The sequence below is a fragment of the Pseudomonas sp. lyk4-R2A-8 genome (assembly GCF_030209095.1).
Classification (GTDB): domain Bacteria; phylum Pseudomonadota; class Gammaproteobacteria; order Pseudomonadales; family Pseudomonadaceae; genus Aquipseudomonas; species Aquipseudomonas quebecensis.
Genome location: NZ_JARVSS010000011.1, coordinates 1 through 56,134 on the forward strand (window position 1 = coordinate 1; position 56,134 = coordinate 56,134).

Below are 56,134 nucleotides of genomic sequence, written 5' to 3' on the forward strand. Positions count from 1 at the left end.
GTTTACCAAGGAGTTTTCCGTTTCGACTGCGCCGGAAGTGGGGCGAATTATAGACTTCTGGAATCTGCCGTCAACCCTTAATTTGCTCTTTCTATCAATTACTTATATCTGGCTAAAAACTAACCAACACTAGCTAGCTATATAGAAGGAAAGATTCAGATAACACCTGCATCTTTCAAAGCCGCCACATTCTCCGCTCCAAGACCCAGCACGCCCTGCAGCACCTGGACTGTATGCTCACCTAACAAGGGGGGCGCACTACGATACTCCACGGGCGTCTTGGATAAACGTATTGGACTGGCAACCTGGGGCACTACCCCTGCCAGCGCATGAGGCAGTTGCATTGCCAATCCACGCGCCGTGACCTGCGGATCAGCAAATACCTGCGCCAAATCGTTGATCGGCCCACAGGGAACCCCAGCGCGCTCCAATTGCGCCACCCACTGCGCCGTCGTTTTGAAGACTGTTGCCTGACGAATCAATGGAATCAACTCGGCACGATTAGCCACCCGCATTCTATTAGTAGAGAAACGCGGGTCGTCCGCCCAGTGGGGCTGCCCAGCCACCTCGGCGAATTTGCGGAACTGCCCGTCATTACCCACCGTCAGGATGAAGTCGCCATCCGCCGTAGGAAAGTCCTGATAGGGCACGATATTGGGGTGAGCGTTACCCAGACGCTTTGGCGCGCTCCCAGTTGTCAGGTAATTCATCGCCTGGTTGGCCAAGCAAGCGACCTGCACGTCCAGCAGGGCCATATCAATGTGCTGACCACCACCGTCATGATCACGATGCGCCAGCGCAGCCAGAATCGCGACAGTTGAGTAAAGCCCCGTCAAGATATCGGTCAACGCCACTCCGACCTTTACAGGCCCGGCCCCTTCATCGCCCTCGGGCCGCCCCGTCAGACTCATGAGCCCGCCCAACCCTTGGATCATGAAGTCGTAACCCGCCCGCGCCGCATAAGGCCCTGTCTGGCCAAACCCAGTGATTGAGCAGTAGATCAATTCAGGATTGATCTCCTTGAGTGATTCATAATCCAGCCCATAAGCCGCGAGACCACCGACCTTGAAGTTCTCGATAAGGATGTCGGACTTCGCCGCCAGATCCCGTACGAGCTTTTGCCCCTCCGGCCGAGTGAAATCAATTGTCACCGACTCTTTATTGCGATTGGCCGCCAGGTAGTAAGCCGCCTCACTGGTGTTCTCACCATAAGCGTCCTTCAAAAAGGGCGGTCCCCAGGCGCGCGTATCGTCACCGCTACCTGGCCGCTCGACCTTGATCACCTCAGCCCCAAGATCTGCAAGGATCTGTCCCGACCAGGGGCCTGCCAATACCCGCGACAAATCCAGTACCCGCAAATGCGAAAGCGCGCCCATGCCAATGCTCCTATTAATAGAAGGCCTGAAGACCGGTTTGCGCGCGCCCCAGTATCAAGGCGTGCACGTCATGAGTGCCTTCATAAGTGTTGACCACTTCAAGGTTCACCAAATGACGCGCCACGCCGAACTCATCGGAAATACCGTTGCCGCCCAGCATGTCCCGTGCCATGCGGGCGATATCCAAGGACTTGCCACACGAATTGCGCTTCATGATCGAGGTGATCTCCACCGCAGCCGTGCCTTCGTCCTTCATACGCCCCAGCCGCAGGCAGCCCTGCAGGGCCAGCGTGATCTCAGTCTGCATATCAGCCAGTTTCTTCTGGATCAATTGAGTTGCCGCCAACGGCCGACCAAACTGATGACGGTCCAACGTGTACTGGCGAGCGGTGTGCCAACAGAATTCGGCAGCCCCCAAGGCCCCCCAGGAAATGCCATAGCGCGCAGAATTCAGGCAAGTGAAAGGCCCTTTCAAGCCGCGCACATCCGGAAAGATGTTCTCTTCAGGCACAAACACGTTATCCATTACGATCTCGCCGGTGATCGAGGCCCGCAGGCCGACCTTTCCGTGAATCGCCGGAGCGCTTAGGCCCTTCCATCCCTTTTCCAGCACGAAGCCTCGAATATCGCCGGCATCGTCCTTGCCCCAAACCACAAATACATCAGCGATCGGGCTGTTGGTGATCCACATCTTCGCGCCCGTCAGGCTGTAGCCGCCGTCCACCTTGCGTGCGCGAGTAATCATCGCGCCTGGGTCAGACCCGTGGTTAGGCTCTGTCAGACCAAAGCAACCGATCCATTCGCCAGAGGCCAGCTTTGGTAAGTACTTCTGCTTCTGCGCCTCGGTACCGAATTCATTGATCGGCACCATGACCAGAGAAGACTGCACGCTCATCATCGAGCGGTAGCCGGAGTCGACACGTTCCACTTCGCGCGCGATCAAGCCGTAGCTGACGTAATTCAAGCCACTGCCGCCGTACTGTTCGGGAATCATCGCCCCCAGCAAACCGGTCTCACCCATCTCGCGAAAAATTGCCGGGTCGGTCCGCTCATGACGGAAGGCCTCAAGTACACGCGGCGCCAGCTTGCCCTGAGCAAATTGCTCGGCACTGTCGCGCACCATGCGCTCTTCTTCGGTGAGCTGTTGATCCAGCAGCAGTGGATCGATCCAGTTGAAGCTTGCCTTGCCAGCCATGAGTCAAGTCCTCGCAAAGAACATAGGAAGTCGTGGACCAAGCCTAGGCCCGGTAACCATTCGGGGCAAACGAGGATTATGCATAGGGTTGTGCTAATTTCTCACTTCGTAATAGTTGTAATCCGCCCCCAGCGGCTTTATGAGTGAGGACAGAGTACATGCGCAGAAAAATACCCAGCACGACCGCGCTTGTCAGTTTTGAGGCGGCGGCTCGCCATGAGAGCTTCACCAAGGCAGCGCAGGAGTTATCCCTCACCCAAGGCGCCATTTGCCGACAGATCGCCAGCCTTGAAGAGTTTTTAGGTGTCGAACTGTTTCGACGCTCGCGACGCGGAGTGAAGCTAACCGAAGCGGGGCTGTCTTATAGTCGTCGCGTCGCGACGCAACTGGACGCGGTGGAACGCGACACGCTGTCCGTAATGGGTCAGCAGGGCGCCAACGTAATTGAACTGGCCGTGGTCCCCACGTTCGGCACGCAGTGGCTGATCCCCAGGCTCAAGGACTTCCAGCGCCAGCATCCGGAAGTGACAGTCAACCTCACCAACCGCACGCGGCCGTTCCTGTTTGCGGATACCGATTTCGACGCGGCCATTTACTTCGGGGACGCCGATTGGTCCGGCACTGAATCGCACCGATTGATGGGGGAGAACCCCGTGCCCGTCTGCAGTCCGCAGTTGCTGGGCGAGCGCACTCAGTTCAGCGCCGAAGAAATTGCAGAGCTACCGCTGCTGCAGCAAACCACACGCCCCTATGCCTGGCGGCAGTGGTTCAGTGCCAGGCAACTGAACGTTCCCCGTGACATGACAGGCCCTCGTTACGAGCTATTCTCGATGCTGTCTCAGGCCGCCACGCATGACATGGGCATCGCGCTGATCCCGCCGTTCCTGATTCAGCGCGAGCTGGACGAGCATCAACTGGTGATCGCAAGCCCTGAAGCACTGACCAGCTCCAAGGCTTATTACCTGATGATTCCTGACCGAAAGGTCGAGTCCGCCTCGTTGCACGCGTTCAGAGACTGGCTTATTGATCAGTCACAACGCTACAGCCCAGCAATCAAAGGACTTCAATAGCTTACTGACTTTGTAGTCAGATATTTTTTATCCCTACAGATGTACGTATATGTCGCATTTAAACAGACTGTATTCATCGGCCCGAAATACCCTCAAAGCCATGATTCCTATGGCTTACAACGACCATGACGAGTCAATACACGACTATTCACAGTAAATATAAAAATCCTCGCGAAAAACACCTAGAACGCCATAATCACTTGTATTTAAAGCGGTTATTCCAGTGCCTTGCGACAATCAGTCACAGGGTGACTTGTAGTTAATTTTTCGTCACCCGTCATAATCCCTTGAAGGCCGTAAAGTTCGCCTGCAAAATGCCGCGCCCCGCTGTCATTTCAGCGGGATCGTGCTGATCGGCCGCCCCAGTTGCGCCACTCGCGGTGCACTGGCCTTTTTACAAAAAGATCAAAAGCAAAAAGATCATGCAGGAGATTTGACGTGCACATTGGTGTTCCTCTCGAAACCCAGACCGGTGAAACGCGGGTGGCTGCCACCCCGGAAACCATCAAAAAGCTGATCGGCCAGGGCCATAAGGTCACTGTACAAAGCGGAGCGGGCCTCAAGGCCAGCGTCGTCGACAGTGCCTATGAAGCAGCAGGCGCCACCCTTGGCAGTGCCAACGACGCATTTGGCGCCGAGCTGATCCTCAAGGTCGTGGCTCCCAGCGACAGCGAGCTGCCGCTGATCAAAAGCGGCACCGTACTGGTGGGCATGCTCAATCCGTTCAGCAACGAAACCATTACCAAACTGGCCGAACAGGGTGTCACTGCCTTTGCGCTCGAAGCGGCACCACGCACCTCGCGTGCCCAGAGCCTCGACGTACTGTCCTCCCAAGCCAACATCGCCGGCTATAAAGCCGTGCTGCTCGCCGCGCATCACTATCCGCGCTTCATGCCGATGCTGATGACCGCCGCAGGCACCGTAAAAGCCGCACGCGTGCTGATCCTCGGCGCGGGGGTTGCCGGGCTGCAGGCAATTGCTACGGCGAAACGTCTGGGGGCCGTGATCGAAGCGTCTGACGTACGCCCGGCCGTCAAGGAGCAGATCGAGTCCCTCGGCGCCAAGTTTGTGGAGGTGCCTTACGAAACCGCTGAAGAACGCGAGTGCGCCGTCGGTGTCGGCGGTTACGCGCGCCCGATGCCCGCAAGCTGGATGCAGCGTCAGGCCCTTGCCGTGCACGAGCGCGCAAAACAAGCCGATATCGTGATTACCACGGCCCTGATCCCCGGCCGCAAGGCACCCACGCTGCTCAGCGCCGACACAGTCGCACAGATGAAGCCTGGCTCGGTGGTCATCGACCTTGCCGCCGCCCAGGGTGGGAACTGCCCGCTGACCGTCGCCGACCAGGTCGTGGTGGAAAACGGCGTGATCATTTGCGGCCCGACCAATCTGGCCGGGGCCGTCGCTGCCGATGCGTCTGCGTTGTACGCGCGCAACCTGCTGGACTTCCTGAAGCTGGTCTTCACCAAGGAAGGGCAGTTCGAAATCAACCTCGAAGACGACATCGTCGCCGCGTGCCTGATGTGCCGCGACGGCCAAGTCATCCGCAAAAACGCCTAAGCAGGGATTCAGACGATGGAAGAGCTTATCTCCCCCGGTATCTACAACCTGATCATCTTTGTGCTGGCGATCTATGTCGGCTATCACGTGGTCTGGAACGTCACGCCCGCGCTGCACACTCCATTGATGGCGGTGACCAACGCGATTTCCGCCATTGTGATCGTCGGCGCCATGCTGGCTGCCGCCCTCACCGTGACGCCGCTGGGCAAAACCATGGGCACCCTGGCGGTGGCCCTGGCCGCAGTCAACGTGTTCGGCGGTTTCCTGGTCACCCGCAGAATGCTGGAAATGTTCAAGAAGAAAGCCCCGAAAGTAAAAGAAGAGGCGCCGAAGTCATGAGCATGAATCTCGTCACGACGCTGTACCTGATCGCGTCGATCTGTTTCATCCAGGCCCTCAAGGGGCTGTCGCACCCCACCACGTCGCGTCGCGGCAACCTGTTCGGCATGCTCGGCATGGCGCTGGCCGTACTTACCACCGTGGGCCTCATCTATAAGCTCGGCGCCGAGCTGGCCACTGCCGGTATAGGCTATGTGATCGTCGGCCTTCTGATCGGTGGCACCGCCGGCTCGATCATGGCCAAGCGGGTAGAAATGACCAAGATGCCGGAGCTGGTGGCGTTCATGCACAGCATGATCGGCCTGGCCGCGGTGTTTATCGCCATCGCCGCCGTGGTCGAGCCGCAATCCCTGGGCATCGTCAAACACCTTGGCGATGCGATTCCTGCCGGCAACCGCCTGGAACTGTTCCTGGGCGCGGCCATCGGTGCGATTACGTTTTCCGGCTCGGTGATCGCTTTCGGCAAGCTGTCGGGCAAGTACAAGTTCCGCCTGTTTCAGGGGGCACCGGTACAGTTCGGCGGCCAGCACAAACTGAACCTGGTGCTTGGGCTGGCAACCCTGGGCCTGGGTCTGGCGTTCATGTTCACCGGCAACCTCACCGCCTTCGCACTGATGCTGGCGCTGGCGTTTGTATTGGGCGTGCTGATCATTATCCCGATCGGTGGCGCGGACATGCCGGTAGTCGTCTCAATGCTCAACAGCTATTCCGGCTGGGCGGCGGCCGGCATCGGTTTCTCGCTGAACAACTCGATGCTGATCATTGCCGGCTCACTGGTAGGCTCCAGCGGCGCGATCCTGTCGTACATCATGTGCAAGGCGATGAACCGCTCGTTCTTCAATGTGTTGCTCGGCGGCTTCGGTAATACGCCAGACGCCGGTGCGGCCGCTGGCTCCAAGGAAGCGCGTCCGGTGAAATCCGGTTCGGCAGACGACGCCACCTTCCTGCTCACCAACGCCGACACCGTAATCATCGTGCCAGGCTATGGCCTGGCGGTGGCGCGGGCGCAGCATGCGCTCAAGGAGTTGACCGAGAAACTCACTCACCACGGTGTTACGGTGAAATACGCGATCCACCCGGTGGCCGGTCGCATGCCCGGACACATGAACGTGTTGCTCGCCGAGGCGGAAGTGCCGTACGACCAGGTGTTTGAGATGGAAGACATCAACTCCGAGTTCGGCCAGGCCGACGTAGTGCTGGTGTTGGGTGCCAACGACGTGGTCAACCCGGCCGCGAAGAACGATCCGAAATCGCCGATTGCCGGGATGCCGATCCTCGAAGCCTTCAAGGCCAAGACCATCATCGTCAACAAGCGCTCCATGGCCAGCGGCTATGCGGGGCTGGACAACGAGCTGTTCTATCTCGACAAGACCATGATGGTGTTCGGTGACGCCAAAAAGGTCATCGAAGACATGGTCAAAGCCGTCGAGTAACACTGCTCCAGCGCAATACTCGAAACCCCGGCGCGACATAGGCTGGGGTTTTTTATTGCGGGATGAAACCCGACCAAAGGCTCTAAATCGCTAGCTTGCATTCGACCATGGTAGCGGGCCGAATTTTTTTGAAATCACTACACTGCCTACCTTGCTTCCGTAGCCCGAGATAACCATTCATGTACCGTGATCGTATCCGCTTGCCTTCGTTGTTGAACAAGGTCATGAGCGCGGCAGACGCCGCCGCACTGATCGAGGACGGCATGACCGTCGGCATGAGCGGCTTCACCCGCGCCGGTGAAGCCAAGGCCGTCCCCCACGCCCTGGCCGAACGGGCCAAGACCTCCCCGCTGAAAATCACCCTGATGACCGGCGCCAGCCTGGGCAATGACCTGGACAAGCAACTGACCGAAGCCGGTGTGTTGTCCCGGCGCATGCCATTCCAGGTCGACAGCACCTTGCGCAAGGCCATCAACGCAGGCCAGGTGATGTTTATCGATCAGCATTTGTCGGAAACCGTCGAGCAACTGCGCAACAATCAACTCAAGCTGCCGGACATTGCGGTGATCGAAGCCATCGCTATCACCGAGCAAGGCCACATCGTGCCCACCACGTCGGTGGGTAACTCAGCCAGTTTCGCAATTTTCGCCAAACAGGTGATCATCGAGATCAACCTCGCGCACAATCCGAATCTGGAAGGGCTGCACGACATCTATATTCCGACCTACCGTCCAACCCGCACGCCGATCCCATTGGTAAAGGTGGACGATCGTATCGGCAGCACCGCAATCCCGATTCCGCCAGAGAAGATCGTCGCGATCGTCATCACCAATCAGGCGGACTCAGCGTCGACCGTAACCCCGCCCGACAGCGACACCCAAGGCATCGCCAACCACCTCATCAACTTCCTCAGGCAGGAAGTGGACGCCGGGCGCATGACCAACAAACTCGGGCCGCTGCAAGCGGGCATCGGTAACATCGCCAACGCTGTGATGTGCGGCTTGATCGACTCGCCTTTCGAAGACCTGACCATGTATTCGGAAGTGTTGCAAGACTCGACATTCGACCTGCTCGACGCCGGCAAGCTGAGCTTCGCCTCGGGCAGCTCGATCACTCTGTCGCAACGGCGCAATGCCGACGTGTTCGGCAACCTGGAGCGCTATAAGGACAAACTGGTGCTGCGTCCCCAGGAAATTTCCAACCACCCTGAAGTGGTGCGACGCCTGGGCATTATCGGCATCAACACAGCCCTGGAGTTCGACATCTATGGCAACGTCAACTCCACCCACGTCTGCGGCACGCGGATGATGAACGGCATCGGCGGCTCAGGTGACTTCGCGCGCAATGCGCACCTGGCGATCTTCGTGACCAAATCCATCGCCAAGGGCGGCGCGATTTCCAGTGTGGTACCGATGGTCAGCCATGTGGATCACACCGAGCATGATGTGGACATCCTGGTCACCGAAGTCGGCCTGGCCGATCTGCGCGGCCTGGCGCCACGGGAACGGGCGCGGGTGATCATCGATAACTGTGTGCACCCAGCGTACCGTGACGCGCTGAACACTTACTTCGAGACCGCCTGCACACTCGGCGGACACACCCCGCATATCCTGCGCGAGGCACTGAGCTGGCACATCAATCTGGAAGAAACCGGGCATATGCTAAAGGCTTGATTCATACAGATCCGGGCTGGTGCAAATACAGTTTCATCAGCCCTGCAGTAATTCGCGCCATTCCTGAAAAAACTGTACTGCTGTACCGGTCTTTTCCTAGGGAAATAGCTGACACAGTCACTCGAAACCGACTATTTCGCACCACTTCAGTGCAGACAGGTACAGTTGCCCCGTTTCCGTACAGTACAGCCCCTATAAACAGTTAACTGGCCCCTCACAATACAAGTGAACTGTATCTAGAGAGTGTTGCGCCGCAGGAGGATCATTGGCATCAGTTAAACCACTACCTAATCCCGCCACAAGCGGAAGGATGCCATCATGGAACGTACACTCAGTTCCGAACTGTTCTCTGAAAAAGCCGTAAACAACCAAGCCGCTCTGCCTCTGCGCGTTCTGGCCAACCTGATGCTGTGGCAACGTCGCATCTCCAGCCGCCACCAACTGGCTCGTCTGGATTCGCGCCTGCTGGCTGATGCCGGTATCAGCGAAGCACAACGCTACGAAGAGCTGAGCAAGCCGTTCTGGCGCTGATGAGCGCTCGCTGGCCCTGACCTGAACGGTCCACTGCCAGCAACCAGATTGAACAAAACAAAGCCCGCCCCGGGAAACCGGAGGTGGGCTTTGTCGTTTCCGGGATTCGATTGCGACGAAAAACAGAACCCGCAGCGCAGGACCAGTACAGTTAAAATAATCCAACAGATGATAAGTACAATTCAGTGCCGTTGTATCTGTATTGGTTAAACCAGCTCAGCCATTCTGGTGTGCCAGACCAGAATCGAGGCCACACAGATGAACTTCCAACCCGCTTTATATAAACGGCTGGCACTGCGCTTCGTCGAGGCTCTAGGCCGTTGGGCCCTGCGTGCTCAAGGTCGACGTCAGTTAACTCAGCTTGATTTGCGGGACTTGGCCGATGCAGGCATTACGCCAGGAGATCGCATGGCCGAGCTGTCCAAGCCTTTTTGGCGTGACTAGGCAGTCAAGACGCTATCCGAACGCATAAACGGCAGCTTAATATCCCGCTACCAAGTGGCGAAGCACGGGGAGCAGGCGTCTGATCCCCAAGGCTGTTCTGCACCACTTTATCCGTTCACCCAAGGAGTCACCCCATGCCCCGTCTTCGCCTTCTTAGTGCCGCTGCGCTGTTGACCCTGGCTGCCACCGCCAACGCAAGCAGCTTCATCGTGACCACCGACTCCATTGTCGGCGCGCTGAAAGCCACCTCCGACGCCACCTCCGATGCCACGTCATCCCTGCGCGACAACAAGGTGGTACGCGCCGCCCGTGACGACGCCGCCAGCTTTGTCGCCAGCGAAGGCGCCATTCGTGGAGTGAAGCTGGAAAGCGCTCTGGCCCAGATCCGCCAACAAGCCCCGCAATTGAACACCGCAACTGACGCACAGCTGGCCCAGGCCATCCTGGCCATTTGAGGCAACGGGCAAGGGAGCGCGAGCCGCTCCCGGACGCCTCCGCGCTGGCTCTCGTCCGGGCATTGCGCTAGCCTTGGCGCTCGTTTCCAGTTGTCGAGTCCCATGGCTTTTTCATACCGACTGTTCCTTGTCCCTGTGTTGTTTTCAGCGAGCTGGTCGCCTCTGGCATCGGCCTTTGACGTGACCCTTCAAGGCACTGTCGCGAGCGCCTATGCCACCAGCAAGGTGACCTCCGCGCCCTTCGATAGAAAGTTGCTGATGGCAGCCCAGGATGATGCTGCCGTGTTTGTCGCCACTGACGGCCAATGGCGGGGAGCAAGGCTGGAATCAGCGCTGGATTACCTGCGCCGCACCCAGCCAAAACTTAACGCCAGCGACCGTGAACTGGCGCAAGCAATACTCGTCCAATAAACATCTTTGTATTTCGGAGTCATCCCATGCGTAGCCCGCTGATCGCCGCCACCCTTGGCCTGCTGTTATTGGCCGATGTTGCCCAGGCACACACGCTGGTGGCCACCAGTAACATCATTGTTCGCGCCTTTGGCCGCACCATTGATTTCACCTCGGACACCACCACCTCAATCCGCGACTCCAAAGTCGTGCGCGAAGCCCACGATGATGCCGCCAGTTTTGTTGCCACCAACGGTGAGATCCGCGGCGCGCAACTTGAAGCCGCCTTCGATACCCTGCGCACCCGCGTGCCGGAAGCTCGCGATGCCACTGACCAGACTCTCGCCGAAGCCATCCTCGCACTGTGAGGCACCTCGCCGCCTGGCTGCTGGCCGGGACTGTGCTGCTGTGTACCGGCGCAGCGCAGGCCAGCCTGCAGCTGCGGCTCAAGTCCGATGGCTTGAGCCCGGCTGAGCAACAAGCCAGCCAGGCTTTGCTCGATGAGGCGATGCGCGCGTTGCCGCCGCGCTTTATCGAGCAACTGGACCGGCGCATCGATGTCGGCTGGACCGACAAAATGCCCGGCAACGCCTACGGCCAGGCCTCTCTGGTGTCGGAGCTGGACCTCAACCGCAACCTGCTGACCAGCCTGACCGACGGCAGCGCCGCCGCCCGTCAAACCAATCGTCCCCACGGTACGGTGCGCCGGGAAATGCTCGCCACGGTTCTGCACGAACTGACCCACATCTATGACCGCGCGCGCCTGTGGTCCAAAGACGAACGCGCGCTGATCCAGCGCTGCAGCCGCCAGAACAGCATCACTGGCGTGATCGGCCTGCCGGATCAGTGCCGGGGCCAGAACGACCGGCGCTTTACCCTCAGCGATGATCCTCGATTGCTCGACCTCGCCGGTTGGCCGCAATACGTCGGCCGGCGCGGCGAGCGCGAGCAGCACAACCGCCAGGTCGTGCGCAGCCCGGACCTCTACGAAACCACCAGCCCACTGGAGTTCGTCGCGGTCAACATGGAGTACTTCCTCCTCGACCCGAGCTACGCCTGCCGCCGCCCGGCGTTGTTCCGCTATTACCGTGACCATTTCGGCTGGGCGCCGCCCGGGCAGGACGCGTGCGCCAAGACGTACGCGTTTCTCAATGCCGGCAATGATTTCGCCAAGACGCCGCTGGGCCATATCGATCCCGAGCGGGTGTACCAGATTGACTATCTGCTGGCCGAAGCCAACCAGAACCTGGTAAGCCGCTGGGGCCACAGCATGCTGCGGCTGGTGATCTGCGCCCCCGGCCGGCCGCGCGGGCCCGATTGTCGGCTGGACCTGGACCAGCACCTGGTGCTGTCCTACCGCGCCTTCGTCGGTGACGTGCAGCTGTCGAGCTGGGACGGCCTGGTGGGCAAATACCCGTCGCGCCTGTTCGTATTGCCGCTGGCCCAGGTCATCGACGAATACACCAAGACTGAGCTGCGCGGCCTGGCCTCCGTCCCGCTGAAATTGTCGCGCCAGGAGATCAACGAAACCGTCGAGCACGCCGCTGAAATGCATTGGAGCTACGACGGAAACTATTTCTTCCTGTCCAACAACTGCGCCGTCGAAAGCCTCAAGCTGTTGCGCAGCGGCAGCGCCAACCCGCAACTGACCGGCCTGGACAACATCACCCCCAATGGTCTGCTGGAAGTGCTGCAGGCTCGCGGCCTGGCCGATACCAGCGTACTGGACGACAAACGCGAAGCGCTGCGCCTGGGCTATCACTTCGACTCGTTCCGCGAACGCTATCAGGCGATGTTCGATGTATTGCGCAAGCATCTACCGATCAAACAGACCCAGGTTGAAGATTGGTTGGCGCTGGACGCGGCGCAACGTCGCCAATGGTTCGACCAGGCCGATCTGCGCACCAGCGCGGCGTTGCTGCTGCTGGAACAGGCCAGTTTTCGCAAACAGCTGATGCTGGCCCAGGATGAGGTCAAGCAACGCTACCTCGGTGCCCGCGAGTTGAAAAATGGCGGCATGGAGAAAGCCAATGCCACGCTGCAACAGATCCTCGCCAACAGCGGCTTTCTCAGTCGCCCGGCCGAACTGCTCGGCGCCGGAGGCTATGGCCTGCCGCAACCGTCGGAAGCCGAACGCCTGGAGTCAGAAAGCGCCGAACGCCAAAAGCAGCTCCAGTCACTGACCGGTGAGCTGGACAAAGAGGTGAGGGCGCTGCTTGAACCCTCCCGCGCCGCCGAGATTGCCGCGTGTGAAGCCAACCTCAAGCAGGTCGGTGAACATCTGCGCAAACTGCACAAAGCGGCGGGCGGGCTCGAACTGCCGTGAAGGTGGGAGGGGCTTGCCCCTTGATAGATTTTGACCTGCACAAGCTTGAAGACCGCGCGTCTTGCTCACACTGACTGTTTTGCCGGCGAAAGCTGGCTGAAAGCTTACGCGTCTAGGATCGCCCCCAACTGCCGGCAATAGATCGGCTGTACACAACAACAATGGTGATCCCCGATGTCCGTCCGTACCCGCCTGTTCGTTCCAACTCCTCCCGTACGTCTCGTGCCTTTCGTTCTGCGCTGACCCGTCCCGGTTCGCCATTCCCTAGCCGCGCTACGCCTGGAGTATTCCTATGCTGACTTTCCTTGGCTTTGCCATGGTCATCACGTTCATGTTCCTCATCATGACCAAGCGCCTGTCCGCGCTGATCGCCCTGATCATCGTGCCGATCCTGTTCGCGCTGTTCGGCGGTTTCGCACCGAAGATCGGCCCGATGATGCTTGAAGGCATCACCAAGCTCGCGCCGACCGGCGTGATGCTGATGTTCGCCATCCTCTACTTTGCCCTGATGATCGACTCCGGCCTGTTCGATCCGGCCGTGCGCAAGATCCTCAAGATGGTCAAGGGCGACCCGCTGAAAGTCTCGGTGGGTACTGCCGTGCTGGCCCTGGTGGTGTCCCTCGACGGTGACGGCGCCACCACTTACATGATCTGCGTGGCCGCCATGTTGCCGCTGTACCAGCGCATCGGCATGAGCCCGCGGATCATGGCCGGCCTGATCATTCTCGCCGGCGGCGTGATGAACATGACGCCCTGGGGCGGCCCGACCGCCCGCGCCGCCAGTGCGCTGCATGTGGACCCGTCGGATATTTTCGTACCGATGATTCCCGCCATGGCCGCCGGTGTGGTGGCGATCCTGGTGATTGCCTATATGTACGGCAAGCGCGAACGAGCGCGCCTGGGTGAACTGCACCTGCAAGGCGACGAAATCGACCACAGCGAGATCAGTGTGTCGCAGTACCCGGATGCTCGCCGTCCAAAGCTGATCTGGTTCAACGGCGCCCTGACCCTGGCCCTGATGTGCACGCTGATTGCAGGCCTGTTGCCACTACCGGTGCTGTTCATGGTGGCGTTCAGCATTGCAATGATCGTCAACTACCCGTGCCTGCAACAACAGAAAGACCGCGTCGCCGCCCACGCCGGCAGTGTATTGGCGGTGGTGGGGCTGATCTTCGCCGCAGGCATCTTCACCGGCATCCTGTCGGGCACCGGCATGGTCGATGCCATGTCCAAGAGCCTGCTGGCGGTCATCCCTGAAGCGTTGGGCCCATACCTGGCGGTCATCACCGCGCTGGTGAGCATGCCGTTTACCTTCTTCATGTCCAACGACGCGTTTTACTATGGCGTGCTACCGGTACTCGCCGAAGCCGCCAGCCACTACGGCATCACCGCCGTGGAAATGGCACGCGCCTCCATCGTCGGCCAACCGGTGCACTTGCTCAGCCCGCTGGTGCCATCGACCTACCTGTTGGTGGCCCTGGCCGGTATCGAATTTGGCGATCACCAGCGTTTCACCCTGAAGTGGGCAGTGCTGGTGTGCCTGTGCATAATGTTCGCCGCCTTGCTGATGGGGATTTTTCCGCTGTTCAGCACTCTATAACCGTACAACCCGCTGCGCCGGTCCTACCGGCGCGGCTTAACACTCGCGCAAAGGTATACACATGGAATGGCTGACCAATCCGGAAATCTGGATTGCCTTCTTCACCCTGACGGCCCTCGAGATCGTCCTGGGCATCGATAACATCATCATGATTTCGATCCTGGTCAGCCGCATGCCCAAGCACATGCAGGCACGTACCCGGATCTTCGGCCTGGCGCTGGCCATGGTCACGCGTATCCTGTTGCTGCTGTCGATCACCTGGGTCATGCAATTGACCGCCGACCTGTTCGTGGTCCTCGGCCAAGGCATTTCCGGTCGCGACCTGATCCTGTTCTTCGGTGGCCTGTTCCTGCTGTGGAAAAGCTCCCAGGAGATGTACCACGCGCTGGAAGGTGAAGACGAAACCCAGGACGAGCCCAAGGGCGCAGGTGGCAAGTTCATCTACACCATCATCCAGATCGCGATCATCGACATTGTGTTCTCCCTGGACTCGGTGATCACTGCGGTCGGCATGGTGTCCCATGTACCGGTCATGATCGCCGCGATCGTCGTCGCCGTACTGGTGATGATGCTGGCGGCCGGCACGATCAGCGAATTCATCGACAAGCACCCGTCGTTGAAAATGCTCGCGCTGTCGTTCCTGCTGGTGGTGGGTACCGTGCTGATCGCCGAATCTTTCGATGTGCACGTACCGAAGGGCTACGTCTACTTCGCCATGGCATTCTCGCTGGCGGTGGAAGCGGTGAACATCAAGATGCGCACCGCGATCGCAAAGAAGAAGAAGCAGAAGGATCCGGTGAAACTGCGCAAGGACATTCCGGGTCAGTAACCCCGAGCCTGAATAAAAACGGGGCCCTCGCGCCTAATGCCGGTCAGTTAAGAGACGGAACGGACAATCAGTCACCTGTGGCGAGCGGGCTTGCCCCGCGTTGGGCTGCGCAGCAGCCCCAAAACATAGTCCCGGAGCTGCCTGGCATACCGCGACGCTCCTATTGGGGCTGCTGCGCAGCCCAACGCGGGGCAAGCCCGCTCGCCACAGTTACAGTGTTCCTCCTTAACTGACTGGCATTAGGCCCTCGCGCCCCGTTTTTTTTGATCGCAAAAAGCTGATTTCATGACAGTTTTGTTTCAATCCCCACTTTAGCTATGCGATGCTGGCGCCGAGCCCATTCGCCAACTACAGCTTAAGTACAAGACGTAGAACGGCACGCGGCAATTTTTCATTGGCTCCTTCTGGAGCCCACCCACACGGGGGGCCGAGCATGCTGACCTTGCTCAATCTGCTTTCCGCCGTGACCCTGCTCATCTGGGGCACGCACATCGTCCGTACCGGCATCCTGCGGGTCTACGGTTCCAACTTGCGCCAAGTCATCGGTCAGAACATGGCCAAGCGCTGGCTGGCGTTTATCGCCGGCATTCTGGTGACGGCCATGGTGCAGAGCAGCAACGCCACGGCCATGCTGGTGACGTCGTTCGTCGGCCAGGGCCTGATGGGGCTGATGCCCGCCATGGCGACCATGCTCGGTGCCGATGTGGGCACCGCCTTGATGGCACGGGTGCTCACCTTTGACCTGTCCTGGCTGTCGCCGCTGTTGATCTTCCTGGGGGTGATCTTCTTCCTGTCGCGCAAACAGACGCGGGCAGGGCAGTTGGGTCGGGTGGGCATCGGCCTGGGGCTGATCATTCTGGCACTGCAGTTGATCGTCGAAGCGGCGGGGCCAATCACCCATGCCCAGGGCGTCAAAGTCATCTTTGCCTCGCTGACCGGCGACATCCTGCTCGATGCCTTGGTCGGCGCCCTGTTCGCGATGATCTCCTACTCCAGCCTGGCCGCCGTGCTGCTGACCGCCACCCTCGCCGGTGCCGGTGTGATCGGCCTGCATGTGGCAATCGGTCTGGTGATCGGCGCCAATATCGGCAGCGGCGTGCTGGCGTTTCTCAGTACCAGCATGCAAAACGCAGCCGGTCGCCAAGTGGCACTCGGCAGCCTGCTGTACAAACTGATCGGCCTGTTGCTGATCATCCCGGTGCTCGACCCGCTCGTACGCTGGATGGATAACCTGGACTACAGCGCCCAGGGCATGGTCATCACCTTTCATCTGCTCTACAACGTCAGCCGCTGCCTGATCCTGCTGCCGACCATCGGCCCCATGGCGCGCCTGTGTGCCTGGTTGCTGCCCGAGCGTGAAGAGGTCAACGGCAAAGCCAAACCACGGCATCTGGACCCTACCGCCCTCACCACCCCTAGCTTGGCGCTAGCCAACGCCGCGCGAGAAACCCTGCGCCTGGGCGACCTGATCGACAATATGCTCACCGCCATGCAGGAAGTGCTGCGCGGCAAACAGACAGCGATCACCCAGGAAATGCGCAGCCTCAGCGACGATGTCGAAGCACTCTACAGCGCCATCAAACTTTATCTGGCGCAAATGCCGCGTGAAGACCTCAGCGAACAAGACAGCCGTCGCTGGGCCGAAATCATTGAACTGTCGATCAACCTGAAGCTGGCCGGCGACTTGATCGAACGCATGCTGCGCAAGGTCCAGCAGCAGAAAACGTCCCAGCGCCGACAATTCTCGGAGGTGGGCCTGGAAGAACTCACCGACCTGCACAGCCAGTTGATCGCCAACCTGCGCCTGGGCCTGTCGGTGTTTCTGAGCGCCGACCCGGAAAGTGCCCGCCAGTTGCTGCGCGAGAAACGCCGCTTCCGCGCGCAGGAGCGGCGCCTGGCCCACGCCCATGTAAGCCGTCTGCAGCGCAAGATCGTACAAAGCCTGGAAACCAGTTCCCTGCACCTTGAGCTGATTGCCGACATGAAGCGTCTGAACTCGTTGTTTTGCAGCAGTGCCTATGTCGTATTGGAAACGTCCGACACCGGCGCACTCTCGGCCGAAGATATTGCCGACATCACGCATTCCCCCTGAACGTAAGATGGCCCGTGAAGTCAGTTACAACTGACCTCACTCGCCAGGAAGCCAGTTATGCGTCGCCTGTTATTCGTCTGCCTGCTGTTGGGCGCCGCTCATGCCTTTGCCTTTGACCGCTTGCAAGTCGAGGGCTACACCTTGCCCAACGGCCTGCAATTGCTGCTCAAACCCGGCACCGAGCGCGGGCATGTGGCTATTCGCCTGGTGGTCGGCGTGGGCTTGGATGACTCCCCGTGCGAAGACAAAGAGCTGCCCCATCTGTTCGAGCACTTGCTGTTCAGCGGCATCGATGGCGGCGGCGAGGGCGACCTGGAAGAGCGCATGCAGGCCCTGGGCGGCGAATGGAACGCCTACACCAGTAATGCGGACACCACCTTCGTGATCGAGGCCCCCGCGTACAACCAGCGCAAAGTGCTGGACCTGCTGCTGGCGATCCTCACCCGCACCGAGCTGACCGACGCCCACATCAATGCAGCCAAACAGGTGGTGGAGCGTGAGGACGGCGGCCATTACTCACGGCTGCAACGCCTGCTTGATCGCCAGGATCTGGGCCACACCGCCAGCAACCAGCTGGCCGTCGAACTGGGGCTCAAATGCGCCGAACGTGCCGAGGTCAATCACCTGACCCGCGATCAATTGCAAACGCTACGCAAGGACTGGTACGCGCCCAATAACATGACGCTGATCATCGTCGGCGACCTCGATAAACTGCTGCCGGCCTATCTCGAGCGCACCTACGGGCAACTGACGCCGGTCGAGCCCAGCGAACATTTGCCGCTGCCGCAGATCCAGCAAACGGCCGCCAGTCATCGCGAACTGATCCACGGTTGGGTGGGCAACAGCGCCAAATTGCACTGGCTGCTGCCGGAACCGGTACTGGACGACCAACATGATGAAACCTATGACCTGCTCAAGGACTACCTGGACTGGGCGCTGTACCGCCAGTTGCGCCTCAGGCATGGGTTGTCCTACGGCCCCTGGGCCGAGCGCGAAGTGCTCGGAGGCGTCGGCTTTCTGAGCCTGAATGCCGATCTTGAGCGCGAAAACCTCGACGAAGCCGAACAGGTGCTGCACGACCTCAAGGCGCAACTGCTCAAGGACGGCCTGGACCCGGCCACCTTTACACGCCTGCAACAAGCGGCCATCGCCCGACAAGCCTGGGCCGTGCAGGGCAACAGCGCACTGGCCGACTACTACTGGAGTGCCGCAGGCGACTACGACAACGGCCATTTCAGCGACCCCGCCAAGCGCATCAAGGCCATCAAGCTGGACCAGGCAAACCAGGCCTTACGCGAGCTTCTCAAGCAACCGGGCTACTGGCGCATCGAAAAGCCGCTGTTCAGTTACGACACCCTCAGTTGGAGCGGCGCAGGCCTGCTGGCACTGATGGTGATCGGCTGGGTGGGCGTGCGCCGTTATCGCAAACGGGTTGAGTAATGAGGCACCGAACAGCAGCCTAAGACGCTATTCTGTCTAAGATTTCTCCTACACAGTGCGAACCGCCGAATGCCCAACCTGACCCACTATATCCAGCGCATCCTCGAACTGATGAAGCGCTACCCAGGGGTGATTGCACTCGGCGGCTTCATCTCGGGGGTGGGCAGCTTCATTCTGGTGGACCGTCAGCAGGGGATGGCCAGCTGGATTGCCGTGATCATGCTGGTGAGCTGGCTCTGGCTGATGCTCGAGAACAGTTTTACCCAATTGTTCACCAAACTCTTCAAGCGCGAGATCCCCGAGCCCCTGCTGCGCTACGCGACCCAGATGATCCACCAGGAAAGCCTGTTTTTCGTACTGCCGTTCTTCTTCGTCACCACCGCGTGGAACAGCGGCCAATCGGTGTTCACAGGGCTGCTCGGCGCGGCAGCGCTGGTGTCGATCATCGACCCGTTGTACTACAAATGGCTGGCGCCCAAGCGTTCACTGTTCCTGGCCCTGCACACCCTGACCCTGTTCGCCGCGCTGCTCACTGCGCTGCCGATCATCCTGCACCTGACCACCGCCGAGAGCTACAAACTCGCCCTTGGCGTGGCCATGGCGCTATCAATTCCAAGCCTGGCGGTGAGCATGCCGCTGCGCAGTCTTAAAGGTTGGGCCATGTTGCTGGGTGTTACTGCGGCCATTGGTTGTGCCGGCTGGTTACTGCGCAGCTGGGTGCCGCCGGCCACCCTGTGGATGACAGAGGTGGCCATCAGTACCCAGCTGCAGGACCGTACGCCAGGGCATGACCTCAAGGAAGTCTCCGCCGCACAACTGCGCAGCGGCGGGTTGTACGCTTATACCGCGATTAACGCGCCGCGCGGGTTGGATGAGCGCATCTACCACGTGTGGAAATTCAACGGTAAGGAAGTAGACCGCATTGCCCTGGACATTCATGGCGGGCGCAAGGAAGGCTACCGTGCCTGGACCCACAAGCAGAACTTCCCGGGGGACTCGGCAGGGCGCTGGCAGGTCCAGGTATTGACCGAGGATGGACAGGTTATCGGCGTGCTGCGCTTTAAAGTCACCGACACAGCACAAACGGACAACCCACAGTAGGCAGCTTCGTGCTATTACGTAGGGCTTTGTGAAAACAGACACGCTCGCAGCTTATGACCACCCGCATCACGGCCGGCGCCGCCCATCTCGATACGTCCACCACCCCTCCGTTGCTCAGGATTACGGGGGACTGGACGCTTGCCCACTATGCGAGCCTGAAGAAGCTGTCGGACAAACTCGACGGCCAATACGATGCCGGCGCGCGTATCGACCTCAACGGGCTCGGTGCCCTGGACACCGCCGGCGCGTCGCTGCTGGTGGAACTGCTGGGGCCGACTCGCATCGAGCAATCCGCCGAGCAGACCGATTGCAGCCTGTCCGCCGCCGACCGCGCACTGCTTAAAACGGTGTATCGCTCCCTCAACGACTTCTGCGTGCCGGACAAAGCGCCCGAAGAAGCCACCGGTATTCAGGTGCTGGCGCGTATCGGCGCGGCCGTGGACAAGGTGTGGCAGGACAGCAAGCAACTGCTCGGCTTTATCGGCCTGATCCTCGAAACCCTGGCCCGCGGCCTGTTGCGCCCCAAACGCTGGCGCCTGACTCCGATGGTCGCTCACCTTGAACAGGTTGGCCTGGACGCCGCGCCCATCGTGGCCTTGCTCACGTTCCTGGTAGGCGCCGTGGTGGCCTTTCTCGGCGCCACCGTGCTTAAAAGCTTCGGCGCGACAATTTTTACCGTGGACCTGGTGGCGTTCTCTTTCCTACGGGAATTCGGCGTGTTGCTGACCGCGATCCTGATCGCCGGCCGCACCGCCAGTGCGTTTACCGCGCAAATCGGTTCGATGAAAGCCAATGAAGAAATCGACGCCATCCGCACCCTGGGCCTGGACCCGATGGAGCTGCTGGTACTGCCCCGCGTGCTGGCGCTGCTGGTGGCGCTGCCGATGCTGACGTTCCTGGCGATGCTCTCGGGGATTATCGGCGGCGGCGTGGTGTGCGCCGTGGCACTGGATATTTCGCCGGCGATGTTTCTCTCGCTGCTGCAATCGGACATTGGCGTCCAACACTTTCTGGTGGGCATGGTGAAAGCGCCGGTGTTCGCCTTCCTGATCGCCGCCATTGGCTGCCTGGAAGGGTTCAAGGTCAGCGGCAGCGCCGAGTCGGTCGGTGCGCACACCACTTCCAGCGTGGTGCAATCGATCTTTGTAGTGATCGTGCTGGATGCGGTCGCGGCGCTGTTCTTCATGGAGATGAGCTGGTGAGCCGTCTACACCGAACACCCGCCGAGGCGGTGATTGAAGTGCGCGGCCTGTGCAATCGCTTTGGCAGCCAAAGCGTGCATGAAAACCTCGACCTGGACTTGTACAAGGGCGAAATACTCGCCGTGGTCGGCGGTTCCGGCAGCGGTAAGTCAGTGCTGCTGCGCAGCATCGTCGGCCTGCGCCGGCCAAGCGAGGGTGAAGTGCGGGTGTTCGGCAAAAACCTGCCAAACCTGCCGGAACAGGAGCGTTCCCTGGTGGAACGGCGCTTTGGTGTGTTGTTCCAGAAGGGCGCGCTGTTTTCCTCGCTGACGGTGACCGAAAACGTCGCGCTGCCGTTGATCGAGCATGCGGGCCTCAGCCGTGCCGATGCCGAGCATTTGGCCGCGGTGAAGCTGGCGCTGGCCGGGCTTCCGCTGTCGGCGGCCGACAAGTACCCGGCGTCGCTGTCCGGCGGCATGATCAAGCGCGCCGCCCTGGCCCGCGCCTTGGCGCTGGATCCGGACATCCTGTTTCTGGATGAGCCCACCGCCGGCCTCGACCCGATCGGCGCGGCGCAATTTGACCAACTGATCCTGACCCTGCGCGACGCGTTGGGCTTGAGTGTGTTCCTGGTGACTCACGACCTGGACACGCTGTACACCATCACCGACCGCGTGGCGGTGCTGGCCCGGAAAAAAGTGCTGGTGGCCGATGCCATCGATGTCGTCTCGGAAACGGACGACGCGTGGATCCACGAATATTTCCACGGCCCCCGTGGCCGCGCGGCATTGGATGCCGCTCAATCGCTCAACGAGGTATGACATGGAAACCCGAGCCCATCATGTGATGATCGGACTGTTCAGCGTGATCGTGGTGGTCGGCGCCATGCTGTTTGGCCTGTGGCTGGCCAAGTCCAGCGTCGACAGCGCGTTCCAGGACTACGAAGTGGTCTTCAACGAAGCGGTCAGCGGTCTGTCACAGGGCAGCGCGGTGCAATACAGCGGCATCAAGGTGGGTGACGTGATCAGCCTGCGCCTGGACCCCAAAGACCCGCGGCGCGTCCTCGCCCGCATTCGCCTGGCCGGGCAGACGCCGATCAAGGAAGACACTCAGGCCAAGCTCGCGCTGACCGGCATCACCGGTACCTCGATCATCCAGCTCAGCGGCGGCACGCCACAAAGCCCCGAACTCAAGGGTAAGAATGGCAATCTGCCGGAAATCATCGCCTCGCCTTCGCCCATCGCGCGCCTGCTCAATAACAGCAATGACCTGATGACCAGCATTAATGTGCTGCTGCACAACGCCAACAGCATGTTCTCTGCGCAAAACGTCGAGCACCTGAGCAACACCCTGGCGCATTTGGAGCAAACCACAGGCGCCATCGCCGATCAGCGTGGCGATATCAAAGTGGTGATGCAGCAACTGTTGCAGGTCAGCAAACAGGCTACGGCTGCGCTGGAGCAGACGACCGTGCTGATGCGCAATGCCAATGGCCTGCTGAACGAGCAGGGCAAGCAGGCCTTCGGCAGCGCCGAACAGGCCATGAAGTCCCTTGAGCAAAGCACTGCCACCATCAATACCTTGCTGACCAACAACAAGGATTCGGTTAACAGCGGCATGCAAGGGCTCAACGAACTGGCGCCGGCCGTGCGCGAACTGCGTGAAACCCTCGGTTCGCTGCGCGCCATCTCCCGCCGCCTGGAAGCCAACCCCAGCGGCTACCTGCTGGGCAGTGACAAGAACAAGGAGTTCACGCCATGAAGCGTGCATATCAACTGATCGCCCCTATGGCCCTGGTGTTGATCAGCGCGTGTTCGATCCTGCCCAAGGCCGACCCGTCCGACGTGTACCGTCTGGCGTCGGCCCAAGCCACGGCCCAAGGCACACCGGTGAGTTGGTCGCTGCGCGTGACCAAGCCGCAAACCAGCGAATTTCTCGACAGCCCACGCATTGCCGTGGTGCCCAATGGCGACCTGATCAGCAGCTATGCAAACGCGCGCTGGAGCGATCCGGCTCCCGTGCTGTTGCGCAATCGCCTGCTCGACGGCTTCCAGCGCGATGGTCGGGTAACGCTGCTCAGCACCGACGACACCAACCTGCAGGCCGACTATGAGCTTGGCGGGCAGTTGCAGGCGTTTCAGAGTGAGTACCGAGGCCGCGCGGTGGACGTAGTGATCCGCCTCGACGCGCGATTGGTGCGAGGGAACGATCAACGGATTATTGCCAGTCGGCGCTTTGAAGTGCGCCAGCCGGTGAGCGATACCCAGGTGCCGGCGGTGGTGGCTGCTTTTGGTCAGGCTGGGGATCAGCTGAATAAGCAGGTGGTGGATTGGGTGGTGGCACAGGGCAACATGGGTGTGAAACGCTGAGGGCCTCATCGGGGGCAAGCCCCCTCCCACATTTGAATGTATTCACAGGCCAATAGATGGGAGGGGCTTGCCCCCTATAGCTATCTAAGCCTCAGCCAAAGAACCAGTAGCACACCGAAATAGCCGCCACGACGCCAGCAAACTCAGCCAGCAATGCACAACCCACCGCATGCCGCGCGCGCTGGATGCCCACCGAGCCGAAGTACACCGCCAACACGTAGAAGGTGGTTTCGGTACTGCCCTGAATCGTCGCGGCCACCAGTGCCGGAAAACTGTCCACGCCCTGCGTCTGCATGGTTTCGATCAGCATCGCCCGTGCGGCACTGCCGGAGAACGGCTTGACCATGGCGGTCGGCAAAGCATCGACAAAGCGCGTGTCCATGCCCGTCCACGCCACCACATGGCGAATACCTTCAAGGCCGAAATCCAGCGCGCCGGAGGCACGTAACACGCCCACCGCACATAGCATCGCCACCAGGTACGGCAGCAGGTTTTTGGCGACGTCGAAGCCTTCTTTGGCGCCTTCGACAAATGCCTCGTACACCTTCACCTTGCGCAACGCGCCGATCAGCAGGAACAACATGATCAGGCCGAAGAGGGTCAGGTTGCCGAGAATCGACGACAACCCGGCCAGCGCCGTGGCGGACAGGGTCGCCAGTAACGCCATGAAGCCGCCCAGCACCAGCGCGCCGGGTATCAGATAGGCCAGCACCACAGGGTCCCACAACCGCAGGCGCTGCATGATGGCGACCGACAGCAGGCCCACCAGTGTCGACGCGCTGGTCGCCAGCAGGATCGGCAGGAACACCAGCGTCGGGTCGGCGGCACCCTGCTGGGCGCGATACATGAAGATGGTCACCGGCAGCAGCGTCAACGACGAGGCGTTGAGCACCAGGAACAGGATCTGCGCATTGCTCGCCGTGGTCGGCAGCGGGTTGAGTTCCTGCAGCGCCTTCATGGCTTTGAGGCCGATGGGGGTGGCGGCGTTGTCCAGGCCCAGACCATTGGCGGCGAAGTTGAGGGTGATCAGGCCGATGGCAGGGTGGCCGGCCGGCACTTCCGGCATCAGGCGACGGAACAAGGGGCCCAGTGCCTTGGCCAGCCAATCGACGATCCCGGCTTTCTCGGCGATGCGCAAAAAGCCCAGCCATAAGGTCAGGGTGCCGAACAGCAGCACCATCACTTCCACCGACAATTTGGCCATGGCGAAAATGCTTTCCACCATCGCCGCGAAAATCCCGGCGTTACCGCCCACCAGCCATTGCGCCAAGGCTGAGACCATTGCCACGACAAAGAAGCCAAGCCACAGGCCATTGAGCATCAGTTGAATCCCCTCGAATGATGGGGCGAATGATAGCGGGGCTGGCAGAAACGACAAACCCCGGATTTCTCCGGGGTTTGGGTCAGTGCCAGCGTGCGATCAACCGCGAGTGGCCTGAGCAGTCGGCATCGCCGGCTTACTGCGCCAGTGCGGCAGCGAGTTCCAGTAGCGCTCGCCCTTGGCATCGTCGTACATGCCTTCCCAACGGGAAATCACCAGTACCGCCAGGGCGTTGCCGATCACGTTCAGGGCGGTACGCGCCATGTCCATCACACGGTCGACACCGGCAATGAACGCCAGGCCTTCGAGCGGAATGCCCACACTGCCCAAGGTGGCCAGCAGCACCACGAAGGACACACCCGGTACGCCGGCGATGCCTTTGGAGGTGACCATCAGGGTCAGTACCAGCATCAATTGCTGACCGATCGACAGGTCGATGCCATACAGCTGGGCGATGAAGATCGCGGCGATGCTCTGATACAAGGTCGAACCGTCGAGGTTGAACGAGTACCCGGTCGGCACTACAAAGCTGCAGATCGCCTTCGGCGCGCCGTAGGCTTCCATCTTCTCGATCACGCGTGGCAACACCGTTTCGGAACTGGCGGTGGAGTAGGCGAGCACCAGCTCATCCTTGAAGATGCGCATCAGCTTGATCACCGAGAAGCCGAACAGGCGCGCGATCAGGCCCAGGACCACGAAGGCGAAGAACAGAATGGCGACATAAACCAGGATCACCAGCTTGGCCAGCGGCAGCAGCGAGGCGAACCCGAAGTTGGCCACGGTCACGGCGATCAGGGCGAATACACCGATCGGCGCGTACTTCATGATCATGTGGGTGACTTTGAACATGCTTTCGGACACGCCCTGGAACATCGTGACCAGCGGCTCGCGCAGTTCTGGCTTGAGGCTCGACAGGCCCAGGCCGAACAGCACGGAGAAGAAGATGATCGGCAGCATTTCACCACGGGCGACGGCGGCGAAAATGTTGGAGGGGATCAGGTTGAGGATGGTCTGGATAAACGCATGCTCGTGCTGCACCTCGGCGGCAGTCGCCTGGTACTTGGAAATGTCCACGGTACCCAGGGTACTCATGTCGATCCCGGCACCGGGATGGAACAGGTTGGCCAGCAACAGGCCGACCACGATGGCGATGGTGGTGACCACTTCGAAGTAAAGGATGGTTTTGACGCCGATGCGACCGAGTTTCTTCGCATCGCCGACACCGGCAATGCCGACGATCAGCGAGGAAATCACAATCGGGATCACGATCATCTTGATCAGGCGGATAAAGATATCGCCCGCCGGCTGCAGCACATTGCTGATCCACCAGGCCTTTTCGGCACTGAAATGGTTGAGCACTGCGCCGATTGCGATCCCCAGTACCAAACCGATGAGGATCTGCCAGGCGAGGCTTAGCTTTGCCTTCTTCATGTCATTACCCTTACTTCAAGTGGACTTAAGGCAAATGCGCCAGCTGGAACGCTCGAGAGCGAAAAAGTGTGAGCATCCGCCTCCATGGAAGGTCGCCGCCCGATGGCCGAAATGGCTTATTGGCAGGCGAAAAAAGGCGCAACTATTCCCATGCAAGGGGGCGACGTCTAATGCCGTAAACGCCTACCCTATGCCGAATCGGCATGGCTTTTTTGCAATGATAACTGTCCGAACGGTCAGTTCAAATGCGACATATTGCCCGTTGAATATGCCGTAAAACGGCCAAACCAGGCTTATGCAGGGATGAAGGAGGGGTTGGATCGGTCGGCACAAATGCCTGGGAATTCAGCTGTCTGGTGTCGGAAATGTCCTATACACCCGGCAAAACTTTCTCGATAGATGGTCAACGCGACACACTCAGTAATGGTTGAGAGCGAGCAAAACCAAAATAAGCGGCTATGGGCGGCATAAGGCACGCAGGACGCTGTAAGCCCGCCGCAAGTTCAGCAAGTCGATGACTTGTGAACTTGCGTCGCAGCTTTTCACCTGACCCGGCCCTTGCGCAGGCACTCCCTGTACCCGTAGGTCACGCCGATCCCAATCGATCAGAGCGACCCGGCCCCCTGGTCATGCACGGCTCTTGTCGAATCGTGCAGCTAGAAAGAAGCGAGGGGCTTCTTTCTATGGACGCCGGCTCCGACTGCGGCAGCGCCGCAGGCGAAACCTAGTACCAATTCGGATCTTTCTTAAGCTGTTCCATCAGCAGTTTTTGCATGCCTTCGTCCGGCTTACCGATAAAACGGTAATCGGCATGCCGCGTAGGGGATTTGTCCGCCGGCAGGCCGGCAGGCACTTCCACCAACATGGCGTAGGCGTCTTCCTTGTCGAAGCTGAAAGCAACGATCAAGCGCTTGTTCAGGCAGGTGTCAGCGGTTTCGCAGAGCGGCCCGACCAAGTACTTATCGCCATCTTCTTCAACGGCGTTCATCTGTTCAGCCGTACCGGTCAGGTTCATTACCCATTCCGGCAAGCGCTCTTCTTTCTTCACCACGCCTTGCCAGGTTTCACGGTATTGCGGATCCGCGCTGAGCAATTCGTTGGCCCGCGTCTGGCCATCATTGGCGGCCATCGCCAGACCGCTGCCGCCCAGCAACAGGGCGGCAACAATGGCTTTGAGAGACAAAGTGCTCATATTCAGCCTCGGCCGCGACGACCAAAGAAGAACGAAGCAATGAACATCACCAGGAAGACGACAAACAGGATCTTGGCGATACCGGTTGCGGTGCCCGCGATACCACCGAAGCCCAGCACTGCAGCAACAATGGCGATGATCAGAAATGTGATTGCCCAACTCAACATGGTGATTCTCCTTACGCTTCTATTAGAGGTTACAGCGGTCATGCCGTACGGACGCCCGGTGCGGACGACCGCTTGTTTTGCTTAGAAAACCCACCGTTCCTGGGCTGGCAGCTGATCCAGGGTTGAATCCTGATCAGCCACTCGCAATTGCTTGACGCTGACCTCACCCGCAACACTGGCAACGGGACGGCCCTGCATCGAACTGAAATGGGTCTGCATCATGGCCGGACGCTCGAATACTTGGGCTTGCTGCTGACTCTCCTGCCAATGCTGAATCTGCTGGCCTGCAATCAACGTGACCATCAGGGCCAGGCTGGCAAACAGACCTTGCTGCAAGCGCAGTGGCGATACACGCAATTGGCTGAGGGTTTGGCGAGTCATGCTGCTGTTCTCCCGCATTCTGATTATTCATTCATGACGCTCTTGTGAGGGGATATTGCAGAGCCCATGCCAGGTTTTTAACAAAATAAAACCTTTTAAAATCAGCAGTTTATAGATTCATGCTCGATGACAAGGCCAGCATCCTGCACGATGCCCCCCTATAGGCCGTGCGAAATGCACGATGGTCAGCGGTCGGATCAACGGATAGAAAGCGGGGCCGTTGATGCCCAATTGAGCGCAAGGCGGGAAAACCCAGGCTGATCTCGCCGGTTGTAAGAAGATGCGCAGATACCTGCACGACGTTGCCGTTTATCGATCAGAATAAACCATGCAACTTGCCCGATTATTCCGGGACTAAACACCATCATTTATCAGTTAAGGAGCGCGGGACAGATGGAATCAGCCAAGGAACTTCAAGGCCGCATTCTTTTAGTGGATGACGAGTCCGCGATCCTCCGCACCTTCCGTTATTGCCTGGAAGATGAAGGCTACACCGTCGCCACCGCTAACAGCGCCGCCCAAGCCGACGCGCTGATGCAACGCCAAGTGTTCGACCTGTGCTTCCTGGATCTGCGCCTAGGCGAAGACAATGGCCTGGATGTACTGGCCCAGATGCGCATACAGGCGCCATGGATGCGCGTGGTGATCGTGACGGCGCACTCTGCCGTGGACACCGCTGTGGATGCCATCCAGGCCGGCGCCGCTGACTATCTGGTCAAGCCCTGCAGCCCGGACCAACTGCGTCTGGCTACGGCCAAGCAATTGGAGGTGCGCCAACTCTCGGCTCGCCTGGAAGCGCTGGAAGGCGCCGTGCGCCAGCCCAAGGACGGCCTCGACTCCCATAGCCCGGCGATGATGGTGGTGCTGGAAACCGCGCGCCAAGTGGCCGGCACAGACGCCAACATCCTGATCCTCGGCGAGTCGGGCACCGGTAAAGGTGAACTGGCGCGGGCCATCCACGGCTGGAGCAAACGCTCGAAGAAGTCCTGCGTGACCATCAACTGCCCTTCGCTGACCGCCGAATTGATGGAAAGCGAACTGTTCGGCCATAGCCGCGGCGCGTTTACCGGCGCCAGCGAAAGCACCCTGGGCCGGGTCAACCAGGCCGACGGCGGTACGTTGTTTCTTGACGAGATTGGCGACTTTCCCCTCACGTTGCAGCCTAAACTCCTGCGCTTCATCCAGGATAAGGAGTACGAGCGCGTGGGCGATCCGGTGACCCGGCGCGCCGATGTGCGCATCCTCGCCGCCACTAACCTGAACCTGGAAGACATGGTGCGCGACGGCCGCTTTCGGGAAGACTTGCTGTACCGCCTCAATGTCATCACGCTCCACCTGCCGCCGCTGCGTGAGCGCAGTGAAGACATTCTGACTCTCGCCGACCGCTTCCTGGCCCGCTTCGTCAAGGAATACGCACGGCCCGCGCGGGGGTTCAGCGACCAGGCACGTGAAGCGCTGCTCAACTACCGCTGGCCGGGTAATATCCGCGAGCTGCGCAACGTGGTGGAGCGCGCGAGCATTATTTGCCCGCAGGAAAAGGTTGAAATCAGCCACTTGGGGATGGCCGAGCAACCGACCAACAACGCTCCGCGCATCGGTGCCGCGCTGAGCCTGGATGAGCTGGAAAAAGCCCACATCGGCGCCGTACTGGCCACCAGCGACACGCTCGATCAGGCGGCCCGCACCCTCGGCATTGACGCGTCGACGCTGTACCGCAAACGAAAACAGTACAACCTGTGAGCTGTACCTTATGAAGTTAGCGATGAAGCTGCGGACTCGGCTGTTCTTGAGTATCTCGGCGCTGATCACCGTCGCCCTGCTTGGATTGATCCTGGGCCTGGTCAGCGTCATGCAGATGGCCAAGACCCAGGAGTCACTGATCCGCAGCAATTTCGTCACCCTGGAACTGGGCCTGAAGCTGCGCCAGAGCCTGGGCGACCAGTTGATCCTGATGCTCGACGAACGCCCCAATCCAAAAGCCCTGGAGGCCTCCAAGCAGCAGTATTTCGAACTGTTGGACGAAGGCATCGCCCATGAGCGGCAGGACGGCATGACCAGCGGATTCAGCCAGGCGCGCAGCGACTACCTGAATTTCCTCAAGGCCTTCGACGAATCCCAACCGGCCTCGCTGATCAGCGGCAATAACGACAAGCTCACCCAGACATTCAACGTGCTGCGCAACGGTTTGATCGCCGAGCACAAGCGCGCGCTGGAAGCCATCAATACCAGCGAGCGCAAATCCCGCGACCGCGCGCTGCTGATCGCTGGACTGATGGGCCTGGTGGGCCTTGCGGTGCTGATCATCGGTTTCGTGACTGCCCACGGAATCGCACGGCGCTTCGGCGGCCCCATCGAAGCGCTGGCCAAGGCTGCCGATAAAATCGGCCAGGGTGATTTCGAAGTCACACTGCCGATCTCGTCAGCGGCGGAAATGAACCAGTTGACCCGGCGCTTCGGGATCATGGCCGAGGCATTGCGCCAGCACCAAGCCACCAATGTGGACGAATTGTTGGCCGGCCAGCAGCGCCTGCAGGCGGTGCTCGACAGCATTGATGACGGCCTGTTGATGATTGACCGCCAAGGGCGCCTGGAACACCTCAACCCGGTTGCCCAACGCCAGCTGGGTTGGGACGAAGAACGCCTCGGCCAGGGCCTGGGAGAAGCGCTGTCGCGCCCGGAGCTGGATGAACAGCTGCACCTGGTGCTGCGCGGCGGCAACCTTGAGCGCGCGCCGGAAGATCTTGAAGTGGAAGTCGAGGGTGAGCTGCGCCTGCTGACCTACAGCCTGACGCCGGTGAGCCACACTCAGGGCCACATCCTTGGCGCGGTAATGGTCATGCACGACGTGACCGAGCAACGCGCCTTCGAACGTGTGCGCAGTGAGTTTGTGCTGCGCGCCTCCCATGAGCTGCGCACCCCCGTGACCGGCATGCACATGGCGTTCGGGCTGTTTCGCGAGCGCGCCAAATTCCCCGCCGAGTCCCGTGAAGCGGACCTGCTGGATACGGTAAACGAAGAAATGCAGCGCTTGATGCAATTGATCAACGACCTGCTCAACTTCTCGCGCTACCAGAACGGCCTGCAGAAACTCACCCTCGGCCCCTGCGAGATTCCCGACCTGTTGGAACATGCCCGCGGGCGCTTCATTGAGCAGGCCAACGCGCAGCACATCGAACTGCTCATAGAAGCGCAGCCCGACCTGCCACGACTGTACGCCGACCGGGCGCAATTGGAGCGGGTGCTCGACAACCTGTTGGCCAACGCCCTGCGCCATACGGCCGACGGAGGCCAGATTCGCCTGCAGGCACGCCGTCATGGCGAGCGGGTGATTATCAGCGTCGAAGACAATGGCGAAGGTATTGCCTATGGGCAGCAAGGCCGCATCTTCGAGCCCTTTGTGCAAGTGGGCCGCAAAAAAGGCGGCGCCGGCCTGGGGTTGGCGCTATGCAAGGAGATCGTGCAATTGCACGGTGGCCGCATGGGCGTGTATTCGCGACCGGGGCAGGGCACTCAGTTCTACATGGCGCTGCCGCTCTAAGGGTCAGCGCTGGCTGAGGGCACGCAGGATCGCCGCACTTTCAGCATCCGGCGTGCCGTCGAACAACGCTGGCCGGAAATGCATCTGGAACGCCGCCAGCACATGCCGCGTGGCCACATCCAGTTCACCCGTTTGCGGGGTCTGGTAGCCCAGGCGAGCCAGCTCTTCCTGGAACCAGGTGATGCTTGGCAAACCCGCAGCGTACTGCAGCTTGAACCGCGCTACTGCCTGCGCATCCGGCCACATACCCAGCCCTTCATCGGCCAGGCGCTTCCACGGGAACAGCGGCCCCGGGTCGAGCTTGCGCAGCGGCGCTATATCGCTATGGCCGATGATATTTTTCGGGTCGATGCCGTTGCGTTTGCTGATGTCTTTGAGCAGCACGATCAACGCTTTCACCTGCGCGTCCGAATACGGGTACCACAGGCGCCCTGTCGGCGTATCCGTGTAACCGGGGTTCACGATCTCAATACCGATGGAGCTGGAGTTGAGCCAGGTGCGGCCCATCCATTCACTCTCACCGGCGTGCCAGGCGCGCTGGCTTTCATCCACCAGCTTGTAGATGGTTGCCGAAGCGTCATCGCCGATCAGGTAATGGCTGCTGACCTGCCCGTGGGTCAACAGGGCCAGGGAACGTTCAAGATTGGCCGAGGTGTAGTGGACGACCACGAATTGCACGCGGTTGTCATAGTTGACCGAAGGGTGGCTGGTATTCAGGCGCGGGCCGCTGGCGCAACCGGCGAGCAGAAGAACCGCAAAGGCGAAACAAAGGGATTTCATGGCGGAGAACAGTACACTGAAGACGATAATGCAACAGTGTAACGTACCGCTTGAGGCGCAGCGGGCAATTTACACAGAAGGAACATCTTAAGCCGCCTGCACCTGATTGCGCCCCGCCGCCTTGGCTCGATACAACGCTTCATCGGCACGCTTGAGCGCCAACTCACTGCGCTCGCCAGACTGCAACTGCGCCACGCCCATCGAGACCGTGACCGTCACCCGTTCGCCCTTGAAGTGGAACGGACAGGCCTGAATCGCCTCACGCAATCCTTCCCCCACCGCCAAGGCGTCGGCTAGGGACGAGTCGGGCATCAGCAACACAAACTCTTCACCGCCAAAACGCGCGATAAAATCGTTAGGCCGCAGACGTTTGCTCAACACGCTGGCGATGATCTTCAACACCTTATCGCCGGCCAGGTGGCCGTAGCCGTCGTTGATGCGTTTGAAATGGTCCAGGTCCAGCATGGCCAGTGAAAGGTTGTTGCCGCGCTGGTGCCACGCATTGATTTCGTGGTCCAGGCGCTCGCTCCAGGCCGCGCGGTTGGGCAAGCCGGTCAGGGGGTCGATCAGGGCTTTCTGGCGCTGCACTTCCAAGTGCTCACGGTAGCCTTGAGCTTCCTGCTCCATGTTGGCGACCCGCTCGGCCAAGCCTTTGAGGCGCGCCACCACTTCCTGCTCGCGCTGGTCGCGTTGTTGCTGGTGCTGGTCCATGGTGCCCAGCAGACCCTCCAGATGGTTCTCCAGCAGCTGCTTGAGGCTGTCCAGGTCGGCGGCGTCCTGCACGCTGCTTTGCAGGCCGTCGACCTGTTCGCGGATCTGCGTATCCAGCTCCCGCGCGGCGCAGTTACTGTCGGCGTGTTCATCAGTGGCGACCTTCAAGTGCCCCTGGAAAGCTTCCAGGCGTTCATTGAGCCGCTTGAGATAAGCCTCGAACTCATGCTGGCCGCTGTCGGTAATCGCCAGCATCAGGATCGCCAGATCATCCAGGATCGGCAGCAGCTCGTACCAGTTCAAGCCGTTGGCCAAGCGCTCGCGCAGGGCTTCGGCCTGGGGTCGATGACGCTCCGGCAGGTCCAGCTCTTCGAGCAGGCCAATCAACGTGTCTTCGATGTGCTTGGCCACGGAGCTGTAGGAAGGCTCCGGAGAATCCGGTAACGCATACTGGGCGTCCGCTTGCAGCTCGTCGGGGTCGAGCGACTCGACACTCAGCACAGGAGGAAGCGAGAGGCTACCGATAGCGGTTTCCTGCGGCGCCTCAGGTGCATCGTGCTCGTCTATAAAAGCGGCGAGGGCGCTTTCAGAGGGCGGCGCTTGCGTCGGCGATTCCGGGAGCTGCGCGGGTGTCGCGACAGCGTCGGGAGGCTGCGCCACTGCGTTGGCTTGGACCGGAGCCTCGTAAATAGACGTTTCGCCAGTGACGTGGGCAGGCTCGGCTGGCGTATCGGCAGCGGGTTCTGCGGCAGCAGCTTGCGGCGCAAAGGCACGCAAGGCTTGAGTCAATTCCTCGGATTGCTCCGACTCCTGGGGCTCAACGGGAACCTGGGGCACGGCAGGGGGTGCCGCAGCGGGCGAGGCAGGCTCGCCGGCGGCAGGCTCACTGACGGCTTCCTTGGTACCGAACAACCGCTGCAGAAGCCCAGGCCCGGGCCGCGCGATTTCGCCATCCGGCTCCAGGTTATCCAGCGCCTGCCCCTGCAGCCCGCTCAGTTCGCTGAGCAACAGGGGGATCTCCCGAGCCTGGCCGACACGACTGTCCAATTGCTTGGCAAAGGCTTTCAGCGGGCGCGCCACTTCGCGGGGCAGCGGTAATTTCTGTAACTGCGTGACCAGCGCGGTGAGCGCGGTATTCATCTGCTCCACCCGCGTCTCGCGGCGCTGCTCCGAGTCCAGCACGGCCTTTTCCAGGCGCGGCAGCAAAGCCGCAAGGGCGGCGTCCATGTCGTCGGTGCGCACCACGTCACGCATTTCCTTCATGCACTGGTCAACGGCGCGATCGGTGCCTTCCGCCGCCAGAGTGCTGCGCACCAGCCCCCGGCGCAGCAAGTCCAGACGTGCGGCCCAGCGGCGCTCGAGCTTTTCTTGTTGCTCAACGCTTAACAGGTATTTTTCTTTCCAGCGCTGGGCATCGTCGCTCATGCAAGAGGTCCGCGAGGGCCTGGGCTCAACGCGGGCAATGCATCCGCCGTGAGCGAACCCGGCAGACGTATTTCTACCGCGACCGGCAGGTGATCGGAAATGGGCTGCGCCAGCACCTGCACGCTTTCAAGCGTGAGGGTAGGGCTGAGCAGGATATGGTCAAGACAGCGTTGCGGGCGCCAGCTCGGGAATGTGGCTTCGGCCTGTGGCGCCAGCAAGCCGAGGTCACGCAGCGGGGAATTCAAAAGCAGATCGTTGGCATGGGTGTTCATGTCCCCCATGAGCACCTGATGCTTGTAGTTGCCGATCATGTCGCGCACATAGGCCAGCTGCAGATTGCGCGTCCGCCCCCCGAGCGCCAGGTGCATCATGACCACGACCAGGGCTTCCGGCCCTTCGCCGAAACGCACAAGGATCGCACCACGCCCCTTGGGGCCTGGCAGCGGATGGTCTTCGATAGCGGACGGTTTGAGGCGGCTGAGCACGCCGTTGCTATGTTGCGCCAGACGCCCGAGGTTGCGATTGAGTTGCTGGTACCAATAGGGAAACGCCCCAAGCTTGGCCAGGTGTTCCACCTGGTTGATGTAGCCGGAGCGCATGCTGCCGCCATCGGCCTCCTGCAGCGCCACCAGGTCGAAATCGCTCAGCAGGTCGCCGATCTTCTGCAGGTTGCCGGCCCGCCCGTTGTGCGGCAGCAAGTGCTGCCAGCCACGGGTGAGGTAGTGTCGATACTTCTCGGTGCTGTTACCGACTTGGATATTGAAGCTGAGCAGGCGCAGGCGGCTGTCTGCCGCCAGGCCCGTGGATTCCAGATGATCCTCATTGACCCGCGCATCATGCAGGCCAACGACGCGTTCGGTACCCCAGCGGCGCATGACAGGCCCCTTACTTGGCTGCGCGCTCTTTGGCGATCAGCTGGTCGGCGACGTTGAGGGTCTGTTCAGGACCACCGGTGGAGCCCAGGTCGAAACGGTATTTGCCGTTGACGATCATGGTCGGAACGCCTTGCACGCCGTACTTCTGCGCCAGCTCCCTGGCCTGTTTGATCTGGCCCTGGATGGCGAAGGAGTTGAAGGTGGCCATGAACTTGTCTCTGTCGACACCCTGAGTGGCAACGAAGTCAGCCATGTCATCAGGCTTGGTCAGGCGCTTGCCTTCTTTCTGGATAGCATTGAACACCGCATTGTGGACCTTGTGCTCAACACCCATGGCTTCCAGGGTCAGGAACAGTTGGCCGTGGGCGTCCCACGGGCCGCCGAACATGGCCGGAATGCGCTTGAAGTTAACGTCTTTCGGCAATTTTTCAACCCATGGGTTGATGGTCGGTTCAAAAGCGTAGCAATGCGGGCAGCCGTACCAGAACAGCTCAACCACTTCGATCTTGCCCGGCACCGAGACTGGCACTGGGTTGGCCAATTCAACATAGGTTTTACCGGCTTCAAGCGGCACGTCGGCAGCTTGCGCGGTCATGCCGAAAAGGCTGGCAGTGACGAGAGCGGCGCTGAGGATCAGATTACGCATGCTTTACTCCTGGACAAATAAAGTCGCCTCACGCGACCTTGGTTGTGACCGGTCTACGCGGGCATGAGTTCGTTAGTGTAACGGCAGCGGCCACAAAAAAGGGCGGCCAAAGCCACCCTTTTTATGCTTGCATCGCTGTATTAATCGAGCGTTAACGTCGCCGCGTCGATCAGTGCAGGCCCTGGATGTAACTGGACACGGCCGCGATGTCCTCGTCGCTGAGCTTGCGGGCGATGGTGCGCATGGTCATCGCATCGCCATCGTTGGCACGGCCGGCTTCTTCCTTGCGGAAATCGGTCAGTTGCTTGGCGATGTACTGCGCGTGCTGGCCACCCAGATGTGGGAACCCGGCGGCGGCATTACCCGCGCCATTGGGCGAGTGGCAACCGGTACAGGCCGGCAGGCCTTTGTCCAGGTCGCCGCCACGGAACAGCTTCTCCCCGCGCGCCACCAGCTTCGGATCGGCAGCTCCCACACTGCCTTTCTGGCCGGCGAAATAGGCGGCGAGATCCGCCAGGTCCTGATCGCTGAGGTTGGTCAGCAAGCCGGTCATTTCCAGCACCGTGCGCTTGCCGCTCTTGATGTCCTGCAACTGCTTGGTCAGGTAACGTTCACCCTGGCCGGCCAGCTTGGGGAAGTTCGGCGCCGGGCTGTTGCCATCCGGCCCGTGGCAAGCACCACACACGGCGGCTTTCGCCTGGCCCGCAGCAGCGTCGCCTGCAGCATGGGCCACACCGGTGATGCCCAGGGTCAACAGCAGACTCACGATCAGTTTGTTCATCAGCTAATCCAACTACGGCTAAGGGGTTTAAGAGTTATCTACCGGGTCTACTCACCATCAACTCAATGACGGCCTGGTAGTCCTCAGTACTGCAGTCCATGCACAAACCACGCGGCGGCATTGCCTTGAAACCCTGTGTCACGTGCTGCACCAGCGTGTCCATGCCTTGCGCCAGTCTTGGCGCCCAGGCTGCCGCGTCACCCCGCTTCGGGGCGCTCGGCAACTGGCCAGCATGGCAAGCCCCGCAAACTCGGTTGTACAGCGCCTCCGGATCCTGTGTAGCCTGCGCGCCATAAAGCGGTATCAGGGCTCCGAACGCGAGCAACCAGCGGGTCATACGTCGACCCATTCAGGGTTTGAGAGCGTTTTGCGTTCTAATGCGCAATAAAGGTCTATCGCTCCCGTGAACTTCATCCTTCGCTGGGACAAAGCACACACAAAATCTGCGGCATTATATACTGGCGCTACTGAAACGGAAACGACACCGCTTGCCGCACCCTTTTTCGGCACCGCCCACATCGGAAATCTCATGCAACTCAAGAATCCCATCCTCGGCCTGTGCCAACAGTCCACGTTTATGCTCAGCGCTGCCAAAGTTGACCAATGCCCCGATGACGAAGGCTTCGAAGTCGCCTTCGCCGGCCGCTCCAATGCCGGTAAATCCAGCGCCCTGAACACCCTGACTCACGCCAGCCTGGCGCGCACCTCGAAAACCCCGGGTCGCACGCAACTGCTCAATTTCTTCAAGCTAGACGATGATCGGCGTCTGGTCGACCTGCCGGGCTACGGTTACGCAAAAGTACCTATCCCGTTGAAGCTGCACTGGCAGCGTCACCTGGAGGCTTATCTGGGTGGCCGGGAGAGTTTGAAGGGCTTGATCCTGATGATGGACATCCGTCATCCAATGACCGACTTCGACCTGCTGATGCTCGATTGGGCGGTTGCCAGCGGCATGCCGATGCACATTCTGTTGACCAAAGCCGACAAGCTGACCTACGGCGCCGCTAAGAACACCTTGCTCAAAGTGCAATCCGAAATCCGCAAGGGTTGGGGCGACACGATCACCATCCAATTGTTCTCCGCCCCTAAGCGCCTGGGCTTGGAAGAGGCTTACACCGTTCTCGCGGGCTGGATGGAATTGGCCGACAAGGGCGCGGAAATCGCCGAATAACTTTTCTGCAGGCAAAAAAAACCCCGGACTTCTTATGGGGAGGGGAAGTTCGGGGTTCAAGTTCCGGACCGCTAGGGCGGGGCCCAGATATCTGCCAACACTTAACACAACATAGGAGCATTGAAGGGCTTCACCACCCATTCAGTAACTCTGAGTGGCAGTTCACAGGTTAAGTTCCGGGGTGCTCGAAAACTATTGGAAATAACTGTCAGGCGTTTCCGACATAAGGCGCATCGCCACCGCGCAGGGTGGTGGCAACGCGTCGACAATCAATGTGCTTCGTCCCAGTTATCGCCCACACCTACTTCTACCAGCAGCGGCACATCCAGTTGCGCCGCCGCGCTCATGTGCTCGCGGATCTTCTCGCTGACTTGCGGCACCAGATCCTCACGCACTTCCAGCACCAGTTCATCGTGCACCTGCAGGATCACCTTGGCATCCAGGCCCGAATCGGTCAGCCAGTTGTCCACCCGCACCATGGCTTTCTTGATGATGTCCGCCGCGGTGCCTTGCATCGGCGCGTTGATCGCGGTGCGTTCCGCCGCCGCGCGCTCCTGCGGTTTATTGGAGTTGATGTCAGGCAGGTATAGCCGGCGTCCGAAAAAGGTCTCGACATACCCTTGATCGGCCGCCTGGGCACGGGTGCGCTCCATGTATTCGCGCACGCCCGGGTAGCGGGCGAAGTAGACGTCGATGTAAGCCTTGGCGGTCTTGGTATCAACACCGATGTCCTTGCCCAGCTTCTGCGCACCCATGCCGTAGATCAGGCCAAAGTTGATCGCTTTGGCGCTGCGACGCTGGTCGGACGTGACCGCATCCAGCTCGACCTTGAACACTTCGGCTGCCGTGGCCGTATGCACATCCAGGTTATGGCGGAAGGCATTCATCAGCCCTTCGTCCTTGGACAAGTGCGCCATGATTCGCAGCTCGATCTGCGAATAGTCCGCCGCCAGCAGCTTGTAGCCCTTGGGCGCGACAAACGCCTGGCGGATGCGCCGCCCCTCGGCGGTACGCACGGGAATGTTCTGCAGGTTCGGGTCGCTGGAAGACAGTCGCCCGGTCGCTGCGACCGCCTGTTGATAAGACGTGTGGATGCGCCCGGTGCGCGGGTTGATCTGCTGCGGCAGGCGATCGGTGTAGGTGCTCTTGAGTTTGCTCATGCTGCGGTACTGCATCAGCACCTTGGGCAGCGGGTAATCATCTTCGGCCAGCTTCGCCAGCACTTCTTCAGCGGTGGAGGCCTGGCCTTTGCCGGTTTTCTTCAGCACCGGCAGCCCGAGTTTTTCATAGAGAATCGCCCCCAGTTGCTTGGGTGAACCGAGGTTGAACGCCTCACCGGCGATCTCGTACGCCTGGCGCTCCAGCTCCACCATCTTATTGCCCAGCTCGATACTCTGGACACCCAGCAGGTCGGCATCCACCAAGGCACCCTGGCGTTCGATGCGCGCCAACACCGGGACCAACGGCATTTCGATATCCGTCAGTACATCGGCCAGGCTCGGGATAGCGGCCAGCTGCGCGTGCAGCGCCTGGTGCAGACGCAGCGTTATATCCGCATCTTCGGCGGCATAGGGGCCAGCCTGCTCAAGCGCAATCTGGTCGAACGTGAGTTGCTTGGCGCCTTTGCCGGCGATGTCCTGGAAGCTGACGGTGTCGTAGTCCAGGTATTTCTTCGCCAGGCTGTCCATATCGTGGCGAGTCGCGGTGGAGTTGAGCACATAGGATTCGAGCATGGTGTCGAACGCGATGCCGCGCACCGTGATGCCGTGCGCGGGATCACCGCCGATGGCGCAGTTGGCCAGGATGTTCATGTCGAACTTGGCGTGCTGGCCGACCTTGAGCTTGTTCGGGTCTTCCAGCAGTGGTTTGAGGGCCAGCAGCACGGTATCACGATCCAGTTGCTGCGGCGCGCCGATGTAGGAATGAGTCAGCGGGACGTAGGCCGCTTCGTGGGGTTGCACGGCAAAGGACACACCGACCAACTGCGCCTGATGGGCGTCGACCCCGGTAGTTTCGGTGTCAAACGCAATCAACGTCGCAGCGTCGAGCTTGCGCAACCAGGCGTCGAATGTGGCCTGGTCAAGAATGGTGGTGTATACCGCCTCGACGGGGGCGATGACCACTGCGTCCGCCACCGCTGCAACGGCAGGTATGACTTCGGTCGAAGCCTTGAGCTCGACACGCTTGGCGTCGCGCTGCACTTCGTCGTACCAGCTCTTGAATTCCAGCAGGGTATACAGCTCCAGCAGCTTGTCCCGGTCCGGCTCGATCAGGTGCAGGTCGTCCAGGCCGACATCAAGGGGTACATCGATCTTGATGGTCGCCAATTGGTAGGAAAGAAACGCCATCTCCTTATGTTCTTCCAGCTTGGCCGGCAGGTTCTTGGCCCCACGGATCGGCAGCGTCGGCACCATATCCAGCTGTTCATAAAGTTCTTTGAGGCCGCCATTGACACCCACCAGCAGGCCGGAGGCGGTTTTGGGACCGATGCCGGGAACCCCGGGGATGTTGTCGGACGAGTCCCCCATCAGTGCCAGGTAATCGATGATCTGCTCGGGAGCGACGCCAAATTTCTCCTTTACGCCCTCCACGTCCAGGGCGCTACCGGTCATGGTATTGACCAGGGTAATGTGCCCGTCGACCAACTGCGCCATGTCCTTGTCACCCGTGGAGATCACCACCGGGCGGTCAGCGGCCGCACTGCTGCGCGCCAGGGTGCCGATCACGTCGTCGGCCTCGACGCCTTCGACACACAGCAACGGGAAGCCCAGGGCGATCACGCTCTGATGCAGCGGTTCGATCTGCAGGCGCATGTCGTCGGGCATGCTGGGGCGGTTGGCCTTGTATTGGGCGTACATGTCATCGCGAAAAGTCCCGCCCTTGGCGTCGAACACCACCGCGAACGGGCTGTCCGGGTACTGTTTGCGCAGGCTCTTGAGCATGTTCAACACGCCCTTGACCGCACCGGTCGGCAGGCCTTTGGAGGTGGTGAGCGGAGGCAACGCGTGGAAGGCGCGGTACAGGTAGGACGAACCGTCCACCAGGACGAGGGGGGCTTGGCTCATGTGCAGGATCAACCTTTTCGGCGGGTCAGGCGCTAGAATAGCCGGACCAATGAAAACAAAGGGACAAGGTTATCATGCGTACATTCAATCGCCTGCTGTTGACCGGCTTGATTGCACTCGCTCCGATGGCTGCCATGGCGGCGGACGATGCGCCCTCGGGCGACCCGGAAGTCACCATTCGCACGGAAGGCGACAAGACCATCCAGGAGTATCGCCAAAACGGTTTTCTGTACGCCATCAAGGTGACTCCGAAGGGAGCCCCTCCGTATTTCCTGGTGCGCGCGGACGGAACCGACGCGAACTTCATCCGTTCTGACCAGCCGGATATGCTGATCCCGTCATGGAAGATCTTCGAATGGAAATGATTTCTTAACTTCAATCGGCGCCGCCCACCGCGGCGCCCGTACTGGCAGTTTTAACCATGTCTGTGTTTACCCCCCTGGCTCGGCCCGAGCTGGAAACCTTTCTTGCCCCCTACGGGCTCGGCCGCCTGCTTGATTTCCAGGGGATTGCCGCCGGTAGCGAAAACACCAACTTCTTTATCAGCCTGGAGCAGGGCGAGTTTGTCCTGACCCTGGTCGAACGTGGCCCGGTGCAGGAGATGCCGTTCTTCATCGAGTTGCTGGACGTGCTCCACGACGCCGACCTCCCCGTTCCATACGCCCTGCGCACCGCCGACGGCGTGGCCCTGCGCGAACTGGCCGGTAAACCGGCCCTGCTGCAACCGCGTCTGGCCGGCAAGCACATCAAGGACGCCAATGCCCAGCACTGCGCCCAGGTCGGCGAACTGCTCGGCCACCTGCACTTGGCGACTCAGGGTGACAAGCTGCTGGAGCGCAAGACCGATCGCGGGCTGGACTGGATGCTCAGCGAAGGCAAGCAGCTGATTTCTCACCTCAACAACGACCAGCAGCGCCTGCTGCAGGCCGCGCTGGATGAAATCACTGCGCATAAGGCGCAGATCCTCGCCTTGCCTCGCGCTAACGTGCACGCGGACCTGTTTCGCGACAACGCGATGTTCGAAGGCACGCACCTGACCGGTCTGATCGACTTCTACAATGCCTGCTCGGGCCCGATGCTGTACGACGTGGCGATTGCCCTGAACGACTGGTGTTCGGACGCTGAGGGTGTGATCGACGCCCCCCGTGCCCGCGCACTGCTGGGTGCCTATGCGAGCCTGCGGCCCTTTACCGCCAAGGAAGCCGAACTGTGGCCAACCCTGCTGCGGGTGGCGTGTGTACGCTTTTGGCTGTCGCGCCTGATCGCGGCCGAGTCGTTTGCCGGGCAGGATGTTCTCATCCACGATCCCGCCGAGTTCGAGCATCGCCTGGCGCAGCGTCAGCAGGTCACCGTCCACCTGCCATTCGCACTCTGAGGAGCAGCCCGGTCGAACATGCGGGAGGGCGCGAACCTTTCCCGCATATGATCGTCGCTGAGGCTTACAACGACTCCAGGCACCCCGCCAAGTCATTGCCCAGCTTTTCCAGCACCTGCTCATAACCTTGCGCAGTCGCAGGGGTGTAACCACCCAACGCGTCCAGCTCCGCCAGTTTCACCGGCAGACCTGCCACCAGGGTTTCAGCCAAACGCGGACGCAGCGGGGGCTCGCTGAACACACAGGTCTTGCCCACCTCCTGCAACCGCGTACGCATCGCTGCGACGTGCTGGGCGCCCGGCTGAACCTCGGCCGCGACGCTGAACACGCCCGCATGCTTGAGGCCGTAAGCGGCTTCGAAATAATCGAAGGCTTCGTGGAAGACGAAGTAGGGTTTGTCGCCGATCCCGGCCAGACGCGCCTTCAGGCGCGCATCCAACGTATCCAGGCGTGCGGCGAAAGCCTTGGCGTTGCTCTGATAACGCGCGGCGTTGGCAGGGTCGGCGCTGGCGAGGTCGGACGCCATGCGCGCGGCAATCACGCGGGCGTTCACTGTCGACAGCCACAGGTGGGCATCCACACTGCCAGGACGATGATCGTGGTCATGCTCGTCGGCTTCGTCGGCGTGAGAATGGCTGTCTTCGGCGAAACGGCGCAATTGCATGCCCGGCAGGTCCTGCACGGCCACGGTTGTGGCTGTACGATTTTTGAGCACGCGAGGCAGGAAGGTTTCCATGTCCGGCCCGATCCAATACAGCAGATCGACCGACTGCACGCGCCGTACGTCGGATGGGCGCAAAGCAAAGTTATGCGGCGACGCACCCGGCGGCAACAGCACCTCCGGAACCGCCACGCCGTCCTGTACCGCCGCGGCGATCAGCTGCAATGGCTTGATGCTGGTAAGCACCTTGACCTCGGCCTGAGCAGCGCCGACAACGAATAAACTGGTGACAAATACGACAAAAACGGGAAAAAGTCGGGACACGATGACCACTCAATGGCGTAGGAACGGGTAACATAATAACGTCTCTATCAAATATCTGTCGCCGCTCATGCCTATAACACCGCTTGCCAGCCGTCCCCACGACCACTCTCACTGCGTGCACACCGCGCTGTCGGAGGCCGATGCGCTGTGCGCACGCCAGGGCCTGCGCCTGACCGCCCTGCGGCGGCGCGTGCTGGAACTGGTTTGGCAAAGCCACAAACCGCTGGGCGCCTACGACATTCTCGGCGTGCTCAGCGAACAGGACGGTCGCCGCGCCGCGCCGCCCACGGTGTACCGCGCACTGGATTTCCTGCTGGAAAACGGCTTGGTTCACCGCATCGCCTCCCTCAACGCGTTTGTCGGCTGCAACCACCCGGAGCATGCGCACCAAGGTCAGTTCCTGATCTGCCGGGTGTGCCACGCCGCTATCGAACTTGAACAAAAAACCATCAGCGATGCGATTATCCACAGCGCCGCCGAGGTTGGCTTTCGGGTCGAAGGGCAAACGGTCGAAGTCGTCGGCCTGTGCTCGGGCTGCCAGGGGGCTTGATGAGCAACGCGTTGATTCGCCTGGAGCAGGTCGGCGTCACGTTCGCCGGGCAAAACGTGCTGGATAACATTGCGCTGAGCGTGGAGCCGGGGCAGATCGTCACCCTGATCGGCCCCAATGGCGCCGGCAAGACCACCCTGGTGCGCGCCGTGCTCGGCCTGCTCAAACCCGACAGAGGCAGTGTGTGGCGCAAGCCCAGACTGCGCGTGGGCTATATGCCACAGAAACTGCATGTGGACCCGACCCTGCCATTGTCCGTGTTGCGCTTCCTGCGCCTGGTGCCGGGTGTGGACCGTGCCCGCGCCCAAGCCGCACTCAAGGAAGTCGGTGCCGAACAGGTGATCGACAGCCCGGTGCAGAGCATCTCCGGTGGCGAAATGCAACGCGTGCTACTGGCCCGCGCCCTGCTGCGCGAGCCGGAACTGTTAGTGCTCGACGAACCTGTGCAAGGCGTCGATGTCGCCGGCCAGGCGGAGCTCTACAGCCTGATCACTCGCCTGCGCGACCGCCATGGCTGCGGCGTGCTGATGGTGTCCCACGATCTGCATCTGGTCATGAGCACCACCGACCAAGTGGTATGCCTCAACCGCCATGTGTGCTGCTCCGGCCACCCGGAACAGGTCAGCGGCGACCCGGCATTTGTCGAGCTGTTCGGCAAAAACGCGCAGAGCCTGGCGATTTACCACCACCATCACGACCATGCGCATGACCTGCATGGCGCGGTGGTCGATGACCCGAGCACGTCTCATACCCACGTTCATGGAGATAGCTGCAAGCATGGCTGATTTTCTGCTCTACGCCCTGCTGGCAGGCTTGGCCCTGGCACTGGTCGCGGGCCCTTTGGGCTCGTTCGTGGTCTGGCGGCGCATGGCCTATTTTGGCGACACCTTGTCACACGCCGCGCTGCTGGGCGTGGCAATGGGCTTTCTGTTGGATGTGAGCCCGACCATCGCCGTGACCGCAGGCTGCCTGCTGCTCGCGGTGCTGTTGGTGACGCTGCAACAACGCCAGCCGCTGGCTTCAGACACCCTGCTGGGGATTCTGGCACCGAGCACCTTATCCCTGGGCCTGGTGGTACTGAGCTTCATGCACGAAGTGCGCATCGACCTGATGGCTTACCTGTTCGGCGATCTGCTGGCGATCAGCCCCACCGACCTGGCCTGGATCCTCGGCGGCAGTGCGATGGTGCTGGTGTTGCTGGTGACGCTGTGGCGCCCGTTGCTGGCGATCACCGTGCATGAAGAACTGGCCAGGGTCGAAGGCCTGCCGGTGCCCGCGCTGCGCATGGCTCTGATGTTGCTGATCGCGGTGGTGATTGCTGTCGCGATGAAGATTGTCGGCGTATTGTTGATCACATCGCTGCTGATCATTCCCGCCGCCGCCGCCCAGCGTCATGCCCGCTCGCCGGAGCAGATGGCGATCGGCGCCAGCCTGCTGGGGATGCTTGCAGTGTGTGGGGGCCTGGCGTTGTCGTGGTTCAAGGACACTCCGGCCGGACCGTCGATCGTGGTCACCGCCGCCGCCCTGTTTCTGCTGAGTTTTGTCCTGCCCCGTCGAGGGGTGTAGACTTGCTCGCTTTTTGCGCAAATAGAGAGTCGCAGGAATGAAGCCGTTCACCGCACGTTATCTGCTCCTTGCCGCATTTTCCCTGCTGCTGGGTGCCTGTCAAAGCACACCGCCCGCGCCCCCCGAGGCAACGGACCCGCGCGCCGCCGCCATCGCGCAGCTGGAGCAAAACCTGGCCAGCAGTGAGCTGGCCACCGCCGAAGATCAGCTCGCCACGCTGCAGGCCCAGACGCCTGACGATCCGGCGCTGGAAACCTATCAGCGCCAGCTGGCCGAAGCCTATCTGCAGCGCAGCCAGATCGTGCTGCAAAAAGGCGACGTCAACGCAGCCGCCACCGCCCTGAGCCGCGCCCGGGCTCTGATGCCTAAGGCACCGGCGCTGACCGGCGGCGTCAACAGCGCAATCACCCATGCCCGCAAAGTCGAGCTGGATAAAGCCGAGGAGGCCCTCAAAGCCGCTGAAGCCAAGCCTGCCGCCAAGGTCATCGACCCGGCAGCGCCGAGCACCACCGTGGCGCTGGACCTCACCCACATTCAAGACATGCGCCATCAGCTCGACGCCATTGCCACCGACGTGGTGAATTACCAGTGCGACGTGAGCATCCAGGTGCCACGCACGGAAGATTACCCGTGGCTGGCCAGCCTGCTGACCAAACGGGTAAAGCGCATCGATTCGGGGTATGACCTGAAGATCCACCGGCAGATTCTGAAGAATATCCCGGCGCAGATCGTGTTGATTCCACGCAAGGCGCAGTGAAGTAAAGCATCGGGGGCAAGCCCCCTCCCACACATTGAACTGTGAATACATTCAAATGTGGGAGGGGGCTTGCCCCCGATAGCTATCTAACTAACAACTCCTGCCTTAAGCCGGAATCGCCTTGGCCTTCGGCTCACGCTCCCACACTCGGTGCTGCGCAATCGCGGCGAAAAACGCCTTGAACGCCTTGGCATCCGAGCCGACGATCAGTCCCGCATCCGCTTCAAGCTTCAGCTGATCCAGCAGCGGCTTCACGTCCGCACCCACGGCAATCGCCTTCAAGTGCTTGTAAGCTTCCAGCACGTAATGCAACGCCACACCGTCGCCGCTCAAGGCGTTCACCGAGTCTTTGCCGCCTGGGATAAACACCGCATCGAACGCAATGGATGGCATACCTTCCATCGACGCATCCACCGCCAGGGTTTTGCCATCGGCCGTCTTCACCGGCGCCGAGGTCGGCCCCAGCAGTTTGGCGTGAGCACCTTCGGCCTCCAGAGCCTTTTTCAACGCATCAATCGCGGCGCCATCCACACCGTTGGCCGCCAGGATCGCGACTTTGCGTGTTTTGATATCCCCCGACAGCAGGTTCACCTGGCTCAACGCCGGCGATGTTTTCACCGAGGTCTCGCGTGGCGGCACGGTGCCCTTGGTCGGCGCCGGCAGGCCCAGGTTCTGCGCCACGCGCTTGGCCAGTTCCAGATCGATGTTGGCGAGGATCTCGTTCACCTGGCGCGCACGAATATGCTCGCGCTCAACCTTGCCCAGCTCAAAGCTGTAGGCGGCGATGATGTGCTCTTTCTCGTGGTGGCTCATGCTGTTGAAAAACAGCGTGGCCTGGGAGAAGTGATCGCCGAACGATTCACTGCGCTCACGCACCTTATTGGCATCGACGCGCTCGTAATAGGTTTCGAAACCGCCATCGGTCGGGCCTGGCGGGGTCTCTTTCGGCCAGCCGCCATCGATCGAATTCGGTTCGTACGCCGCGCGGCCCTTGTCGATCACACTGCGGTGCTGCGCGTCGCGCTGGCCATTATGGAACGGCGCCACGGGTCGGTTGATCGGGATTTCATGGAAGTTCGGACCACCCAGGCGGCTGATCTGCGTGTCCGTGTAGGAAAACAGACGGCCTTGCAGCAGCGGGTCGTTGGTAAAATCGATACCCGGCACGATATGCCCAGGGCAGAACGCCACCTGCTCGACTTCGGCAAAGAAGTTGTCCGGGTTGCGGTTAAGCACCATCTTGCCAAGCGGCGTAATCGGCACCAGCTCTTCGGGGATAATCTTGGTCGGGTCGAGCAGGTCGAAGTCAAACTTATGCTCGTCCTCTTCGGCGACGATCTGTACGCCCAATTCCCATTCGGGGTAGTCACCGCTCTCGATGGACTCCCACAGGTCGCGGCGATGGTAGTCGGTATCTTTACCGGCAAGCTTCTGCGCTTCGTCCCACACCAGGGAGCAGGTGCCCACCTTCGGACGCCAGTGGAATTTGACGAAGCTGGACTTGCCCTCGGTGTTGATCAGGCGAAAGGTGTGCACGCCAAAGCCCTGCATGGCGCGCAGGCTTTTAGGAATCGCACGGTCGGACATTGCCCACACCACCATGTGCGCCGACTCCGGCACCAGGGAGACGAAGTCCCAGAAAGTGTCGTGCGCCGAGCCGCCGGTAGGAATTTCGTTGTGAGGCTCGGGTTTTACCGCATGCACGAAGTCAGGAAACTTGATCGCATCCTGAATGAAAAACACCGGCATGTTATTGCCCACCAGGTCGAAGTTGCCTTCTTCGGTGAAAAACTTCACGGCAAAGCCGCGCACGTCGCGCACCGTGTCACCCGAACCACGCGGGCCCTGCACGGTGGAGAATCGCGCAAATACCGGGGTTTTATGCTCGGGGGTGCGCAGGAACCCGGCCTTGGTCAGTGCCGAGTGGTCTTCGTAAGTCTGGAAATAGCCATGGGCACCGGTACCGCGAGCATGCACGATGCGCTCCGGGATACGTTCATGGTCAAAATGCGTGATTTTTTCCCGCATGATGAAATCTTCGAGCAGCGAGGGGCCCCGGGAGCCAACTTTCAAGCTGTTCTGGTTGTCGGAAATCTTCACGCCCTGGTTGGTGCGCAAAGCCTGGCCGGTGGCGTCGGAGCGGAAAGCTTCCAAGGCCTGCAGCTTGGCATTGGTATTGCCGCGGTCCAGGGTATCGGTCCCCGCGAGTTCGCTCTTGGGCGGGGTAGCTGGCTTGTTGTCGCTCATCAGTCAAAACTCCTTATTCAAAGTGGCCAGAGCGTTCCCCCGGCTCGTTTGAGCAAAACCCCAGGCACGGCACCTGAGAAATCGAGTTGCTTAAATAGGGACTGACAGGGTTTTGCGCCGTTCCTTTTTTATGACCTTTGATCGCGTTATTGCCAAATCGCTGGTTGGAAGCGAAATAAATGCTAAGAAACGCTAAACGGACAGGCTAAAATGCGCGCCCGGCTAACCGCTGATCCCCTTTTCATGCGCCCCACAAGGTTCGCTACGTGATCGAGTTTCAAAACGTCCATAAAACCTACCGTGTCGACGGTAGGGATATCCCCGCGCTGCATCCCACCAGCCTGCGTGTCGAGAACGGCCAGGTGTTCGGCCTGATCGGCCATTCGGGTGCGGGTAAAAGCACACTGCTACGCCTGATCAACCGCCTGGAAGAGCCCAGTGGCGGTCAGATCACGGTCGATGGCGAAGAAGTCACCGCCCTGGACGCCAACGGCCTGCGCCGTTTCCGCCAGCAGGTCGGCATGATCTTCCAGCACTTCAACCTGCTGGCGTCCAAGACTGTCGCCGACAACGTGGCGCTGCCGTTGACCCTGGCCGGCGAATTGTCGCGCAAGGCTATCGACCAACGCGTGGCTGAACTGCTGGCCCGCGTCGGCTTGTCGGACCACGCCAAAAAGTACCCGGCGCAATTGTCAGGCGGCCAGAAGCAACGCGTCGGCATCGCCCGCGCCCTGGCGACCAAGCCCAAGATTTTGCTGTGCGACGAAGCCACCAGCGCACTCGACCCGCAGACCACCGCGTCGGTGCTGCAACTGCTGGCTGAAATCAACCGCGAGTTGAAGCTGACCATCGTGCTGATCACCCATGAAATGGACGTGATCCGTCGCGTATGCGACCAGGTCGCCGTGATGGACGCCGGTGTGATCGTGGAGCAAGGCCCTGTGGCCGATGTGTTCCTGCACCCCAAGCACCCGACCACCAAGCGTTTCGTACAGGAAGCCGAACAGGTCGACGAAGGCGAACAGCGCGATGACTTCGCCCACGTACCAGGCCGCATCGTGCGGCTCACGTTCCAAGGCGAGGCGACCTACGCGCCATTGCTGGGTACCGTCGCCCGCGAAACGGGGGTGGACTACAGCATCCTGGCCGGTCGAATCGACCGCATCAAAGACATCCCCTACGGGCAACTGACCCTCGCCTTCACTGGCGGTGACATGGAAGCCGCATTTGCGCGCTTCACCGCCGCCGACGTCCACATGGAGGTGCTGCGCTAATGGACCTGTTCCTGAATTTCTTCGCCGACATCGACTGGTCCGAAATCTGGCTCGCCACCGGCGATACCATGACCATGCTGCTCGGCTCGCTGTTCTTCACGGTCGTGCTGGGCCTGCCCCTGGGCGTGCTGCTGTTCTTGACCAGCCCACGTCAGCTGTTCGAGCAAAAAGGCTTGTACGCCTTTCTGTCGCTGGTCGTGAACATGCTGCGTTCGCTGCCGTTCATCATCCTGCTGATCGTGATGCTTCCATTAACCAAACTGATCACCGGCATATACATGGACGAGGCCACCACGCTGGGCGTTGCGGGCGCGATTCCGCCGCTGGTTATCGGCGCCACGCCATTCTTCGCACGTCTGGTGGAAACCGCCCTGCGTGAAGTGGACCGCGGCATCATCGAGGCCACGCAGTCGATGGGTGCCAGCACGCGCCAGATCATCACCAACGCCTTGCTACCCGAAGCACGCCCCGGCATTTTCGCGGCAATTACCGTGACCGCGATTACACTGGTTTCCTATACGGCGATGGCCGGCGTGGTCGGTGCCGGTGGGCTGGGCGACCTGGCGATCCGTTTCGGTTACCAGCGTTTCCAGGACAATGTAATGGTGGTCACCGTGGTGATGCTGATGATCCTGGTGCAAATTCTGCAAACCGTCGGCGACAAGCTGGTGGTGCACTTTTCTCGCAAATAACGGCCATGGCCGGCCTGGTGCCGGCAGATGCCCGAACAAGGAGCTTGCTGGATGAAAAAACTACTGGTTGCTTTCGCCGCCGTTGCCGCGTTTTCCGCTCACGCCGAGACCATCAAGGTCGCTGCTTCGCCAGTGCCGCATGCGCAAATCCTGGAATTCGTGAAGCCTGCGCTGGCCAAAGAAGGCGTGGACCTGCAGATCAAAGTCTTCACCGACTACGTGCAGCCCAACGTACAAGTGGCCGAAAAGCGCCTGGACGCCAACTTCTTCCAGCACCAGCCATACCTGGATGAATTCAACAAAGCCAAAGGCACTCACCTGGTGAGTGTCGGCGCTGTGCACTTGGAGCCCCTGGGCGCGTACTCGAGCAAATTCAAGAAGCTGGACGAGCTGCCAAGCGGCGCCAACGTTGTGATCCCGAACGACGCCACCAACGGCGGCCGAGCCCTGCTGCTTCTGGCCAACAACGGCCTGATTACCCTGAAGGACCCAACCAACATTCTGTCGACCACCAAAGACATTACCGCCAACCCGAAAAACCTGAAGTTCCGCGAACTGGAAGCCGCCACCCTGCCGCGCGTGCTGACCCAGGTCGACCTGGCGCTGATCAACACCAACTACGCCCTGGAAGCCAAGCTGGACCCTTCCAAGGACGCCCTGTTGATTGAAGGCAGCGACTCGCCGTATGTGAACATCCTGGTCACCCGCGAAGACAACAAGGACGCGGACGCCGTGAAGAAACTGATCGCCGCTTTGCACACCCCTGAGGTGAAGCAATTCATCGAAGAAAAATACAAAGGCGCGATCAAGCCGGCGTTCTGATCCTGAAGAAACAACCTGATCCCCAGTCCACTCGCGATCAACAATATGGGAGGGGGCTTGCTCCCGATAGCAATGCTTCAGTCGGCATCTACATCGACTGGCACTCTGCTATCGGGGGCAAGCCCCCTCCCACATTAGATTTGTGCAAGATTCGAATGTGCTAATCGACGACCAACCGTAGTGCCTCTGACATCGGCCACCTGATGGGCTTGCATCTCGATTCAGCATTACGGCGTGAACTCGATTCCGATCAACAGCAGACGCTGGCCCCGATCCCTCAGGCAACACAAAGCAAATGTGGGAGGGGGCTTGCCCCCGATGGCAGTGCTTCAGTCGGCATCTACATCGGCTGACACTCTGCTATCGGGGCAAGCCCCCTTCCACATGTGTGGTGTGTCGGCTATTACTGACGCTGCAACAACCCTGGCAATTGCGCCACCAGCTTCTGGTTGTTCAACGGCGCGCGGATAAAACCACGTTGCGTCCCGTCCGGGCCGATCAGCGCGAGGTTGCCGCTGTGATCGACGGTGTAGTTGGGCTTGCTGGTATCGGCCGGGATGAACGGGATACTCACGGCGTTCGAGACCTTTTGCACCTCAGCCACATTTGCGCCGGTCAGACCCTGGAATTGCGGATCGAAATAGCCCAGGTATTGCTTGAGCTGGGTCGGGGTATCGCGGTTGGGGTCGACGCTCACCAGGATCACCTGAAGTTTATCCACAACGTCCTTGGGCAGCTCGCTTTTGATCTGGCGCAGCTGGGCGAGGGTAGTAGGGCAAATGTCCGGGCAGAAGGTGTAGCCGAAGAACAGCAGACTCCACTTGCCCTTCAATTCATTGATCAGCACCGGCTGGCCGTCCTGATTGGCCATGGTCACCGGCGGCAGCGCACGGCTTTGCGGCAGCAGGATAATGCCGGCGTCGATTAACGCGGTCGGGTCGCCCTGGCCTTTGCCGTTGAGCACTTTGTTGACGGTCAGGCCCATGATCAACGCGACGATGGCCACCAGGATAAAGACGGTTTTTTGAGTTCGAGTCATAGGTTCAACAGTAAGTAGTGGTCTACGAGCAGCGCGATAAACAGCAGGAACAGGTACCAGACAGAGTACTTGAAGGTGTTGATCGCCGCGTGCGGCCGACCGCCACGGTACAACACCCAGGCCCATTGCAGAAAGCGCGCACCCAAGACCAGCGCGCAACCCAGGTAGAGCGGGCCGCTCATATGGATCACATAGGGCATAAGGCTTACCGCCAGCAGGGCGAAGGTGTAGAGCAGGATATGCACCTTGGTGTAATGCTCGCCGTGGGTTACCGGCAGCATCGGAATATCGGCCTTGGCATATTCCTCCTTGCGGTGAATGGCCAGGGCCCAGAAGTGCGGCGGGGTCCAGGCGAAGATAATCAGCACCAGCAGCAGCGGCTCGGCGCTGACATGCCCGGTAACCGCAACCCAGCCCAGCAACGGCGGCGCGGCCCCGGCCAGGCCGCCGATGACGATATTCTGCGGCGTCGCGCGCTTGAGAAAACCCGTGTAGATCACCGCATAGCCCAATAACGACGCCAAGGTCAGCCACGCCGCCAGCGCATTGGTGAACACCAGCAACAGCGTAAGCCCGGCCACCGCCAACACCAACGCAAAGGCCAGCGCGGCCACGGGCTGCACGCGCCCTTGCGCCAGCGGCCGCTTGTGGGTGCGAGCCATCACGGCGTCGATCCGCCGGTCCACCACGTGGTTGATCGCCGCCGCGCCGCCGGCGCACAGAGCGATCCCCAGGTTGCCGAAAACCAGTACTGTCCACGGCACCCCTGCGCGGGTTGCGAGAAACATACCGACCAGGGACGTGATCAGCATCAGCACCACCACTTTCGGCTTGGTCAGCTCCAGATAATCGCGCCAGAGCGCCTGGTCGTGCCGCGCGCCGGTCAAGGTCGCCATGGCATCTCTCCTTTAAGGGTGATCAGGCCCGATACCGGTTTGCGCGGGATAAAACGCCAGCCGTACGGCCGCTGACTGCGCGCCCGCACCAGGCTGGTACGCGCGTGGTAATTGACCAGCACCAGCGTCAGCAACAACCCGGCGCCGCCGGCGTTATGGGCCACGGCCACCGGCAGCGGCAGATGGAAATACACATTGCTCAAGCCCAGGCCGATCTGCGCGGCCAGGGCGATCAGCAACAGGCCCGCCAGCCGCGTCATGCCCACTGCGCGCAGTTGCCAGGCCAGGCCGAGCAGAGCCAAAGTGACGATAACCGCGCCCACGCGGTGGGTCAGGTGAATGGCCGTGCGCGCCTCGCTGTCGAGTTGCCCGCCCAGGTAGTTCGGGCCGATGTGCTGGGTCAGGTGAAAGCCGTTGGCAAAGTCCGCCGCCGGCCACCATTGACCATGGCAGGTAGGCAGGTCGATGCAGGCCACCGCCGCGTAGTTGGAGCTCACCCAGCCGCCCAGGGCGATCTGTCCGATCACCAGCACCAGCCCGGCCGTCGCCCAATACTGCAGGCGCCTGGGCACGACCAGCGCCGGCAGTACACCGGACAATCGCAGGGTCAACAGGAACAGCAGGCTCAAGGTGGCAAAGCCGCCCAGCAGATGCCCGGTGACGACCTGGGGCCACAGCTTCAACGTCACCGTCCACATGCCGAATGCGGCCTGGGCAACTACCACGACCAACAAAAACAGCGGCAATTTCACCGGCTGGCCGGGATCGCGCCGATGGCTCCAGCACCGCGCCGCCAGCACGCCGATCACCAACCCCAAGGTGCCGGCGAAGTAGCGGTGGATCATCTCGCTCCAGCCTTTGCCAGCCTCCACCGGCGTATCGGGAAAATGCAGCTCGGCATGGGCCAGCTGGGCTTCGCTGTTGGGCACGGCGATAAATCCGTAGCAACCGGGCCAGTCAGGGCAGCCCAGGCCGGCGTGGGTCAGGCGCGTATAGGCACCGAGCAGCACGACGATCAGCGCCAGCAGGGTGGCAAACAACGCGAGGCGAAATCCAGGTTTGGCCATGACGATGCCCTTATCCGATATTTGACAGTTTCAGCAGGTGACGCAGGTCGTTGAGCAGATCCTTGCCCTTGACCGTGGCGTCGTAGCGCAGAACCAGGTTGCCGTGGGGGTCGACGATCCACAGCTGCGCCTCACCCGGCGCGGCGGCGTTGCGGGTGAAGGTCGACAGATCCAGCACATAGCGTTGCAACTGCGGATATTCGGCCTTGAGCCTGGCGTCGTAGTCCGCACTCAGCGGCTGCGCGCTGGCCAGCGCGTGGCTGGCGCGGGAGGCATCGCGCCCCAGACCGATCTGCAGCTGCCGGGCCAGATACACCAGTTGCCGGCAATCGGTGGCGCAGGCGGTGGGCGCGGTCACCAACAGTTGCCAGCGCTGCTCGTCGGCCTGCACGCCGATATCGGCGCGGGTCTGGCCATCACCGATCATCTCGCCGTGATAGCTGCGGCTGTCAGGCACCCAGAACTGCAGCTTGTACATGAGCGTGGCCAACACCATCGGGCCGATGACCATCAGCAGGATCAGGATCAATTGCCAGCGACCTTTGCGGCGGTCGGGCAGCTCAGACAGGTCGGGTGGATTCATGGCCGCTCCCATGGGGCTTCTCCTTTTTTGTGTGGTGCCATCCGAGATAGAGATAAAGCGCCAGCAGCGCCACTGCCATGGCGAACCACTGCACGGCATACGCCAAGTGTTTTTCCGGCCCCATGGCCACTACCGGCCACTGGGTTTCGTAGGTGGCAGGACCAGGTTCGGCGCGCAGCTCGTAGGCATAACCGCTGCGGCCCAGCTCGGCCCACAATGCGACCGGGTGCAGTGCGGTGAGCAAGCGCGGCCAACTCGACACGACCGGGTCGGCCTGCAACTGGAAGGTCTCGCCCGGTGCCACGTACACCCAGGCGTCGAGATTCAGCGGTTGTTCAGGGGTGGTGAAGGCCGGCGGCGTGCGCCGGTCCGGCCAGGGCAGCCAGCCGCGATTGAGCAGCAACCACAGACCGCTGGCCTGGTCATGGAAGGGTTGCAGCAGCTCGACGCCGGCCTTGCCATCGCGCATGCGGTTGTCGAGCAGTACGCTGTGTTCGGCATCGAACCGCCCGCGCAGGTGAACTCGGCGAAATGCGGGGTCCACCTGTTGCGTGAGCTGGTCGCTGGTGATGGGTTCGGCGGCGCGGCGCTCTGCGTAGCTGTCCATCAACGCCTGCTTTTCCTGGCCGCGAGACAGCTGCCAGCAACCCAGCCCCACCATCAGCGGTAACAGCAGCAGCACCACTACCGTCGGCGCGATACCGGGACGAAAACGCTGCCAGGCACTGGCTATACTGGATTCCATCGCCCCTCCCCTTGAAAGCCCAGGAGCCGCACCATGCTCAAAGCAGCCATTGCCCTGATGCTGATCGCGACCGTCGTGAGCCTGTTCAGTGGCTTGTTCTTCCTCGTCAAGGACGAGGGCCACTCCAGCCGCCTCGTCACCGCCCTGACCGTGCGCGTGGTGCTGGCCGTGATCACCCTGGGATTGATCACCTGGGGCTTTTTCAGCGGCCAGCTGGTGTCGCACGCGCCGTGGTGAAACGCCTCACAGCACGTATACGAAGAAAAACAGGCCGATCCACACCACATCCACAAAGTGCCAATACCAACTGGCCGCTTCGAAGCCGAACTGGTGCTCGGCATTGAAATGCCCACGCAGGATGCGCATCAGCATCACAAATAGAATGACCGTGCCGATGGTGACGTGGGCGCCGTGGAAACCGGTGAGCATAAAGAACGTCGCGCCGTACACGCCCGAGCCCAATGTCAGGCCCAGTTCCTTATACGCATGGATATATTCCTCAGCCTGGAACCCCAGGAACGCCAGGCCCAGCAGAACAGTGATAGCCAACCAGAGTTTCAGCGCGCCGCGATGGCCTTTGCGCAGGGCATGGTGGGCAATGGTGATGGTGACGCTGGAACTGACCAGCAGAATCGTATTGACCAGCGG

55 protein-coding genes (1 of these 55 cut by a window edge) are annotated in these 56,134 nt (G+C 60.7%); 33 read left to right on the forward strand and 22 right to left on the reverse strand.

Features of this window, described 5'->3' with window-relative positions; translation table 11 throughout:
- Window positions 1-155: 155 nt before the first annotated feature.
- Entirely contained in the window at window positions 156-1,376 is a 1,221-nt protein-coding gene (locus QRN10_RS10960) for a CaiB/BaiF CoA transferase family protein (RefSeq protein ID WP_285428402.1), read from the reverse strand.
- Between the two features lie 13 nt (window positions 1,377-1,389).
- Window positions 1,390-2,571 carry an acyl-CoA dehydrogenase gene (locus QRN10_RS10965; protein WP_266245318.1) on the reverse strand — a complete coding sequence of 394 codons (1,182 nt, stop codon included), beginning with the start codon at window positions 2,569-2,571 and terminating at the stop codon, window positions 1,390-1,392.
- Between the two features lie 158 nt (window positions 2,572-2,729).
- On the opposite strand from QRN10_RS10965, the gene QRN10_RS10970 reads away from it, so the two are divergent.
- The 20 genes from QRN10_RS10970 to QRN10_RS11065 all read left to right on the forward strand — a co-directional run bounded on the left by QRN10_RS10970 (window position 2,730) and on the right by QRN10_RS11065 (window position 23,404).
- Entirely contained in the window at window positions 2,730-3,641 is a 912-nt protein-coding gene (locus QRN10_RS10970) for a LysR family transcriptional regulator (RefSeq protein WP_181081878.1), read from the forward strand.
- Window positions 3,642-4,079: 438 nt separating this feature from the next.
- Window positions 4,080-5,201, forward strand: coding sequence for a Re/Si-specific NAD(P)(+) transhydrogenase subunit alpha (locus QRN10_RS10975; RefSeq protein ID WP_285428404.1), 1,122 nt, complete (start codon window positions 4,080-4,082; stop codon window positions 5,199-5,201).
- A 15-nt stretch (window positions 5,202-5,216) separates the two neighbouring features.
- Window positions 5,217-5,540 (forward strand): NAD(P) transhydrogenase subunit alpha part 2, encoded by a 324-nt coding sequence (locus QRN10_RS10980; RefSeq protein ID WP_124413458.1) that lies wholly within the window; start codon window positions 5,217-5,219, stop codon window positions 5,538-5,540.
- Window positions 5,537-6,973, forward strand: coding sequence for an NAD(P)(+) transhydrogenase (Re/Si-specific) subunit beta (locus tag QRN10_RS10985; protein ID WP_181081880.1), 1,437 nt, complete (start codon window positions 5,537-5,539; stop codon window positions 6,971-6,973). Before QRN10_RS10980 ends, QRN10_RS10985 begins: the two co-directional genes overlap by 4 nt.
- A gap of 179 nt (window positions 6,974-7,152) precedes the next feature.
- Window positions 7,153-8,646, forward strand: a complete 1,494-nt coding sequence (scpC, locus tag QRN10_RS10990) for a succinyl-CoA:acetate CoA-transferase ScpC (RefSeq protein ID WP_285428405.1) — start codon at window positions 7,153-7,155, stop codon at window positions 8,644-8,646.
- A 318-nt stretch (window positions 8,647-8,964) separates the two neighbouring features.
- Window positions 8,965-9,177, forward strand: a complete 213-nt coding sequence (locus QRN10_RS10995; protein ID WP_181081882.1) for a DUF1127 domain-containing protein — start codon at window positions 8,965-8,967, stop codon at window positions 9,175-9,177.
- 258 nt (window positions 9,178-9,435) lie between these two features.
- Window positions 9,436-9,621, forward strand: coding sequence for a DUF1127 domain-containing protein (locus tag QRN10_RS11000; RefSeq protein WP_181081883.1), 186 nt, complete (start codon window positions 9,436-9,438; stop codon window positions 9,619-9,621).
- A gap of 134 nt (window positions 9,622-9,755) precedes the next feature.
- Window positions 9,756-10,076 (forward strand): DUF2388 domain-containing protein, encoded by a 321-nt coding sequence (locus QRN10_RS11005; protein ID WP_181081884.1) that lies wholly within the window; start codon window positions 9,756-9,758, stop codon window positions 10,074-10,076.
- A 102-nt stretch (window positions 10,077-10,178) separates the two neighbouring features.
- The gene (locus QRN10_RS11010) at window positions 10,179-10,487 is read left to right on the forward strand and encodes a DUF2388 domain-containing protein (protein ID WP_285428406.1); all 309 of its coding nucleotides are present in this window, start codon (window positions 10,179-10,181) and stop codon (window positions 10,485-10,487) included.
- Between the two features lie 26 nt (window positions 10,488-10,513).
- Entirely contained in the window at window positions 10,514-10,834 is a 321-nt protein-coding gene (locus tag QRN10_RS11015; RefSeq protein WP_181081886.1) for a DUF2388 domain-containing protein, read from the forward strand.
- Window positions 10,831-12,792, forward strand: coding sequence for a DUF7844 domain-containing protein (locus tag QRN10_RS11020; protein WP_285428407.1), 1,962 nt, complete (start codon window positions 10,831-10,833; stop codon window positions 12,790-12,792). Before QRN10_RS11015 ends, QRN10_RS11020 begins: the two co-directional genes overlap by 4 nt.
- 292 nt (window positions 12,793-13,084) lie before the next feature.
- Window positions 13,085-14,392 (forward strand): CitMHS family transporter, encoded by a 1,308-nt coding sequence (locus QRN10_RS11025; RefSeq protein WP_034101743.1) that lies wholly within the window; start codon window positions 13,085-13,087, stop codon window positions 14,390-14,392.
- A 61-nt stretch (window positions 14,393-14,453) separates the two neighbouring features.
- Window positions 14,454-15,221, forward strand: a complete 768-nt coding sequence (locus QRN10_RS11030) for a TerC family protein (protein WP_181081888.1) — start codon at window positions 14,454-14,456, stop codon at window positions 15,219-15,221.
- A 433-nt stretch (window positions 15,222-15,654) separates the two neighbouring features.
- Window positions 15,655-17,313 (forward strand): Na/Pi cotransporter family protein, encoded by a 1,659-nt coding sequence (locus QRN10_RS11035; RefSeq protein ID WP_181077372.1) that lies wholly within the window; start codon window positions 15,655-15,657, stop codon window positions 17,311-17,313.
- A 57-nt stretch (window positions 17,314-17,370) separates the two neighbouring features.
- Window positions 17,371-18,753: a M16 family metallopeptidase gene (locus QRN10_RS11040; protein WP_285428408.1), complete on the forward strand. Its 1,383-nt coding sequence runs from the start codon at window positions 17,371-17,373 to the stop codon at window positions 18,751-18,753.
- Between the two features lie 69 nt (window positions 18,754-18,822).
- The gene (locus tag QRN10_RS11045; protein WP_266245292.1) at window positions 18,823-19,854 is read left to right on the forward strand and encodes a DUF5924 family protein; all 1,032 of its coding nucleotides are present in this window, start codon (window positions 18,823-18,825) and stop codon (window positions 19,852-19,854) included.
- Between the two features lie 53 nt (window positions 19,855-19,907).
- Complete coding sequence (locus QRN10_RS11050) at window positions 19,908-21,056, forward strand: ABC transporter permease (RefSeq protein WP_181077377.1); 1,149 nt, start codon at window positions 19,908-19,910, stop codon at window positions 21,054-21,056.
- The gene (locus tag QRN10_RS11055; protein WP_181077379.1) at window positions 21,053-21,856 is read left to right on the forward strand and encodes an ABC transporter ATP-binding protein; all 804 of its coding nucleotides are present in this window, start codon (window positions 21,053-21,055) and stop codon (window positions 21,854-21,856) included. Before QRN10_RS11050 ends, QRN10_RS11055 begins: the two co-directional genes overlap by 4 nt.
- A gap of 1 nt (window position 21,857) precedes the next feature.
- Window positions 21,858-22,796 carry an MlaD family protein gene (locus QRN10_RS11060; protein WP_181077381.1) on the forward strand — a complete coding sequence of 313 codons (939 nt, stop codon included), beginning with the start codon at window positions 21,858-21,860 and terminating at the stop codon, window positions 22,794-22,796.
- Window positions 22,793-23,404, forward strand: coding sequence for an ABC-type transport auxiliary lipoprotein family protein (locus tag QRN10_RS11065; RefSeq protein WP_181077382.1), 612 nt, complete (start codon window positions 22,793-22,795; stop codon window positions 23,402-23,404). The genes QRN10_RS11060 and QRN10_RS11065 overlap by 4 nt, the downstream gene beginning before the upstream one ends.
- A 91-nt stretch (window positions 23,405-23,495) precedes the next feature.
- On the opposite strand, the gene QRN10_RS11070 is transcribed toward QRN10_RS11065, so the two are convergent.
- The 5 genes from QRN10_RS11070 to QRN10_RS11090 form a co-directional block, all read right to left on the reverse strand.
- Window positions 23,496-24,725, reverse strand: a complete 1,230-nt coding sequence (locus QRN10_RS11070) for a spore maturation protein (protein ID WP_181077384.1) — start codon at window positions 24,723-24,725, stop codon at window positions 23,496-23,498.
- A gap of 99 nt (window positions 24,726-24,824) precedes the next feature.
- Window positions 24,825-26,156: a glutamate/aspartate:proton symporter GltP gene (gene gltP / locus QRN10_RS11075; protein ID WP_181077386.1), complete on the reverse strand. Its 1,332-nt coding sequence runs from the start codon at window positions 26,154-26,156 to the stop codon at window positions 24,825-24,827.
- A gap of 724 nt (window positions 26,157-26,880) precedes the next feature.
- Complete coding sequence (locus QRN10_RS11080; protein ID WP_181077387.1) at window positions 26,881-27,348, reverse strand: inhibitor of vertebrate lysozyme family protein; 468 nt, start codon at window positions 27,346-27,348, stop codon at window positions 26,881-26,883.
- A 2-nt stretch (window positions 27,349-27,350) separates the two neighbouring features.
- On the reverse strand, window positions 27,351-27,515 hold the full coding sequence (locus QRN10_RS11085; protein WP_003170804.1) for a DUF1328 domain-containing protein: 165 nt from the start codon (window positions 27,513-27,515) through the stop codon (window positions 27,351-27,353).
- A gap of 81 nt (window positions 27,516-27,596) precedes the next feature.
- A complete protein-coding gene (locus QRN10_RS11090) occupies window positions 27,597-27,896 on the reverse strand; it encodes a hypothetical protein (RefSeq protein ID WP_253509884.1) in 300 nt (99 codons plus the stop codon).
- Between the two features lie 393 nt (window positions 27,897-28,289).
- On the opposite strand from QRN10_RS11090, the gene algB reads away from it, so the two are divergent.
- Both algB and QRN10_RS11100 read left to right on the forward strand, forming a co-directional pair.
- A complete protein-coding gene (gene algB / locus QRN10_RS11095; protein WP_124384508.1) occupies window positions 28,290-29,636 on the forward strand; it encodes a sigma-54-dependent response regulator transcription factor AlgB in 1,347 nt (448 codons plus the stop codon).
- 10 nt (window positions 29,637-29,646) lie between these two features.
- Entirely contained in the window at window positions 29,647-31,434 is a 1,788-nt protein-coding gene (locus QRN10_RS11100) for a KinB sensor domain-containing domain (RefSeq protein WP_181077390.1), read from the forward strand.
- A gap of 3 nt (window positions 31,435-31,437) precedes the next feature.
- On the opposite strand, the gene QRN10_RS11105 is transcribed toward QRN10_RS11100, so the two are convergent.
- From QRN10_RS11105 to QRN10_RS11130, 6 genes are all read right to left on the reverse strand, one after another.
- The gene (locus tag QRN10_RS11105) at window positions 31,438-32,214 is read right to left on the reverse strand and encodes an N-acetylmuramoyl-L-alanine amidase (protein ID WP_253509883.1); all 777 of its coding nucleotides are present in this window, start codon (window positions 32,212-32,214) and stop codon (window positions 31,438-31,440) included.
- An 87-nt stretch (window positions 32,215-32,301) separates the two neighbouring features.
- The gene (locus QRN10_RS11110; protein ID WP_285428410.1) at window positions 32,302-34,350 is read right to left on the reverse strand and encodes a GGDEF domain-containing protein; all 2,049 of its coding nucleotides are present in this window, start codon (window positions 34,348-34,350) and stop codon (window positions 32,302-32,304) included.
- Window positions 34,347-35,225, reverse strand: coding sequence for an endonuclease/exonuclease/phosphatase family protein (locus tag QRN10_RS11115; protein WP_181077395.1), 879 nt, complete (start codon window positions 35,223-35,225; stop codon window positions 34,347-34,349). Before QRN10_RS11115 ends, QRN10_RS11110 begins: the two co-directional genes overlap by 4 nt.
- 10 nt (window positions 35,226-35,235) lie before the next feature.
- Window positions 35,236-35,871, reverse strand: coding sequence for a thiol:disulfide interchange protein DsbA/DsbL (locus QRN10_RS11120; protein WP_181077397.1), 636 nt, complete (start codon window positions 35,869-35,871; stop codon window positions 35,236-35,238).
- Window positions 35,872-36,040: 169 nt separating this feature from the next.
- On the reverse strand, window positions 36,041-36,652 hold the full coding sequence (locus QRN10_RS11125) for a c-type cytochrome (RefSeq protein WP_181077399.1): 612 nt from the start codon (window positions 36,650-36,652) through the stop codon (window positions 36,041-36,043).
- Between the two features lie 34 nt (window positions 36,653-36,686).
- Entirely contained in the window at window positions 36,687-36,989 is a 303-nt protein-coding gene (locus tag QRN10_RS11130; protein WP_181077401.1) for a c-type cytochrome, read from the reverse strand.
- A gap of 192 nt (window positions 36,990-37,181) precedes the next feature.
- Here QRN10_RS11130 and yihA point away from each other — a divergent pair, with 192 nt between their 5' ends.
- Window positions 37,182-37,823, forward strand: coding sequence for a ribosome biogenesis GTP-binding protein YihA/YsxC (gene yihA / locus QRN10_RS11135; protein WP_078046252.1), 642 nt, complete (start codon window positions 37,182-37,184; stop codon window positions 37,821-37,823).
- Window positions 37,824-38,092: 269 nt separating this feature from the next.
- Here yihA and polA read toward each other — a convergent pair whose 3' ends face one another.
- A complete protein-coding gene (gene polA / locus QRN10_RS11140; protein ID WP_181077404.1) occupies window positions 38,093-40,888 on the reverse strand; it encodes a DNA polymerase I in 2,796 nt (931 codons plus the stop codon).
- A 74-nt stretch (window positions 40,889-40,962) separates the two neighbouring features.
- Between polA and QRN10_RS11145 the strand changes: the two genes are divergently transcribed.
- Together QRN10_RS11145 and QRN10_RS11150 are read left to right on the forward strand one after the other, a co-directional pair.
- Complete coding sequence (locus tag QRN10_RS11145; RefSeq protein ID WP_017528747.1) at window positions 40,963-41,253, forward strand: DUF2782 domain-containing protein; 291 nt, start codon at window positions 40,963-40,965, stop codon at window positions 41,251-41,253.
- 56 nt (window positions 41,254-41,309) lie between these two features.
- A complete protein-coding gene (locus QRN10_RS11150; RefSeq protein WP_181077406.1) occupies window positions 41,310-42,263 on the forward strand; it encodes a homoserine kinase in 954 nt (317 codons plus the stop codon).
- A gap of 64 nt (window positions 42,264-42,327) precedes the next feature.
- Here the strand turns inward: QRN10_RS11150 and QRN10_RS11155 are convergent, their stop codons facing one another.
- Window positions 42,328-43,257 carry a zinc ABC transporter substrate-binding protein gene (locus QRN10_RS11155; protein ID WP_285428412.1) on the reverse strand — a complete coding sequence of 310 codons (930 nt, stop codon included), beginning with the start codon at window positions 43,255-43,257 and terminating at the stop codon, window positions 42,328-42,330.
- Window positions 43,258-43,315: 58 nt separating this feature from the next.
- Between QRN10_RS11155 and zur the strand changes: the two genes are divergently transcribed.
- From zur to QRN10_RS11175, 4 genes are read left to right on the forward strand one after another with little or no spacing between them, the layout of a single operon-like run.
- Entirely contained in the window at window positions 43,316-43,798 is a 483-nt protein-coding gene (gene zur / locus QRN10_RS11160; protein ID WP_181077409.1) for a zinc uptake transcriptional repressor Zur, read from the forward strand.
- Window positions 43,798-44,583: a zinc ABC transporter ATP-binding protein ZnuC gene (gene znuC / locus QRN10_RS11165; RefSeq protein WP_181077411.1), complete on the forward strand. Its 786-nt coding sequence runs from the start codon at window positions 43,798-43,800 to the stop codon at window positions 44,581-44,583. Before zur ends, znuC begins: the two co-directional genes overlap by 1 nt.
- Window positions 44,576-45,364: a zinc ABC transporter permease subunit ZnuB gene (gene znuB, locus QRN10_RS11170; protein ID WP_034101706.1), complete on the forward strand. Its 789-nt coding sequence runs from the start codon at window positions 44,576-44,578 to the stop codon at window positions 45,362-45,364. Before znuC ends, znuB begins: the two co-directional genes overlap by 8 nt.
- A gap of 37 nt (window positions 45,365-45,401) precedes the next feature.
- Window positions 45,402-46,121 (forward strand): PA5502 family lipoprotein, encoded by a 720-nt coding sequence (locus QRN10_RS11175; RefSeq protein WP_253509879.1) that lies wholly within the window; start codon window positions 45,402-45,404, stop codon window positions 46,119-46,121.
- Window positions 46,122-46,226: 105 nt separating this feature from the next.
- On the opposite strand, the gene katE is transcribed toward QRN10_RS11175, so the two are convergent.
- Window positions 46,227-48,368: a catalase HPII gene (gene katE, locus QRN10_RS11180; RefSeq protein WP_181077417.1), complete on the reverse strand. Its 2,142-nt coding sequence runs from the start codon at window positions 48,366-48,368 to the stop codon at window positions 46,227-46,229.
- Between the two features lie 266 nt (window positions 48,369-48,634).
- Between katE and QRN10_RS11185 the strand changes: the two genes are divergently transcribed.
- Genes QRN10_RS11185 through QRN10_RS11195 form a run of 3 tightly spaced genes read left to right on the forward strand, consistent with a single transcriptional unit; the run spans window position 48,635 to window position 51,156 of the window.
- Window positions 48,635-49,642: a methionine ABC transporter ATP-binding protein gene (locus QRN10_RS11185; protein WP_285428414.1), complete on the forward strand. Its 1,008-nt coding sequence runs from the start codon at window positions 48,635-48,637 to the stop codon at window positions 49,640-49,642.
- Window positions 49,642-50,334: a methionine ABC transporter permease gene (locus QRN10_RS11190; RefSeq protein ID WP_266245259.1), complete on the forward strand. Its 693-nt coding sequence runs from the start codon at window positions 49,642-49,644 to the stop codon at window positions 50,332-50,334. Before QRN10_RS11185 ends, QRN10_RS11190 begins: the two co-directional genes overlap by 1 nt.
- 51 nt (window positions 50,335-50,385) lie before the next feature.
- The gene (locus tag QRN10_RS11195; protein ID WP_266245257.1) at window positions 50,386-51,156 is read left to right on the forward strand and encodes a MetQ/NlpA family ABC transporter substrate-binding protein; all 771 of its coding nucleotides are present in this window, start codon (window positions 50,386-50,388) and stop codon (window positions 51,154-51,156) included.
- 403 nt (window positions 51,157-51,559) lie between these two features.
- Here QRN10_RS11195 and QRN10_RS11200 read toward each other — a convergent pair whose 3' ends face one another.
- The 5 genes from QRN10_RS11200 to QRN10_RS11220 are packed head-to-tail and all read right to left on the reverse strand — an operon-like array spanning window position 51,560 to window position 55,486.
- Complete coding sequence (locus tag QRN10_RS11200) at window positions 51,560-52,195, reverse strand: SCO family protein (RefSeq protein WP_181077422.1); 636 nt, start codon at window positions 52,193-52,195, stop codon at window positions 51,560-51,562.
- Window positions 52,192-53,091 (reverse strand): heme o synthase, encoded by a 900-nt coding sequence (gene cyoE, locus QRN10_RS11205; protein ID WP_253509877.1) that lies wholly within the window; start codon window positions 53,089-53,091, stop codon window positions 52,192-52,194. The genes QRN10_RS11200 and cyoE overlap by 4 nt, the downstream gene beginning before the upstream one ends.
- Window positions 53,079-54,158 (reverse strand): COX15/CtaA family protein, encoded by a 1,080-nt coding sequence (locus QRN10_RS11210; protein WP_253509876.1) that lies wholly within the window; start codon window positions 54,156-54,158, stop codon window positions 53,079-53,081. Before QRN10_RS11210 ends, cyoE begins: the two co-directional genes overlap by 13 nt.
- A 10-nt stretch (window positions 54,159-54,168) precedes the next feature.
- Window positions 54,169-54,753 carry a PA_0111/PP_0108 family redox-active disulfide protein gene (locus QRN10_RS11215; RefSeq protein WP_285428415.1) on the reverse strand — a complete coding sequence of 195 codons (585 nt, stop codon included), beginning with the start codon at window positions 54,751-54,753 and terminating at the stop codon, window positions 54,169-54,171.
- Entirely contained in the window at window positions 54,719-55,486 is a 768-nt protein-coding gene (locus QRN10_RS11220) for an SURF1 family protein (protein WP_181077429.1), read from the reverse strand. The genes QRN10_RS11215 and QRN10_RS11220 overlap by 35 nt, the downstream gene beginning before the upstream one ends.
- A 33-nt stretch (window positions 55,487-55,519) precedes the next feature.
- On the opposite strand from QRN10_RS11220, the gene QRN10_RS11225 reads away from it, so the two are divergent.
- The gene (locus QRN10_RS11225) at window positions 55,520-55,723 is read left to right on the forward strand and encodes a twin transmembrane helix small protein (protein WP_181077430.1); all 204 of its coding nucleotides are present in this window, start codon (window positions 55,520-55,522) and stop codon (window positions 55,721-55,723) included.
- A 6-nt stretch (window positions 55,724-55,729) separates the two neighbouring features.
- Here the strand turns inward: QRN10_RS11225 and QRN10_RS11230 are convergent, their stop codons facing one another.
- A protein-coding gene (locus QRN10_RS11230) for a cytochrome c oxidase subunit 3 (RefSeq protein ID WP_181077432.1) crosses the window boundary here: on the reverse strand, window positions 55,730-56,134 show its final stretch. Its footprint extends 483 nt past the window's final position; the window shows 405 of its 888 coding nt (coding positions 484-888); the start codon falls outside the window, past its right edge; its stop codon occupies window positions 55,730-55,732.

Excerpts from the sequence above, each read along its gene's own strand:
- QRN10_RS10960 (WP_285428402.1), bottom strand. The coding sequence starts at position 1,376 with ATGGGCGCGCTTTCGCATTTGCGGGTACTGGATTTGTCGCGGGTATTG.
- QRN10_RS10965 (WP_266245318.1), bottom strand. The coding sequence starts at position 2,571 with ATGGCTGGCAAGGCAAGCTTCAACTGGATCGATCCACTGCTGCTGGAT.
- QRN10_RS10970 (WP_181081878.1), top strand. The coding sequence starts at position 2,730 with ATGCGCAGAAAAATACCCAGCACGACCGCGCTTGTCAGTTTTGAGGCG.
- QRN10_RS10980 (WP_124413458.1), top strand. The coding sequence starts at position 5,217 with ATGGAAGAGCTTATCTCCCCCGGTATCTACAACCTGATCATCTTTGTG.
- QRN10_RS10985 (WP_181081880.1), top strand. The coding sequence starts at position 5,537 with ATGAGCATGAATCTCGTCACGACGCTGTACCTGATCGCGTCGATCTGT.
- scpC (WP_285428405.1), top strand. The coding sequence starts at position 7,153 with ATGTACCGTGATCGTATCCGCTTGCCTTCGTTGTTGAACAAGGTCATG.
- QRN10_RS10995 (WP_181081882.1), top strand. The coding sequence starts at position 8,965 with ATGGAACGTACACTCAGTTCCGAACTGTTCTCTGAAAAAGCCGTAAAC.
- QRN10_RS11000 (WP_181081883.1), top strand. The coding sequence starts at position 9,436 with ATGAACTTCCAACCCGCTTTATATAAACGGCTGGCACTGCGCTTCGTC.
- QRN10_RS11005 (WP_181081884.1), top strand. The coding sequence starts at position 9,756 with ATGCCCCGTCTTCGCCTTCTTAGTGCCGCTGCGCTGTTGACCCTGGCT.
- QRN10_RS11010 (WP_285428406.1), top strand. The coding sequence starts at position 10,179 with ATGGCTTTTTCATACCGACTGTTCCTTGTCCCTGTGTTGTTTTCAGCG.
- QRN10_RS11015 (WP_181081886.1), top strand. The coding sequence starts at position 10,514 with ATGCGTAGCCCGCTGATCGCCGCCACCCTTGGCCTGCTGTTATTGGCC.
- QRN10_RS11025 (WP_034101743.1), top strand. The coding sequence starts at position 13,085 with ATGCTGACTTTCCTTGGCTTTGCCATGGTCATCACGTTCATGTTCCTC.
- QRN10_RS11030 (WP_181081888.1), top strand. The coding sequence starts at position 14,454 with ATGGAATGGCTGACCAATCCGGAAATCTGGATTGCCTTCTTCACCCTG.
- QRN10_RS11035 (WP_181077372.1), top strand. The coding sequence starts at position 15,655 with ATGCTGACCTTGCTCAATCTGCTTTCCGCCGTGACCCTGCTCATCTGG.
- QRN10_RS11040 (WP_285428408.1), top strand. The coding sequence starts at position 17,371 with ATGCGTCGCCTGTTATTCGTCTGCCTGCTGTTGGGCGCCGCTCATGCC.
- QRN10_RS11045 (WP_266245292.1), top strand. The coding sequence starts at position 18,823 with ATGCCCAACCTGACCCACTATATCCAGCGCATCCTCGAACTGATGAAG.
- QRN10_RS11050 (WP_181077377.1), top strand. The coding sequence starts at position 19,908 with ATGACCACCCGCATCACGGCCGGCGCCGCCCATCTCGATACGTCCACC.
- QRN10_RS11060 (WP_181077381.1), top strand. The coding sequence starts at position 21,858 with ATGGAAACCCGAGCCCATCATGTGATGATCGGACTGTTCAGCGTGATC.
- QRN10_RS11065 (WP_181077382.1), top strand. The coding sequence starts at position 22,793 with ATGAAGCGTGCATATCAACTGATCGCCCCTATGGCCCTGGTGTTGATC.
- QRN10_RS11070 (WP_181077384.1), bottom strand. The coding sequence starts at position 24,725 with ATGCTCAATGGCCTGTGGCTTGGCTTCTTTGTCGTGGCAATGGTCTCA.
- gltP (WP_181077386.1), bottom strand. The coding sequence starts at position 26,156 with ATGAAGAAGGCAAAGCTAAGCCTCGCCTGGCAGATCCTCATCGGTTTG.
- QRN10_RS11080 (WP_181077387.1), bottom strand. The coding sequence starts at position 27,348 with ATGAGCACTTTGTCTCTCAAAGCCATTGTTGCCGCCCTGTTGCTGGGC.
- QRN10_RS11085 (WP_003170804.1), bottom strand. The coding sequence starts at position 27,515 with ATGTTGAGTTGGGCAATCACATTTCTGATCATCGCCATTGTTGCTGCA.
- QRN10_RS11090 (WP_253509884.1), bottom strand. The coding sequence starts at position 27,896 with ATGACTCGCCAAACCCTCAGCCAATTGCGTGTATCGCCACTGCGCTTG.
- algB (WP_124384508.1), top strand. The coding sequence starts at position 28,290 with ATGGAATCAGCCAAGGAACTTCAAGGCCGCATTCTTTTAGTGGATGAC.
- QRN10_RS11100 (WP_181077390.1), top strand. The coding sequence starts at position 29,647 with ATGAAGTTAGCGATGAAGCTGCGGACTCGGCTGTTCTTGAGTATCTCG.
- QRN10_RS11105 (WP_253509883.1), bottom strand. The coding sequence starts at position 32,214 with ATGAAATCCCTTTGTTTCGCCTTTGCGGTTCTTCTGCTCGCCGGTTGC.
- QRN10_RS11110 (WP_285428410.1), bottom strand. The coding sequence starts at position 34,350 with ATGAGCGACGATGCCCAGCGCTGGAAAGAAAAATACCTGTTAAGCGTT.
- QRN10_RS11115 (WP_181077395.1), bottom strand. The coding sequence starts at position 35,225 with ATGCGCCGCTGGGGTACCGAACGCGTCGTTGGCCTGCATGATGCGCGG.
- QRN10_RS11120 (WP_181077397.1), bottom strand. The coding sequence starts at position 35,871 with ATGCGTAATCTGATCCTCAGCGCCGCTCTCGTCACTGCCAGCCTTTTC.
- QRN10_RS11125 (WP_181077399.1), bottom strand. The coding sequence starts at position 36,652 with ATGAACAAACTGATCGTGAGTCTGCTGTTGACCCTGGGCATCACCGGT.
- QRN10_RS11130 (WP_181077401.1), bottom strand. The coding sequence starts at position 36,989 with ATGACCCGCTGGTTGCTCGCGTTCGGAGCCCTGATACCGCTTTATGGC.
- yihA (WP_078046252.1), top strand. The coding sequence starts at position 37,182 with ATGCAACTCAAGAATCCCATCCTCGGCCTGTGCCAACAGTCCACGTTT.
- polA (WP_181077404.1), bottom strand. The coding sequence starts at position 40,888 with ATGAGCCAAGCCCCCCTCGTCCTGGTGGACGGTTCGTCCTACCTGTAC.
- QRN10_RS11145 (WP_017528747.1), top strand. The coding sequence starts at position 40,963 with ATGCGTACATTCAATCGCCTGCTGTTGACCGGCTTGATTGCACTCGCT.
- QRN10_RS11150 (WP_181077406.1), top strand. The coding sequence starts at position 41,310 with ATGTCTGTGTTTACCCCCCTGGCTCGGCCCGAGCTGGAAACCTTTCTT.
- zur (WP_181077409.1), top strand. The coding sequence starts at position 43,316 with ATGCCTATAACACCGCTTGCCAGCCGTCCCCACGACCACTCTCACTGC.
- znuC (WP_181077411.1), top strand. The coding sequence starts at position 43,798 with ATGAGCAACGCGTTGATTCGCCTGGAGCAGGTCGGCGTCACGTTCGCC.
- znuB (WP_034101706.1), top strand. The coding sequence starts at position 44,576 with ATGGCTGATTTTCTGCTCTACGCCCTGCTGGCAGGCTTGGCCCTGGCA.
- QRN10_RS11175 (WP_253509879.1), top strand. The coding sequence starts at position 45,402 with ATGAAGCCGTTCACCGCACGTTATCTGCTCCTTGCCGCATTTTCCCTG.
- katE (WP_181077417.1), bottom strand. The coding sequence starts at position 48,368 with ATGAGCGACAACAAGCCAGCTACCCCGCCCAAGAGCGAACTCGCGGGG.
- QRN10_RS11190 (WP_266245259.1), top strand. The coding sequence starts at position 49,642 with ATGGACCTGTTCCTGAATTTCTTCGCCGACATCGACTGGTCCGAAATC.
- QRN10_RS11195 (WP_266245257.1), top strand. The coding sequence starts at position 50,386 with ATGAAAAAACTACTGGTTGCTTTCGCCGCCGTTGCCGCGTTTTCCGCT.
- QRN10_RS11200 (WP_181077422.1), bottom strand. The coding sequence starts at position 52,195 with ATGACTCGAACTCAAAAAACCGTCTTTATCCTGGTGGCCATCGTCGCG.
- cyoE (WP_253509877.1), bottom strand. The coding sequence starts at position 53,091 with ATGGCGACCTTGACCGGCGCGCGGCACGACCAGGCGCTCTGGCGCGAT.
- QRN10_RS11210 (WP_253509876.1), bottom strand. The coding sequence starts at position 54,158 with ATGGCCAAACCTGGATTTCGCCTCGCGTTGTTTGCCACCCTGCTGGCG.
- QRN10_RS11215 (WP_285428415.1), bottom strand. The coding sequence starts at position 54,753 with ATGGGAGCGGCCATGAATCCACCCGACCTGTCTGAGCTGCCCGACCGC.
- QRN10_RS11220 (WP_181077429.1), bottom strand. The coding sequence starts at position 55,486 with ATGGAATCCAGTATAGCCAGTGCCTGGCAGCGTTTTCGTCCCGGTATC.
- QRN10_RS11225 (WP_181077430.1), top strand. The coding sequence starts at position 55,520 with ATGCTCAAAGCAGCCATTGCCCTGATGCTGATCGCGACCGTCGTGAGC.